This window comes from Bradyrhizobium sp. WYCCWR 12699, assembly GCF_032144035.1.
Taxonomy (GTDB): domain Bacteria; phylum Pseudomonadota; class Alphaproteobacteria; order Rhizobiales; family Xanthobacteraceae; genus Bradyrhizobium.
The window spans coordinates 1,784,034-1,838,562 of sequence record NZ_JAVTJN010000039.1 but is presented as its reverse complement, the minus strand read 5'-3'; the positions used below and the strand labels follow the sequence as shown (position 1 = coordinate 1,838,562).

Below are 54,529 nucleotides of genomic sequence, written 5' to 3'. Positions count from 1 at the left end.
ATGATGGCGGCGCCATCGTCTTCATCTCCTCGATCGCCGCGCTGAAGGCGGGATCGCAGATGGCGGTGTACGATTCCTCGAAAGCCGCGCTCGGCGGCCTGATGCGCAACATCGCCCATCTCGGCGCGCGCCGGGGCATCCGCGCCAATCTCGTCTATCCCGGCCTCGTCGACACCCCCAACGGCCGCGAAGCCGGCGCCGGCCGCCCCAATCGCGGCAAGGGCCACCTTCCGTTCGGCCGGCAAGCGACGGCGTGGGAGATCGCCTATGCCGTGCTGTTCTTCCTGTCGGACGAAAGCGTCTATGTCACCGCGCAGACGCTCGCGGTGGACAGCGGATTGAGCGGGATGTGAGGCCTGTAGCCCGGATGGAGCGCAAGCGTAATCCGGGACCGCAGCATCATCCCACGAGATGCCCCGGATTGCGCTGCGCTCCATCCGGGCTACGAATGCGGCAGAGCAGGTGGTCGAGCGAGACGTTGCCGGGTCCGTACGCCATGAGGGCGAGCGCCATCGCAGCCCAGGTGAGGTGGATCGGCCAGCCGTCGGGCACCGTGAGCTCGACGATGACGGTCATGAACAAAAGTCCAAGCCCCGCGAATCGTGTGCCGAGCCCGAGCACGAGCAGGATCGGAAACATGATCTCGCCGCAGCCTGACAGGAACGCCATCAGCGTCGGCGCGGGAAAGTGATAAGGCCCGCCCGGCAGATGCAGCATGAACTCCTCGCTGAACAGCGTCACGGCGGTGTCGTTGAGCCTGAGGAAGCCGCCCCATTTGAGCATGCCTGAGCGCCAGAACGGCACCGCCAGCGCGAGGCGCAGCACGAGCAGGACGAGCGAGGGGATGGCAAGCGTCTGGATCAGGTGATTGGCCCGGTCGATGAGCAGCCAGGGCGACGGCATGCCGCCGCTCTCCATGCGTTGGTCCGTGATCATCATGCGTCTCCAGCAGCAGAGGTGAATGCGCCGGCGTCGATCAGGCCGGTGATGTTCGAGGCGATGTCGAAGTCGGGCGATGCATCCAGTGCCGTCGCGGCAGCTTCGCCGAGCGGTTGGCCGGATGCGAGGCAAGCGGCAAAGACGGCGCCGGCGGGCGGAAGGTGCCGCACCACGACGTCGAATTCGGGTCGGGTGATCAATGCGTCCTCCGGCCTCGACGCATCGATGCGCGCGGTAGGAGCGCTGCCGCGATTGGCCGCGAAAATCGTCACCGCGGAGAATTGCGAACGAACGATCCGCATCGCCGGGTGCGGGATGAAGACGGTATCCGCCAGACGCTCCGGGGCAATCGCGGACAACCGGACCGGGGACAGCGGCGCGGCGTCGCGCGCATGATAGGCGTCGAGCCAGGCCCGCTCGATGCGGGCGACGTCGGCGAGCCAGGGCATATCTTGGGCATGCTCATAGGCTTCGATGAAATCCGGAAAGTCGCGGCCATACTGGAACAGCAGCGGCGAGCTCGGCGGATGGCTGCGCACATGAAAGCGCGCCATGGCCCGGAAGAACTCAAGTCCGGTGATGCGCTGCACCGCCGGATAGATCGCGGCCAGCGCCTCGATCAGGCTGACGGTGACGTTGTTGCGGTAGACGTCGTAGCGCCGGCCGGCGGCCTTGCCGTTTGGTCCGGTCACGATCCCCGGCGTCTTGCGCGTCGGATCCAGCAGCGCCGGCGCGAACGCAGCGGCGAACGACAAGCCGGCTTCAGGCTGCATGACGCTCTCCTGCCATTGCCGCGGTCTGATGACGATCGAGGATCGCCTGTGCGGCAAGGGCTTCCGCCTGCAGCACCGGCCAGTCCGGAATCTTGCTGTCCCATTCGATCAGCGTCGGCACCGCGCCGCGGCGTCCGATCACCAGCTCGTAAAGCCTCCAGACGGCGTCCGTGACCGGGCCGTCATGGCTGTCGATCAACAGCAGATCGCCTTCGTCGTCGGCCTGCTCGGCATGGCCGGCAAGGTGAATTTCCTCGACGCGCGACAGCGGGAAATCCGCGAGATAGTCGAGCGCGGAAGTGCCGTGATTGGTGGCGGAGACGAACACATTGTTGACGTCGAGCAGCAGCCCGCAGCCGGTGCGCTCGGCGATGGCGCGAATGAACTCGGTCTCGCGCATCGAGGATTCGCGGAAGGCGACGTAGGTGGACGGGTTTTCCAGCAGCAGCGGACGACGGATCGCCTCCTGCACCTGGTCGATGTGGTCGCAGACGCAAGCGAGCGTCGCCTCGGTATAGGGCAGCGGCAACAGATCGTTGAAGAAGCTGGCCTCATGGGTCGACCAGGCCAGATGCTCGGACACCAGCGCCGGCTGATAACGCGCGACGAGGCCGCGGAAGCGCGCCAGATGCGCCTTGTCGAGTGGCCGCGGCCCGCCGATCGACATGCAGACGCCATGCAGCGACAGCGGATGGTCGCGGCGGATCGCCTCCAGCGCGCGATGCGGCGGGCCGCCATCGCCCATGTAGTTCTCGGCGTGGACTTCGAAGAAGCCACGCCGAGGTCCGGCCTCGAGGATATCGGAGAGATGCTCGGGCTTGAAGCTCGTCCCGGCAACGCCGCCGATGGGCGTTGGATAGCGGAGCGGCATGGCTGCTGGTCGGGCGGGGTTGATCACCGTGCTCATCGTGCTGCTCCGTTCATCCTTGCCGGCGGCGTCGCGCCGGCCGTTAGACCGGCTTGAGCGAGCCCTTCTTGCCGCCCGGCAGGTCGATGCTGGTGCAGGTGCCGCCCTGCACGAACTTCCAGGCGTTGCCCTGGAAGTCGACCGTCGAAGTGCCCTGGCAGGTCGTGCCCGGTCCCGCCGCGCAATCGTTCTGGCCCTTCAGCGCGACGCCGAAGCACTTCTCCTTCTTGGCGGCGACGGCGGCCTCGGCCTCGGCCTTGGTCAGCGGGCCGGCGGCAGCGAGGGTCGCGAGCGCGGTCGAGACGGCGCTGGCGAGGACGAGCGAGGTGACGACGTGTTTGGCAGACATCGGGATTCTCCTGTTCGAGATGGCATCGCCTGGCAGGCGATGCGCGCATGGTCTCCTTCGCTGCGCGCGCAGCCGGCGTTACCGCAGGCCGCTCACGAACCCGTGAGACCGATTGGATCGGGCGCACCGCCGGTGCGCTTGGGCTGGCATTAGCGGGCAATCGTCCGCCCAAAGCCAATGCCTGGGGTCTATCGACACGGTAGCCACCGGGCATTGGCGGCGCCGCCCTGTTTCCTGCCAGACGTAACGGGCGACCGCCGGCGGCGTAGAGCAATGTCAGTGGCTCGCGTGGACCGGCAGGCGAAGAGGGCGATGAACCTTGATCCCGAACGACGGCTTCGTGCGATCGCAAGGCTGACGGTCAGCATCCGCCTCGCGGTGTCCACGCTGGTCCTGGCTGCGATCCTGCTGACGGCCGCGCTCTCCAGCCTGCTCTGGTGGCGCACGGCGGAGGCGACCAGCCGGCAGCTCGCCTCGACCATCAACGAGCAGATCGTGGCGGCGGTGCGCAAGGAGGTCTCGGCCATCGTCGACGAGGCGCGCGCCGCGCACACCGCGATCCGCACGCTGTTCCTGCAGAACGTGCTCGACACCCGCGAGGCCGACAAGCGCGAGTTCGTGTTTCTCTCGCAATTGCAGTCGCAGGCGACGATCTCCTGGGTCGCCTTCGGCTGGCCCGACGGCTCCTTCTTCGCCGCGCACAAGCTCGGCGATCGCCGCCTGGAGATGATGGAGATCTCGCTGACCGATCATCCCGGCCAGCGCCGCGTCGATGAATATGATGTGGTGCCCGGCGACATCGAATTCGCCAATCGCCGCTTCGAGCCGACCTCATTCCATGTCGCCGATCAGGCCTGGTTCAAGGCCGGACTCGACGCGAACGATCCGCAATGGTTCAGAGTGATGGACCACGCGACCGGCGAGCGGCCGTCGATCGCCTTTGCCGGACCGATCGACGTCTATCAGGAGCGGCAAGGCGTTCTGGCGGTCATCATCGAATACACCAGGCTTGCCCGTTTTCTCTCGCAGCTCGAGGTCGGGCGCACGGGGACCGCCTTCATCGTCGATGACAGCGGCGAATTGATCGCGGCGCCGGACAAGGAGGCCGACGAGCTCCATCCAGCGCGTGGCGACACGGCGCTGCTGCCGCTGGCGCGGCTGGCGCTCGACAAGGCGGGGGAGGCCGGCCGCAAGGAGGCCTGGCGAAGCCGGCTGACGTCCGGCGGCGCAGCCTATGAGGTTGCGCTGACACCGCTGCCGTTTGCGGGCTGGTCGCTCGCGACCGTGATCCCGGAGGCCGAATTTCTCGGGCCGGTCGAGACGACGCTGCGGCGCCTGATCCTCGGCCTCGCCGTCGGCGCCGTGCTCGCGGCGCTGGCCTCGGCGATGCTGGCGCGGTCCGTCATTGCTGCGCCGCTGTCGCGCGTCGTCGGCGAGCTCCGCCACGTCGAAGCCTTCGCGCTGGAGCAGGTCCGTCGCCATCCCTCCAGGCTGAAGGAGATCGCGAGCCTGTCCGGTGCGATCGCCGAGATGGCGTCCGGCTTGTCCGCCTTCCGCAAGTTTATTCCGGCCGATCTGGTGCGCGACCTGCTGCGCCAGGGCGTCGAGGCGAGGCCCGGCGGCAGCGTCCAGGAGCTCAGCGTGATGTTCATCGACATTGCCGGCTTCACCGGGCTGTCCGAGCGGTTGGGCGACCGCGTGGTGCCGCTGCTGTCGCGCTATCTCGACGTCACCTCGGAGATCATCGTTGCCAATGGCGGCACCATCGACAAGTTCATAGGCGACGCCGTGATGGCGTTCTGGGGCGCGCCGCAGCCGCAGGACGATCACGCCGCGCGCTGCTGCCGCGCGGCGCTCGCCTGCCGCAGGGCGATGGAGGAGTCCGGCCTCGCCGACGATCTCGGCCAGCCGCTCCAGATCCGCATCGGCATCAATTCGGGCCGCATGCTGGTCGGCAATATCGGCTCGGAGCTGCGGCTGAACTACACCGTGATCGGCGATGCCGTGAACGTCGCAAGCCGGCTCGAAGGCGCCAACAAATCCTACGGCACGCAGATCCTGATCGGCGAGACGACCGAACGTCTGGCGCGCGGCGCCGTCATCACGCGCGAGGTCGACAGCATCGCGGTCTACGGACGGGAGGAGGGACTCTCCGTCCACGAACTGATCGGGATCGAGAACGAGGGCGCCATCGACGGCGAGGCAACCAGCTGGATCGCGGATTACGAGCGTGGCCTTGCCGCCTATCGCACGCGGCACTTTGCCGAGGCGCTCGCAGATTTCGAGGCCGTGTTGAAACGGCGCGGCCACGATCGTCCCGCCGAGCTGATGCGCGACGGCTGCCGGCAGCTCATCTCGGCTGGGCCGGACGCCGCCTGGCGGGCGGTGGCGACACTGACGTCGAAATAGCAGCGTCAGTATCGGCCGGCATCTCATGGCGCCTGCGAAGCAGTTGGCAAAGTCGCTCGATCGCGCGCATGATGGGCTGGATAACACGGCCCACCTGAGATTCCCGAACACACATGAAGATCACGTTGCTGAGACCGAAAGACTACACCCGCTCGCCCTGGAAGAACGGCGGCGGCATCTTCACCGACATTGCGGGTGCCTGGCGCGCTGACGCGGTGGCGAAGGATTGGAGCAGCCTGCTCTGGCGCCTTGCCTCCACGCCGATCGTGGCGCCCGGCCCGTTCTCCCATATGCCCGGCATCGACCGGCTCCAGATGGTCGTCAACGGGCGTGGGCTGGTGCTGAAGTCGCCCACGCAGGAGTTCGACGAGCGTGAACCTTTTACGACGGTGCGCTTCACCGGCGAGATGGAGATCGTGACCGCCCTCGAAGCGGGCCCGGTCGAGGTCGTGAACCTGATGGCCCGGCGCGGCGCGGCGGAGATCGAGCTCGTTGCGCTTCGCGAGCCCGGCACGCGGCAGCTTGTCGCCGGCACACATCTGGTTTACGCCGCGCGCGGCGATTGCCGCGTCCGCCTCGATGACGAGGAGTTCTCGCTTTCGCATGAAGACACGCTGAAAGTGGAGCTCACCGTGGCGTCGAAGCTCGCGCTTGTGTCAGGGCTGGCGGTGCTGGGATCGATTCGGCTCATCGGCTAGCCGGCGATGGCCCCGGCCATCCGATGCGCATAATCCATGCAACTGGCTAGGTTGACGCGGCGAAGCCGGGGCACGATATCTGTCCTGATGCAGACCGCCGCGCAAGACACGATATGAACGGGCAGGATATGACCGCGCCAGACCACAATCCCCCCGCCACATTGTCCGACGGCGTCGTCGATTGGCTGACCAATGGCACGCGCGACGAGCGCTTCATCGACAACATTTTTGCCGAGATGTGCATCCGTCTCCAGCAGGCCGGCATTCCGCTCGCGCGGTCGACGCTCCATGTCCGCATCCAGCACCCGCAATGGCTGGGGGCCCGCATCATGTGGTCCGACGGCAAGCGCGAGGCCGAGATTTCGCGGGTCGACTTCGATGTGCAGCAGCGCTCCGAATATATCGGCAGCGCCGCCCACGAGATATTCGAGGGGGCGGCCGTAGTGCGCGAGAACCTCGAACGTGACCCGTCGCTCGGCCGCAAGCATGCGCTCTATGACGAGATGCGCGCGAAAGGCCTGACCGACTACGTGGCCTGGCCGCTGCATCACACGCTCGGCAAGCGGCATCTCGTCACCTTCGCGACCGATCGGCCCGGCGGTTTCGACGATGCGCATGTCGCCGCCCTCAAGAACGTGTTGCCGGTGCTGGCGCTGGTCAGCGAGATCCGCGTCAAGAATCGCCTGGCGCGGACGCTGCTCGAGACCTATGTCGGCTCCCATGCCGGCGAGCTCATCCTGGCCGGGGCGACCCGGCGCGGCACCGGCACGACGGTGCGCGCTGCGATCATGATCTGCGACCTCAGGGATTTCACCAAGATTTCCGACAACTGGCCGCGCGACGATGTCATCGATCTGCTCAACGACTACTTCGACGCGATGTCGGAGCCGATCGCGCGGCACGGCGGCGAGATCCTGAAATTCATCGGCGACGGCCTGCTCGCCATCTTCCCGCTGAGCCAGCCCAATGCCTGCGCCAACCTGCTGCATGCCGTGACCGAGGCCCGGCAGGCCATGGCCGCCCTGAACGAGCGGAACAAGACGACCAGCCGCGCGCCGCTGAATTACGGCATCGGCGTCCATGTCGGCGACGTCATGTACGGCAATATCGGATCGAGCAGCCGGCTCGACTTCACCGTGATCGGCCCGGCCGTCAACATGGCCTCCCGGCTCGAAGCCCTCACCAAGAAGTTGGGACGAACGGTGCTGCTGTCACGCGACTTTGCGGAGCTGGTGCAGCCGAAGTTCGAGCTGGAGCACGTCGGTCAGCACGAGGTGCGCGGCTTCAGCGATCCGATCGAGCTGTTTGCCTATCAGGGCTGAAGCGGTCATTGCTAAAGCTCGAGGCGCGCGGCGACATGCTCGATCGCCATATCCAGCGCCAACTCCAGAGGCCTTGTCGAGCGCAAGGTTTGTGCGAGCAGAAGTCCTCCTTGCAGGCTGGCGAGCATCGCCTCTGAAAGCGCCTTCAGATCGCCGGTCGGCTTCTTCCCGGCCCGCGTCTGCATTCTCGCGAATGCCGCTTCGAAATAGCCAGCCCAGCGCGCAAAGCTCTCCGCCAGCGCTGCGCGCGTGCGCGGCGTCTCCGAGAGTTCGGCCGCCAACGAGCCGAGCGGGCAACCACCTGCGCAATTGGTTCGGTCCGTCAGCTCGACCACCGCGTCGCGCCAGCGGCGAAGCCCGGTGAGGGAATTAAGCTTTTGCAACAGGCCCTCGTGAGTTCCCAGCACGCACTCAGCCTGCCGCTGGATCACCGCCAGCACGAGCTCATCCTTGTCGGCGAAGTAGTGATAGACCTGCGATTTGCTGGCCTTGCTGGCCTCGATCACCGCATCGATCGTCGTGCTTGCGACGCCTCGCTTGCGCACGAGCGCGGTTGCCGCATCGACGATGCGCGCGCGTGTTGCCGCGCCCCGTGCCGTCTTGGGCATTGTAGTCACGTTTTCGTTCATGGCTTTCACCGTACTTGACAGCAAATGGGCTGGCAAGTAATTGGACTAAATAGTCCACTTTTTCGAGAAGACAAGAATGTCCCGTCTCAACAATGGCGATGCCTTTCCGGTTCTGACGCTCGATACGGTCACCGACGGCGCCGTTTCGGTCGCGCCCCACCTGTCAGGCCACTACGGCGTGGTTCTGATGTACCGCGGGTCGTGGTGCCCCTATTGCAATGCGCAGCTTTCGGCCTTTGCGCGCGCGAAGGAGAAGCTCGACGAGCTCGCAATCAAGGTCATTGCCATGTCCGTCGACGACAAGATCGACGCAGCGACGCTAGTCGAAAAGCATAGGCTGAACTTTGCGGTCGGCTATCGCGCCGATGTCGATAGGATCGCTGCGGTGACCGGAGCCTATGTCAACGAAAGCCCGCGCTATCTGCAATCCACCGGCTTTGTTCTCGACCCAATGGGAAGGGTGATCACGGCCGTCTATTCCAGCGGCGCTATCGGACGGCTCGTCGCCGAGGACGTCATCGGCTTCGTCCGTTACGTGAAATCCAAGGCGTGACGCCGACTGAAATCAGGAGACCCGGACATGACCACAAATGAGATCGCCATTGTTGTTGGCGCGGGTGCCGGATTGGGCAACGCGCTCGTTGCGCGCTTTGCGGATGAGGGCATGCGCGTGGCTGCGGTCTCGCGCAGTGGCGGTGCGGGCGAGCCCCAACGCGATCTGGTTCGCCGTTACTCTTGCGATGCCACGGACGCTGAGCAGGTCAAATTGGTGTTCGAACGCGTGCGGGGCGAACTTGGACCGCCAGCCCTCGTCGTGTTCAACGTCGGCATATGGGATCGCGGAGGAATTCTCGACATTTCCGAGGCTTTGTTCGAGCAGGCGTGGCGCACGGGTTGCTTTGCCGGGTTCTTGGTCGGGCGTGCCGCGGCGACGTCCATGTTGGAGAGCGGAGGCGGAACGATCATTTACTCCGGTGCAACCGGATCGGTCCGCGGCGGCGCCGGATTTGCGGCGTTTGCCTCTCCGAAATTCGCCCTGCGCGGGCTGGCACAGGCAATGGCTCGCGAGCTGGGCCCAAAGAGCATTCATGTGGCCCACGTCATCCTCGACGGCATGATCGCGCAGGAGGATGATTCCTCGGAGACCCTGCTTCAGCCTGCGGCGATCGCACAGAGCTATTATCAGTTGCACCGGCAGGCCCGCAGCGCGTGGACCCATGAGCTCGACCTGCGGCCGTCCAGTGAAAAATTCTAGATCGCCGACCGCCGCAGCAATCCGAGCCGTCGCCCCAAAGCCGCGCGACTGGCTGTTATTGCTGTCCCTGGTGTTGATTTGGGCCGTCAGTTGGCCGGCCATCAAGATTGGTGTCGGACAGATTCCACCGATCTGGTATGGCTTTCTGCGTTATGCGATCGCGGCGCTCATCCTGTTCGCAGTGCTGGTTGCGCGGGGTGAGCTTGCGTTGCCGCCGCCCGCTGATGTCCCCTTCGTCGTCATTTCGGGCGCGCTTCAAATGGCGGCGTATTCGGCGCTCACCGGTCTCGCCCTGACGATCCTGCCGCCGGGGCGCGCGTCCGTGCTGGCCTTTGCCACACCTATCGTGGTCGCGCCGCTTGCGGCCTGGCGGCTGGGTGAAGATCTGAGGCCGAAGGCGGTGGCGGGCGTGTTGGTCGGATGTGCAGGAACTGCCGTTATCGCCTCGCCGTCCTTTGTCGTCCTCGGCAGGCAAACCCTGGCCTACGCGATGCTGATGGGCGCCGCAACGGCGTGGGCCATCACCATCGTGACCGTACGGGGGCGTCGCTTCACCTCTTCGGCGTTGAGCCTTGCCCCTTGGCAAATGCTCATCGCGGCAATCCTGCTCCTTCCCATCGCGATCTCTGTCGAGGGAGCCCCGCCAACAATATCGCCGCTTGGCGCGGCCACGCTTCTCTACGTAGCACCGATCGCAACCGCGTTCGCCTATTGGGCCGTGGTCGAGGCCGGCCGTCGCTTTGCCGCTAGCACCATGTCGATGGCGCTGTTGGCGACACCCAGCGTGGGGCTACTGATTTCCGCATGGGTGCTGAAGGAGCCGATCAATGCTTCTCTCGTCGCGGGGGTGGCACTGACCGCGATCGGAATCCGTCTGACGATTGCGCCGACGCGGAGAGGATGATCGGCGAGGTCCAGGTCGACTGCGAGCCGTTGCTCGGGGAGGGCGCACGGCAGTTGGTCTGTTGCCAACGCTGAAATGTGCAACTACGCTTCGCCCTCGGCCAGTCCCAAGGACCTACGATCAGCTGCACCGACATGCCAAAATTCCTACGCATCGGAGTCCTTCAGTCGAACGTGTCGGGATACACGTCGAAGGCGTGGTGCGTCCGGCGCGCTGGCTCGGTGGTCTTCCTGAAGTGGGGCGCCGTGGAGGTCCATGGCGCCGGCGACGGGCGAAGGGTCTATTGGACGCGCCTGCCGCAGGAGAAGACGGTTCGCTGCGGCACGGTGCAGCGCGCCCAGGACTATGCCAAGGCCGCGATCGCCCGGCGCCGCAGCCATCGCTATGAACCGCTGGCCGGACCGATCGCGCCCCGGCGCCGATCGGCCGAGCGCAGCGCCGAGCTCAAGCAGGCGCTCGCCACCATCCTGATCGTCGATATCGTCCGCTCCACCGAAAAGGCCGCGAAGCTCGGCGATGCGCGCTGGACGAAAATCATGGGCCACTATTACGCGGCGGTCCGCAAGGAGTTGAAGAGCACGCGCGGCAAGGAAGTGGTGACGACCGGCGATGGTGTGCTGGCGACATTCAAGGCGCCGGCATCCGGCATCCGTTGCGCGACCGCGATCCAGAAGGCCGTGCGCACGCTGGGGCTCGACATCAGGGTCGGGCTGCATGCGGGCGAGTATAGCGTCAGCGGGGGCGAGATGGTCGGTCTCGCGTTCCACATCGGCACGCGCGTCGCCGCCAAGGCGCGCGCCGGCGAGGTCCTGGTCTCGAGCGCGGTCAAGGACCTGATGGCGCGATCCGAGATCCGCTTCAGGGACCACGGCGTGCACCAGCTCAAGGGCGTTCCGGCGCGGTGGCGGCTGTACCGGGTCGAGGATTGAGTGGAACCGACGAAGCCCCCGCGCCGCGCGCGGAACTCGTTGAAGCGACTGGCTTCTTCGGATTCGCGATCGCCGCGTTAAGGCCGGAGACACCAAGCGCCTTTACGGGTCCTTCGCCTCTCTGTTCTAGCCTTTGACGTGGCTGGGACAATCTCGATGGGTTTCTTCGCGCGGCTTGGTGACGCTTTCGCGATCGGTGATACGACCGATCCGCTCGGCCGTTCGCTGCTCGTCGAGCAGTTCCGCGTGCTCCGCGAGCAGGTGCCGGTGCTTTATGCCGCGCTTCTGGTCAACAGCATCAGCGTAGGGCTGCTGCTTCCGGACACGGTCTCGGCATGGCTGCGATTTGCGTTGCCAGCCGCTCTGCTGGCGGCCTGTCTGTTTCGGCTGGCCCAGTGGCTCCGGCTGAAGAAGGCCGATTTCACCGCGGAGGAAGCGTACCGGGAGCTCGCAAAGGTTCGTCTCGCCACGGTGGTGCTAAGCTCCAGCTTCGTGATCTGGATCCTCGCGCTGTTCATGGTGGTCGATCCCGGCCTGCGCGTGTCGGTCTCCCTGCTGCTCTTCATGGGCTGCGTCGGAACGGCTTACTGCCTCGGCAGCTTCCCGCCGTCGTCCCGGCTGACGATGCTGATCGCGGGTGCACCGATAGCGACGCTGCTGCTGTTCTCCGGCGACGGCATGCTGGTCTCGGTCGGGATCAATCTGCTGGCGCTGCTCGTCCTGCTCGCCCGGATGATCAACACCAATTTCCGCTCCTTCGTGAATCTGGTCGAAACCCACGGACGGCTGTCCGAGGAGGGTGACCGCGCCCGGGCCGCAGAGCAGATTGCGACCGCGTTCGCGGAGCGCTTCGACAGGGCGCTCAACAACATGTCCCAGGGCCTCTGCTTCTTCGACGACGACCAGCGCCTGATCGTCTGCAACCGGCAATATCTCGAGGTCTACGATCTCGATCCGAAACTGGTCCGGCCGGGCATGAAGCTGAACGACATCGTCGATCTCCGCTATTCGGCCGGCAGCGCACCGAAGATGTCGAAGCAGGACTATCTGGCCTGGCGCAACAGCGATCCGGTGATCGCTGCGAATTCGGACACGACCGTGGAATTGACCAACGGGCGGATCGTGCGGATCCGGCATCGCCCGATGGAGGGGAAGGGCTGGGTCGCGACCCACGAGGACATCACGGAGCGCCATCGCACCGAGAGAGCACTCGCGGAGGCGGAAGCCTCTTTCCGCCTGCTCTTCGAAGAGAACCCGCTTCCGATGTGGGTGGTCGATGCGAAGACGCGCCGGCTCATTGCCGTGAATGGTGCGATGTGCCGGCATTACGGCTATTCCCGCCAGGATCTCCTCGCGCTGTCCGAGCATCAGCTCGCCTATGGCGAGCAGCAAGCCGGCGCCGAGCGCGACTGCGAATTGCACAGGACCGCCGGCGGCGAGGCGATCGAGGTCGTGATCGAATCCCGGCCGCTCGCCTATGAGGGACAGTCCGCCCATGTCTGCGTCGCCTTCGACGTGACGGAGCGCAATCGGGCGCAGCAGAGGGTGAGTTATCTCGCGTGTCACGATGCGCTGACGGAACTGCCCAACAGGGCCGCTCTGGACCAGCATCTCGGCGCGGCGATCGAACGCGCGGAGATCACCGACAGCCCCTTCGCCGTGCTCTGCATCGATCTCGATCACTTCAAGGCGATCAACGACCGTTTCGGCCATGCCGTCGGCGACGCCGTGCTCTGCGAAGCCTCGCGGCGCCTGCAGGACGCCGCGCAAGGATCCTACGTGGCGCGCGTCGGCGGCGACGAGTTCATCGGCATCATCGACCGGTCGCCGCTGCCGGCAACGGCAGAGCTGCTTGCCACCAGGATGCGGGCTCAGTTCGAGCACCCGATCGAGGTCGACGGCCATGCGCTGAAGATCGATCTCTGCGTCGGCATCGCGCTGTATCCGAGAGACGCCGACAATTCCGTTTCACTGCTTGCGAACGCGGATGCCGCGCTGTATCGCGCCAAGCACGACGGCCGGGGAGCCATCCGCCTGTTCACCAGCGCGATGGACCAGCAGCTGCGGGATCGCCGGGCGCTGGAGCACGATTTGCGCAATGCCGTCGAGCGCGGCGAGCTCTATCTGGAGTATCAGCCGCAGCAGCATCGGGACGGCACGCTCATGGCCTATGAGGCGCTGGTGCGCTGGCGGCATCCGGCGCGCGGGATCATTCCTCCCGGCGAGTTCATTCCGATCGCGGAGCAGAGCGGCTCCATCGCGCAGATCGACGACTGGGTCCTGATGGAAGCGTGCCGGGAGGCGGCGTCCTGGGATCAGCCGCTCCGGGTGGCCGTCAACGTCTCCGCGGCGCAGTTTCGTCGGGAAAACCTCGACGGCCAGGTCCGCAGGGCGCTGCGGGACAGCGGACTTCCGGCCGCGCGTCTCGAGCTCGAAATCACCGAAGGCGTCCTGATCGAGGACATGCCGCGCGCCAAGAGGACGATGCAATCGCTCAAGGCGCTGGGCATCCTGATCGCGCTCGACGATTTCGGAACCGGCTATTCGTCGCTGTCGTACCTCGAAGCGTTTCCGCTGGACCGCATCAAGATCGATCGATCCTTCGTCGCCTCGCTCGGCCAGAGCGAGCGATCGCTGGCCATCGTACGGGCCGTGATCGGCCTCGCCCACGGGCTCGGCGTGCCGGTCCTGGCGGAAGGTATCGAGACCAACACGCAGATGTCGCTCCTGATCCAGGAAGGCTGCGACGAGATGCAGGGATATCTGATCGGGCGGCCCAGCAGCCTCGTGCCGTCCAGGCCGGCAAGAACGCCCGAAGGCGAGCGGCATCCTGAACGGCGATCGCGGCGCAGAGCGCTCTAGCCGTCCGGACCGGTCCGGTCGCATTTCGGGCATCGGCCGTCCGCGGCGCTCGCGAGCTGATGGCCGATTTCTTCCCTGAGGGCGTCGGCCTCGAACGGCGTCCCGTCGCTCTTCTGGATTCGCTTGGCGCGTTCGTAGGCATGGCTCTCGGCAGCGTCGTCGCCGACGCGGATGATGACCTCATCATGGAAAGGGCAGGCTATGGTCGCACGCGTCGTCTCGAGCGCGTAGCGCACGGCCGCGGAGAGATCGTCGAAATTGGCGGACATCATGGCTGCTCTCCTGGTCGAGGCGGTCCCGATGGTGGCCTGTTGCTTGCGGGCGTGCCTGCTCTGTCCAGCGGCTAGCCCTTCTTCCGAAGCGGCGCCCGGAGTGCCTAGGAGTCCGGGCCCCGCTTCGTGCGGCACCGGGCGACAGCGCGCCTGATGCCACCTCGAGCATAGGCGCGGCCGGATGGCTCGCATTGACCCATCGCAAACCTGGGAAAGCTCCGTAGGGAATCGTCCGGAATTTCGCCGACGGCGGTTCCGGAGGATAAGAGGAGCATGCACCGCCAGATCCTCTTCAGGTGCCCGCGCACCGGCATAAACGTCCAGCATCGGATCGATGACGAGCGATCCGAGAGTTCGGCGTCGGCCGACAGTTATGTGCCCGTGCGATGCCCGGCCTGCATGTCGCTGCACTTCGTCAACAGCGCAACCGGCAGGCTGCTGAATGAGCGACATGCGCAGCCCGCCGCGAGGCCGCGTTCCGCCTGATCCGGTCGCGTCGCGACGCCCGCGCGGGAAACCGTCAATGGATCGCCGCGTACATGATGGCTTCCTCCGTCGCCTCCAGCGCGGAGAACTCCTCGACGACCTTGCCTTGCCTGCACACCAGGATGCGGTCCGACAGCGCCATGATCTCCGGCAGGTAGGAGGAAATCACGACCACCGCCTTGCCCTTGTCGGCCAGTGAGTTGATCAGCTCGTGAATCTCGACGATGGCCCCGACATCGACGCCCCGCGTCGGCTCGTCGAATATGATCAGCTCCGGATCCTGGATTAGCGATTTGGCGATCACGACCTTCTGCTGGTTGCCGCCGGACAACTCGACGACCTTGGCCTCGTCGCCGATGGCGCGCACCTTGAGGCGCTCGATCCACGACTTTCCGGTCGCCGTGCTTTCGCGTCGCGACAGCCAGGCGCGTCCCCTGGGAAATTTGGCGAGCAGGCCGAGATAGATGTTGCGCGCAATCGATGCGGTCTCGAAGAACCCTTCGACCTTGCGGTCCTCGGTCACGTAGGCAATGCCCGCCTGCACCGCCGGGGCGGGAACGCGGTAGCGCACCGGCTTGTCTCCGAGGATCACCTCGCCGCCATGGAAGAAGTCGCGCTTCATGACGCCTGCGACGATCTTGAAGGTCTCGGTGCGCCCGGCGCCGACGAGGCCGAACACGCCGGTGATCTGGCCTGCGAACACCGACAGCGAATTGTTCTTCACCATCGGCGCCATCTTCAGGTTCTGCACCGTCAGCACCCGCTTGCCCGAAGGGCGGATTTGCGTCTTGCGCGCGCCGTAGAGCGTGTTGGAGAGATCCCGCCCCACCATCGCCTGGACGATACGCGCCCGGTCGAAGCGGGAGGCATCGTCCGTCACCACATGCTTGCCGTCGCGCAGCACCGTGATGCGGTCGGCAAGCAACAGCGCCTCTTCGAGCGCATGCGAGATGAAGATGATGGAGACCCCGCGCCGCTTCAGGTCCTTGACCAGGTCGAAGAAGTATTTCTTCTCCTCCGGCGTCAGCGTCGCCGTCGGCTCGTCGAAGATGATCACCTTGGCCCTGTGCAGGACGGCGCGCGCGATCTCGACCATCTGCTTCTTGGCCGCCCCCAGGCCGCCGACCGTCGCCGTCGGCGTCACGTCGAAGTTGAGCGATTGCAGGAATTGCTGGGCCGCGATGTAGATGCCGCGCAGGCGGTTGTAGAACTTCTCCTGGCCGAGGAACAGGTTCTGCGCCACCGTCATCGTCGGCACCAGGCTGTTCTCCTGGAACACCATGGCGATGCCGAGATTGCGCGCCTCCAGCGGAGTCCTCGGGGTGACCTCGACGCCGTCGACGCTCATGCCGCCGGATGTCAGCGTCACGACGCCGGCCATGACTTTCGTCAGCGTCGACTTGCCCGCGCCGTTCTCGCCGACCAGCGCATGGATCTCGCCGCGCCGCAGGTCGAAATCGACGCCGTCGATGGCGGGCACGCCGGCGTAAAGCTTGGTCGCCTTCGACAGCGACAGGACCAGGTCGTTCATGAGCGGGCCTCCTCGCCGAGCGAGGCCAGCGGCAGCCTGATGACGCGCCCGGGTCCCTTTGCGATCATCACGAGATCGCTGCCGCATTCGACGGCGGCGACGATGCCGTGGTTGACGCCGTCGGCGCGGCTATGCAGCGAGGTGCGCGGCGAGCCGTCGGCTGCGAGGCGGATGACGAGACCGTATGACCGCGGCGGCGCCCAGGGCTTCATCACGCCCATGGTCTTGATGTGCGCGCCCTGCAGCGGCTCCTTGAAGGAATAGCCGGAGCGCAGGCGCGGCGCCACCCAGAACTCCGGGTCGATCTCCGCGATCATGCGGCGGCGATAGGCAGGCTCGCGCAGCACGAACTCGACGAGCTGGGTGCGTGCGGTGAAGGCGGTGAGCCAGAAACCGCCGCCGCGGGCCGGCGAAAGCCGGGACGGGTAGACGGGCAGGTGCCGCAGCAGATCTTCGTGGGTTCCGTCCGGCGCGATCGAGACCAGGCGATGCCGCCAGCTTTCACTGACGAGGACGCTGCCGTCGCTCGCCACCGCGCCGAAAGCATAGCCCAATCCGCCGGCAAGCTGCGTGATCGCGCCCGACTTCGGATCGAGCCGCAGCACCCTGCCTGTCTTGCCGAGCTCCATCAGGTCGCGCGCCCAGTCGCCGACACCGCGCAACGACGATCCGTCCGTTGCGATCAACGTCCCGTCGGCCGCGGGCGCGAGCGCGTTGACGGCGTGCAGCCCTTGCGAGAATGTGGCCGTGGGCGTCTCCGCCGCGACATTGTCGTAGAGCCGGACTTCCGTGCCGCCGAGCGCGACGGCGAGGCGTCCTCCGGGCAAGGATGCCAGCGCGGAGATCGGCCGCTCAAAGGTCCGAACCGTCGTTGCCGCGTTGCCGGATAGGCGCGTCAGCCGCACGCCATCGGCAAGCAGCACCGAGGTGCCGTCGGTGGCGAGATCTTCCGGCGCTTCGCATTCGAGCAGGGTCTCCGCCTGCTCGAGCGCCTGGTTAGGCTTCAACGCCCCGTCGAACGACGGGACGGTGATGGCCGCCTCGCCGCGGCCGAGGAATCGGTTGGCGAATTCGCTGAGTGCGGCGATCACGACGACGTCCCCCAGCGCTTGTCATATTGCACGAAGTTCGGATCGGCATTGTCGAGCTTGAAGCGGCCGATGCGGTTGTTGGCGATGCCGCCGAGATAGAGATAGCCGCGATGCTCGCGCATCGAGGTGATCATGGGATGGTTGAGACCCCTGAGGTCCCAGAACGATTCAAGGATCTTGCCCTGCTCGTTGAACTTGACGACGCAGCCGGTGTTGATGTTCGGGAATAGCCATTCGTCGACGGGCACCCGCTTGGCCATGCGCCGGCGGAAGCCCGGCATCTTCCAGGCAAGGTCGAGCGACGGGCTGCGCATGCCGACCAGCGCCAGCCAGTAATTGCCGTCCGAGGCGAGGTTGATGTTGTCGGGATAGCCCGGCAGGTTGTCCATGACGATCTCGACGTCGCCCTTCTTCGGGCCTGCGAACCAGTAGCGCTTGATCGAGCAGCCGAACGTCTCCGCGAACAGGATGGATTGCCCGTCGCTCGCGACCGCGACGCCGTTCGGGAATTTGAGGCCGCGCAGCGCGGTATGGGTGGTGCCGGTCTTGGTGTCGTAGCAGATGATGCGGCCGTTGCCGCGCGCTTCCAGCCCGTCGACCGGCCACTCGTCCATCTCGTAGCGAACGGTGGCCTCTGAGAAGAAGATCAGCCCGTCGTCGGTGATGTCCAGATCGTCGGCGAGCCGCAGGCGGCTGTCGTCGTTCACGGAATAGAGGCTGCGGTTGGTCTCGTCGGTGGCCTTCTCCACGGTGCCGTCGGGCTTGATGCAGTAGAGGCCCATGCCGCCGATGCAGACATAGAGATTGTCGTGCTTGTCGAAGGCCATGCCGAGCGGCTGGCCGCCGATATGCGCGAACACCTCCATCCGCTCGTAGTCCGGCGGGAAGAAACGGATGATGTCGCCGTGCCGCGATCCCGCATAGAGCACGTCGTTGCGATCGAGGATGACGTCCTCGGGCGCCTCGATCCGGCCGAGCCCGATCAGGGAGACGTCGCGCAGCCTGTCGTTCTGCTCGAACGGTCCGCCCTTGCCGATCTCGGTCGGCGGCGGTGGCGGCAGCGCGTGGTAGGTCGGGGCGACATAGACCTTGCTGATGATGCGGGTTCGGTTCTTCTGCCAGCGGATGTCGACCATCGCGGCCGCCAGCAGGATCGTCGCGAGCGCCATGCGGTTGACGCCGCCGCGCGCGTTCATGGCGGTCAGGCCGTTGGTGACGAGGAGGACGACGAGCACGCCGGCCATCGACTTGACCACCGACCCCTTGCCGCCGCCGAGCGTGATGCCGCCGAGCACGGTTGCGGTCAGCACGATCACCTCGAGGCCGACGCCGATGTCGCCGCCGACGGTGCCGAGCCGGGCGGCGAAGAACAGCGCGCCGATGCTGGTCAGCACGCCGCTCGCGACATAGCAGAGCGCGATGGTGCGGCGGACGGGGATTCCGGAATTATAGGCCGAACGCCGCGAGCCGCCGATCGCGGTGATGTGCCAGCCCGGCCGCAACCGCGTCAGGAAGACGTGGCCGAAGATCGCGATCACGATGTAGACCAGCGCGACGCTGGGGATGCCGAGCACGGTTCCGCCGCCGATGAAGTCCCATGACGGAATGTCGGGGAAGGCGGAGGCGATGGCGTTGGAATAGCGCTGGATCAGCAGATCGTAGGCCGAGCGGTAGATGATCAGCGTGATCAGCGTGGTGATGAAGGCGCGCAGCCTGAGATAGCCGATCAGCACGCCGTTGACGGCGCCGAGCAGCCCGCCGACGATCATGGTGACGACCACCACGGCGGGGACCGGCCAATTGAGCACGTCGAGCAAATAGAGCGCGCAAAAATCCGTCAGTGCGAAGATCGATCCGACCGACAGGTCGATGCCGCCGACGATGACGACCAGCGCCATGCCGAGCCCGATGAAGCCGATCTCGCCGGCCTGCCGCGCGGTGTCGGCGAGGCTCGACGGCGACAGGAAGTGCTCGAGCGAACGGCTGAGCGCGAAGCCGACGATCAGCAGCAGGATCACCGGAATGGCGGTTTCGGTCCATCGTTTGGACAGGATCTCGCCAAGGAGATGGTCCGGCCAGTAGCGATATCGGAGCCTCGTCAGTGTCTCGCGCATCTGCCTTCCGCTGATTCCATGAGCAGGGTTGCGCGCTCCGCGCCCGAAGGGGCGGAACGCGCGCCGTCGGTTGCGATCACTTCTTGAGGTCGGAGAGATTCCAGCACGCCGTCTGGGTGTCGGCGTTCTCCTTGGTGATCGGAATCAGCGTGGTGTACTCGGAGCCCTTGACCGAACCCGGCTTGGCGCCCGAGGACAACAGCCACTTGATCGTGCCGGCCATCTGCGCTGCCTGCGTCGGCACGTCGTAGCTCATGTTGAGATCGAACGAGCCGTTCTTCACGAGCTCGCACGCGCCCTTGCGCTCGCCGCCGCCTGAAGTCGCCAGGAACACCTTGCCGGTCAGGCCGGCTTCCTTGATCGCCGCGGCGGTGCCGATGTCCATGCCGTCCCAGAAGCCGACGATGCCGCAGAGATCAGGGTTCTGCTTCAGCACCGTCTGGGTGATCGCCTTGGCTTTCGCGGCATCCCAGTCGGCGGCCTGGCTGGAGACGACCTTGATCTCGGGGTGCTTGGCGAGGATGTTCTCGACGCCCTTGAGCGTATAGGCGCTGGCCGCCGCGGAGAGCGCGCCCTGGATGATGGCGATCTTGTTCGACTTGCCCTGGCAGGCCTTCACCACGCCTTCGGTCTGCCGCTCGCCGATCTCGATCCAGTTGGCGCCGACGAAGGCCGAGCTGCGATAGGCCGAGCCCATGTTGATCTGGATGACGTAGATGCCCTCGTTCTCCGCGCGCTGCAGCAGTTTTGCGTAGGTCTGGACGTCGGGATTGTGGATCACCATCACCGCCGGCTTCTCCGAGATCAGCGAGGTGACGGCCTGTGCGCCCGCATTGGTATTCCAGTTGGGATCGCGGATCACGAACTTGACGCCGAACGGCTCGAGCTCCTTCTTGAGCCCCGCGTACCAGCCTTCCGTCAGGTCGAAGTTCATCGCGACCGGAACGTAGGCGACGGTCTTGCCGGCCAGCGCTTCCCGGAAGGTCTTCTGAAACGGCTCGTCGAGGCCCTGTTGGGCGAGGGCCGGGACCGTGCCGGCTGCAAGCGCCAATGCGGCGAGACTTCCAAGCGCGAACTTATTCATGCAGGCCATTGTCTTCCTCCTTGTTGGGGCAGATCAGATGTCGCCCTGTTGGGCCGTTTCTTCGTTGCGTGGGTTGAGGAACGTGTCGGTGATGACAGCGATCAGGAGCACGAGGCCCTTGATGAGGTTCTGGCCGGCATAGGGAATGTTCAGGATCGTCATTCCGTTCAGCATCGTTCCGATGAGCAGCGTGCCGATGATGACATTGACGACGCCGCCGCGTCCGCCCGACAGGCCGATGCCGCCGAGCACGACGACGAGGATGACGTCGTAGATCAGCGTCGAGTTGAAGATGCGCGTCGGCATGGAGTTGACGGACGCCGCCATCACGAGGCCGGCGAAGCAGCCGATCAGCGCCGCAAGGACGTATTGCAGCACGATGATGGGCCGCGTCGGGATGCCGGTGACGCGCGCCGCGAACGGGTTGTCGCCGATCGCGTAGATATAGGCGCCCCAGCGCGTCTTGCGCAGCAGGATGAAGACCACCACGCAGGCGATTGCGAACATGACGATCGATGTGGGGATGCCGAGGATGCTGCCCTGGCCGAGCCGCTCGAACCCGGCCATCTGGTCGCTCCATTGCACGACGTCGAGCTGGAAGAGCGCGGCCTGGCCGAGACCCGCGACGAACAGGCCGGTCGCCAGCGTCGCGAACAGAGGCGGCACTTCCGCATAGGCGATCAGCCAGCCGTTGACGAGACCGATCGCGATCGACAGCAGGCCGGCCGACAGCAGCGAAGCCGGCAGCGAATGGCCGTTCTGCACCATCTGCAGAACGAGGCCGCCGGGGACCGCGAGCGCTGCGATCAGCGACAGGTCGATGCCGCGGCCGATCACCACGATCGCCATGGCGAGGCCAAGGATGCCGAGCACTGCCACGTTCTGCAGCAATGTCAGCATGTTGTCGGCGGAGAGAAAGCCGTTGAGGAAGATCGAGAAGCTCAGGAAGAGGACGGCGAAGACCGCAAACACGATCTCCTGCTGGCTGATCCGAACGCGCGTCATCGCTTGCCATCCCCTAGGGATCGGCATCGCGCGTGCGGGATCGCCGTCTTCCCGCGCGCGTGCCTCCCTCCGTCCAAGATTTGTTTTGCGCTTGATAGGCGAGAGGCCTCAGCGCGGCTTGCTTGAACGCGCAAACCTTTTGCGCTGGCGCGCAAAGAGTCTTGCGTGAAGCTGACGGGAACCTAAGATCGAGGCCGACAAGCTTTTGTGCGCTGCACAGGTAAATCTCGCTGCGACGGGCCGCCGATGGATCTCGTGTTCACGACCGAGGAGCTGGACCCCGCCAAGCGCTTCGCCGCCTGGCAGGACGCCATCTGCGACCACTACGTTCATGTCGACGTGAACGCGGTGAAGCCGGCCGACTACCAGGGCTTTATCCGCGAGGCGCAATTTGGCCCTGTCACGATGAGCGACGTCTTCCTGTCGGAGCAGCGCATCTCGCGGCGCGAGCGGCACATCGCCAAGCTCGACAAGGATTGTTACTACGTCCAGTTTCTGCAACAGGGCAGCATGGACGTGCTCCAGGCCGGTCAGACCCTCGTGACCAGCCCGGGCATCGGCGCGATCTTTTCGGCGTCCGATGCCTATGATCTCGAATGCTCGAACCAGTTTAGGTCGCTGTACCTGGAAATCCCGCGCAAGGAATTTTCATCGCGCTTCGCCGAAGGCAAGATGCCGCTCGCGGCGACGATCGCGACGGGGCGGGGCCTGGGGCGGATCGCTGCCGAATTCTGCGCGCTGCTTGCCGCGGAGGCTTCAAGCCTGGAGGAGGCTGCGCGCGGGCGGCTCGGTCACGAGCTGATGGACGTTCTGGCGCTCGCGCTCGACATGGGCGACAAGGACGAGTTCTCGGAAGATGCGACGGCGCGGAACGCGCGGCTGCGCTCCGTCAAGGCCTGGATCGAGGAGCACCTGACCGAGCCTGACCTGTCGCTGGAGAAGATCGCCAGAAACAACGGCGTCTCGCTCCGGCATCTGCATTATCTGTTTCGATCGACCGAGATGTCGGTGTCGGAATGGATTTTGAACCGCCGCCTGCAGCGCTGCTACGACGCGCTGATGCGCCCGGAGCTGCGCGCGCTGTCGGTGACCGAGATCGCCTATCGCCTGGGCTTCAGCAGTTCGTCGCATTTCAGCACGGTGTTTCGCCGGAAGTTCGGCCACAGCCCATCCGAGCTGCGCCGGCGGCAGACGATGTCGATGGAGTAGGGCGCGTCTGGGCGCAACGCGCAGGCCGGCCGAATCTCCTATTTGCGGCTCGCGCCCGTCGAGCCGGAGCCCGGCACGGCCTGTTGGCCGCCTTGCGTCTGCCGCTCCGCTCCTGTGCCTGGGATCAGGCGGCCTCGGCGCTGGTCAGGGGGCGGGACTTCGCGCCGAGGCTGCCGTTTACCGGGGTTCCAAAAACCCGGCGCGGCTCAATGCCTGGCGCGGCGGCTCTGTTCCTATTCTTGTCCGTTGCCTCGGCGCGCTTTACGCCGACCAGCGGTCCTGCTCTTCCCGGTGCGCGTGCTCGTTGAGCCGTTCGGCGATCTGGTCCGCGATCTCCTCCGACTCGGCCAAGGCGACCGGCTCGCCCTTGTGCGTCCTGAGCTTGTCCTTGTCGGCTTCGATCGGGAAGTCGTCGGGTGTCAGTCCGGTATCCTTGGCGGTAGGGTTGGTCATGGTGGGTTTGCTCATGGTAGGTTTGGTCATGGCGCGCCTCGCTGCGTCCCTCTCTCCTGGGGAACAACACGCCTGAAGGCCAATCGTTGCCACGAACCGCGGCGCGTGATCCGCTATTTCTCGACCGGCCCCGTCCAGTCCTTGAAGCCCCCGAGGTTGTAGACCTTCTCGTAGCCCAGATCCTTCAGCAGCTTGCCGGCCAGCGCAGACCGTCCGCCGGACGCGCAATAGAGAATGACGCTCTTGCTCTTGTCGAACGCCTTGTCATGAGAGGGCAATTCCGGATCCGCCCGAAACTCCAGCATCCCGCGCGAGACGTGCACTGCGCCCTCGATCTTGCCGCTGGCGGCGACCTCCGGCGCGTCGCGAACGTCGACGACGAGCGTGTTGCCGTTCCTGATCATCTCGGCGGCCTGCTCCGACGTGATCTTGGGCACCGCCGCGTTGGCGGCTTCGAGCATTTGCTTGACGCTGGTGGGCATGGGGTGTCTCCGGTGAGGGGCTGGGCGGACGATAGCACATCGGTCGTGCCGCGCCTCCTCCTGTTGGAGGACCGTCGCGAGCGAATGATCGACTTCACCCGCTCATCCTCTGTCCGATGCCTTCAATCGTTCGCCCTCATCAGGGCTTTAGCCGGGACATGCAGAGCTTCTTGTCCTGCTCCTTGTGCTGGAAGCCGTAGTTGATGCAGGCGCGGTCCTCGGCCGGCGTGTGCTTGGCGATCTTCAGATAGATGCGGGACGGCTTGCCCTCGCCATAATGAAGATCCCCCGACACGGCGACCATTTCGTCGCCGACGAATTGGTGCCGGTAGAACTCGCCGTCCTCCTTGATCGATCCGAAGCAGCCGCGGACGAGATTGAGCAGGCGGTCGGTGCGCTGCTCGAGCTCGCGGCGGTTGGTCTTGTCGTATTGCCAATCGCATTCGTAGGTCGGAACGATGCGGAGCGTGATGTCCTTTTCGGTGCCGACTTCGATGGCGCATTCCGGCTTGGATGCAAGAAAGTCCTGCGAGACGGTGATCGGGGTGGCGTATTCGTCGATCGCCGCGATGTCGCTGATCTTGACGCCCTTGCTGCCGAGGGTGCCAGGCTCGATGAACCACTTCTCTTTCTTTTCCTTCGTGATGCCGGCGAACAGGTTGGCCGCGTGGCCCGCCACGGCGCGAATCTGTTCGCAGAACGGCGCGCTCTTCTGGCTGGCATCGACGGTCTTGACGGCAGGGGTCGACTTCTCCTCCTTGGCGAGCTTGTCGGCCTGGATCTCCTTGAGCTGCTTGACCATCTGGGCCAGATATTCGAGATCGGCCTTGGCGCAGGCCTTGGCCTTGCGCTCTTCGCCCTCCTTCAGCCAGCCGACATACATCTTGTCGACCGGAGCTTTGCTGCAGCCGGCCTCGATCAGCTTGGTCTGCTCGGTGTAGTAGGACTGCTGGTCCTTCAGGTTGTTGTCGGCGTCGATGCAGCGCAACGCGTCGTCGCGCTGCTTGGTGATGCGGTTGTACTCGTCGCGATCGATCTCCCGCTTGTCGTACTTCTCCCTGATCGGCGCCATGGTGGCGTATTTAAGGTCCTCGATGGCGGCGCGCTCGCGGGCATTGAGATTTAGGGCCGCCTTCTGCTCGGCGTCCAGGCGGTGCTCCACACTGAAGTCCGGCGGACAGCGCTTGGCGTCGCGGGCGGCGGCCGGGGTGAGGTTGGCGGCGACGGCGAGAAGGAGGCAGACGGCCCGGATGCGCATGCAATGTCCTTGGTTGAAGCAATGAGATCAGAATAGCGGGGCGGTTTGGACAGGCAAGACGGGGTGAGGCGCAAACCTCGGAAATCGGGGCGATCAATCTCGTTTCACAGCTGACGTGATGCTTGCGGGGCCTGCGAGGCGACGGGCAATATATCAGGGCGAAGAAAATCGGGAATTGACTGACCCACATGGGTCATGTTGGTCCGGCCGCCGTCAATGAATGATCCGACGCAACCCGCCCGGTAGAGCGCCGACGTCGCCCGCAACCCGCGTCAGGAGATGACGATGACTTGCTCCATATCGACCGGCCGGCCCTGCAAGCACTGTCGTCCGCCCGCAGAGATCGAGCCGCTCGGCTTCCAGGCCGACTTCGCCGCGGCCGAGCATGAATTGATCCTGCGCGGCTTCCAGCCAGAGGAGATGGAGCAGAAATGGTCCGTCTGCTGCGACGGCGACTGGGTGTATTTCTGCCGGAGCTGGACCAAGTTCATGATATTTGCGCTTCGCCTGGAGCGAACAGCATCCGGTGCGCGCGTTGCCGATTCCCTGGTCAGCAGGGATGCCAAGCAGTATCGCTCGACGGACCTCGATTACGATCGTCGGCTCGTCCGCGAGCTCATCGACGGATGGCTGCTGTGTCCCGATTGATGCCGCGTGCCGCCAGCCTGGCGCGGCGCAATAGTCAGAGCCAGCGGCGAACCTCGGCCTTGTAGCGGCGGTAGTCGTCGCCGAACTTCGCTTCGAGATAGCGCTCCTCGCGGGCGATCACCTGCGTCTGGATCGCGATCAGCACCAACGGGAGCAAGGCGAGGGCGATCGGCCCGTCGAAGCCGATCGCAAGGCCGGCATAGATAAGCGCCATTCCGAGATACATGGGGTTGCGGGTCCACCGATAGGGACCGGTCGTTGCGATCAGGGTCGTCGGCTGCGACGGCGGAACGTTGGTGCCCAGCCGCCGGAACAGCCCCGCCGCCGCAAGCATCAGCGCCGCGCCGGCAACGAACGGCAGTGCGCCAGTCGCGACCAGCAACCGCCAGTCGATGCCGAAAGAGCGGAGCGTGACGAACGGCTCCGCCGCCAGCCCCAACAGCAGCGCTCCCAGATAGATGAAGGGGGGAGGGAAGCGCACACCCGCGTTGTCGGGTTTGTCGGCCATGCTCATCCTCCAATCTGCGCGCTCAAGCCAGCATCGACTGCTGGGCGAAGATGCCCGCCATCGCGCCTTGCCATGATGCCGTGGTGACCGAGGGCATGAGGGGATTGGCGAGGTCGCCGGCGGCGTAGATGCCGGTCATGCTGGTTTCGCGGCGCTCGTCGACCTTGAGGACGATGCCGAGGGGCGTATTGACCGTGGCGAGGCCCAGTGCTTCGTGCAGGCTTGCGGACGGCTTGTTGCGCGGATGCGCGAACAGGATATCGACCGCGACATTGGGGCCGCTTTCGAGATTGACGGTGGCGTTGTGGCCCCCAGGATGGGCGATCTTGGTGATCCGGCCATCGACGACGGGTACGTTGCGGCGAGCCAGATCGGCCCGGATCTCGGGCGGAATGTCGTGACCATCGGCGAAGAGCGTCAAATTGTCGGTCCAATCGCGGAACAGCCTGACCTGGTTGTGCGACTGCGGGCCGGACCAGACGAGGCCCCAATGCTGACCGGCGACTTCAAAGCCGTCGCAATAGGGGCAAGGCACGATAGACCCGCCCCAGCCTTCGGCAAAACCCGGAACGTCAGGCATCTGGTCGACGATGCCATAGCTCAGGATCAGGCGGCGCGCCGCAAGGCTTTCGCCATCGCCAGTGAGGACGGAGAATTTGTCGATGGTGCCGGTGATGCTGTCGGCCCGGGCATTGACCAGCCTGACCGTGTGATAACGCGCCAGTTGCCGCCGCGCCTCGGCCAGAATGTCCAACGGTGGCTTGTGATCGTGGCCGAGCAGACCATGCGAGTGTTCAGCGAAGCGGTTGCGCGGCAGGCCGGTATCGAGAACCGTGACCTTGCGGCGGGCGCGGCCGAGCTGCAGGGCGCCGGCGAGACCGGCAAAGCTGCCGCCGATGATGATGACGTCATCCATGGTGATGGACTCCCACGCATTGGCTTGCACATTTAAGGTACTGCGTGGTATCGTAATGTCAGAATTGGGATACTGTCAAGTACTGGAATTATCGTGACCGAAAACAGCCAGGCCCGGCGCGGCCGGCCCGCCAACGAGGCGCTTGGCCAAACCATCCTCGACGCCGCGCGCGAACTCTTTTTGGAATTGGGTTTTCAGGCGACGACCTTGGACAAGGTCGCCCAGCGGGCGAAGATATCCAAGCTCAGCATCTACAGGCATTTCGAGAACAAGGAGGCGCTGTTCGGCGCGGCCATGGCGGCCGGCTGCGAGCAATTGTTTGCGCCCCAGGCCCTCGCTGAAGGCGTCGAGGCTTCGGTCGAAGATCAGCTCACGGCGGTGGGATCATTGCTGCTTCGCACGCTGCTCAGACCGGACGTCCGCGGTGTCGAAGCCATGGTCATGGCCGACAAGACGAGTCAAAACGCGCTCAGCAAGCTCCATTTCGAAGCCGGCCCCGCCCATGTCATCGGCCAAATCGAGGCCCTGTTGCGTCAGTTGCACGCGAAGGCGCTTCTGAACGTGCCCGATCCACACCGGTCCGCCCGCTTGTTTGCCGCGCTCTTCAAAGGATCCGATCTCCTGATGATCGCACGCTTCGATCAGGGAAGAGCAGAGGACGACAACGAAATCGAATCCTATTGCCGGTCGGCCGTCGCCATGTTCATCGCCGCGCACGGCGGCAACGACCGCGCGGGCGGAAATTTGCCTGCCCCGAGGTGACAGCGGTCATCAGCGCGACCTCAGCGCACGCCCGTGCCCTTGCAGCGCTGGCACTTCACCACCTTGTCGCCCTTCTTGACCAAACCCTTGCCCTCGCAATTCTTGCATTTCTGCTTCTTCTTGATGTTCGGGCCTTTTTCACTGGTCATGACATTCTCCTGCCGCCGGGCGGCGGCCCCGTGGGGGTGCTCGGCGAAGGGGCGGAGCGATGCGACATCAGTCCTACACTGACGCCGCCTTTTTCTCCACAAGCCATGTCGGAACCCGGGGCCGCCGTCCGTCTTGAATCCGTGCCGCCTCGAACCGGAGTTTTGCGTACATGGCCCCACGCGCCAATTGGAAGGGTTTTCTGAGACTGTCGCTGGTCACCTGTCCCGTGGCGCTCTTTCCGGCCACGTCCGAGAGCGAGAAGATCTCGTTCAACCAGCTCAACAGGCAGACCGGCCACCGCGTCAAATATCTGAAGGTGGACGCCGAGACCGGCGACGAGGTGCCGAACGAGGACATCGTCAAGGGCTATGAGCTGGAGAAGGGGCAGTACATCGAGGTCTCCAGGGAGGAGCTCGAGGAGATCGCGCTCGAATCCACGCGCACCATCGAGATCGACGAATTCGTCGCCAAATCGGACATCGACCCGCGCTACCTGATCCGCCCCTACTACATCCGCCCGGACGGCAAGGTCGGCCACGACGCTTTCGCGGTGATCCGCGAGACCATCCGCGAGATGGACAAGGTCGCGATCGGGCGCGTGGTGCTGACCAACCGCGAGCACATCATCGCGCTGGAGCCGATGGACAAGGGCCTCGTCGGCACGCTTCTGCGCTACCCCTACGAGGTGCGCAGCGAGCAGGACTATTTCGACGAGATCCAGGACGTGAAGGTCACCAAGGACATGCTCGATCTCGCCAGGCACATCGTCAACCAGAAGGCCGGACGCTTCGAACCCGAGAAGTTCGAGGACCATTACGAGACCGCGCTGATCGAGCTGATCAACGAAAAGCGCGCCGGCAAGGTGATCCAGCCGAAGGAGCGGCCGAAGGGCGAGAACGTCGTCGACCTCATGGAGGCGCTGCGCCGCAGTGTTGGCAAGGAGGCCAGGAAGGAGGCCGCGCCTGCGAAGGCCGGCAAGCCCGCCAGGAAACCGAAGAAGGCGGCGGCCGGACAGAAGGAGATGCTGATGCCGATCGCGGGCAAGAAGCAACCGAAGGAAGCGGCGGCGAAGAAGCCGGCCACGGGGGCGCGACGGAAGTCGGCTTGAGCGTGAAACATCCGGTGACGCCGGACGGCCGATATTTCGTCGTCCGCGGACGGCTGTGGCGAATGGCGAATCCGCATTTGGGCGAGCAGGAAAAGTCGGAGCTGGTCAGGCGCCTGATGACGGCGCGGCGCGCCGTCCGCGATGCCAAGTCGTCGGCCGATTCCGAGGCGGAAGCGGCGGCCCATCGCGCGGTCGACCACGCGAAGCGCGCCCTCGGCGAGCGCGGCCCGGTGTGGTGGCGAGACGGCGCTCCCGACCTCAACCGGCACATGGCGAAGAACACGCCATACGCCGCATGGTATGCCGAGGTGCAGCGGCGGAGAGGCTCTTCCAAGGATTAGCCAGCGAATGGAAGTCGGCGCTCCAGCCGCCACGGACCATTCAGATACTCCCAGACCAGCAGCCCGCAAACCGTGCCGGCGCGCGGCGCGAACCCGGCTTGAAGCGCACCGCAAAGGCTCCGCGCCGCGGTGGCTGTCACTTTGTTCTGGATGGTGACATGCGGCCGCCAGCCCTGGCTGTCCTGCCGGGACAGTTCGTCGCCGATGGCGGTGCGCAGCGCCGTCCGCAATCGCGCGAGCTCGGGGCAGGTGACCTCGATGGCGACGCCGGAGCCGAGCAGGCGAACGCCATCGCACAGCATGGGGATCGGCGCAGCCGGCAGGGCGGCATCGCAGAGCCGGCCCGACTGCGCCGGCGAGAGGCGGTGAAACAGCGTGAGATGCGCCGGCAGCAAATTGCGCTCCGGCGGGAAATGCGCGCGGCGCAGCTCGTCCAGCCAGTCAAAGCTGGCGCCGTCCAATTCGGCTGTCAGGATGAACGTCCGATCCATGCCGAACGGATATCGCGGCCAGTGCCGCTTCAGCAATCTCCGTCCCGGCATTCCGGACAATTGTCTCCGATCGAATCGAGGACGTCGCGGATCTCCGCGGTCGCCTCATCGGGAGAAATGCCGGCGGGTGGAACCTCGCGTGCGAGATCGATGGCGCGTGCGCGGGCGTGAGGATCGGCCCGGTCCTTCGCCCAGCCATGCTCCTCGCATTCGTGGATGGCGCCGACTTCCTGCAGCACACCGAGCGCCCATCCGCGCAGCGTGCGGATCGCCGGCCGTCTTTCCCTGGTCATCAGCATCGAGATCGCTCCTCACCGGGACGAATCCGCGCCGCCCCCGCTCGTTCCCGGCGCTTAGCACGGGTCAGGGATTCCCAAACGGCAGGGCCGGGCTTGTCCACGTGTTCCCAAGCGCTGTGGAGAATGCAAAGGATTTGGCAGAGGCGAGCGGACCAGGCAGGATTTCACCCGAGGAACCGGGTGTCGGGAGGCGGCTTATGTCGTCATCGGTATCGGAGGACTCGCCATGGCCATTGATGCGTTCGCTGGCACCACGCCCGTGTTTCTTCCTGAGCAGTTCCTCGTTGGTCGTCTTGAAGGATGGGCGGTGGTCGAAAGTCTCGTCGGCGGGCTCTTGAAGCGTGCGAGGATCACTGCTCATGGCGAGCTGGATGCGGACACCGACACCGTCGTCCTGACTGAAACCTACACCTTCGATGACGGCCATAGCGACACGTTGCGCTGGACGATTCACAAGCTAGGCGAAGGCCGGTACACCGGTCACGAGAATCGCCTGGAAGGCGACGCCACCGGCGAGCAGGCGGGTTGCGCATTTCACTGGAAGTACATGCGCGACACGCCCCAGGGCGATGGAAAGTCGTTCAAGCTGAACTTCGATGATTGGTTCTATGCGATCGATGACCGCGCCTGCATCGTTCGTGGAAGCGCCGGGCGGGCGGGGATTCCGTTCGCGACGGGGCATGTGACTTATAGGAGGATTTGAGCTCTCACTGCCAGCTGTCCGTGCTGCCTCAGGGATCGAAATAGCCTTCTTCCGCGGATCAAAACGCCGGCTTGCTCCCGCTAGGCGGCCTCGACATCCGCGGTCACGTCGTCATCACGCTTGTGGTTGATGAGGTTCAACAAATGCGCGGAGGCCCGCGCGTCGCACAGCGCGCGATGATGATTGGGCAGCGCAATTCCATAGATATCGCACAGCTTTCCCAAACCGTAAGATTCGTGTCCCGGATAGCGGCGGCGCATCCCGGCGCACGTACACAATTTCGGAAACCGGAAGCGACGTTCCAGCCGCTTGTACTCGGAGGCGATGAAACCATAATCGAAATTGACGTTATGGGCGACGAAGATGCCGTCGGCCATGAAATCGAGGAAGCTCTCGCTCACTTCGGCAAACACCGGGGCGTCCCGCACCATCTCGTTCGTGATCCCTGTCAGCTGGGTGATCTTCCAGGGGATGAGACGTTGCGGATTGATCAGGCTATGCCACTCGTCGACCACCTGATGATTGCGGACCTTGACTGCGCCGATTTCGGTGATGCGGTCACCGTTCGAGAACGCGCCAGTCGTCTCGATATCCACGACGACATAGTCCTGGTCCGGATCGAAGCGATAGTCGACACGGCCGATCTCGGCCGTGATGCCGGCGGCGCCGAGCTGGTGAAGGCGGGTCAATTGATTGCGTCGAATGACATCGCCCGCAGCCTTGATCTCCATGAACGAGACGTGTCCATCGCGGACGACCATCAGGTCGGGAAAGCCGTCGCGCATGCCGCGGAAATCCTCGCACATGGCGCGGACGATCCGCGCGAGGCCTGAGGGATTTGCGCCCTGCAGCAACGCGCGCAAGGCCTCGATCTGAAAATGGTCCCAGGCGAAGATGCCATTGGGGCGTCCCCACCGGGCCGCAACGGTCCGCAGGATCATGGGCAGCGCCGTCCCGGCTTCGATCGCGCCAATTTTTTCCGCGATCGAGGCCGCAAACAACCGGCTGAAGCTGCGATCCCTCAGGCAATGCGGCACCCAATCGAAGCCGCTCGGCAATTGCGTGCTCTCGAACAGCTCATCCCAGAACAGCAGGCCGAACAGGGTGTGCCACAGCATGTTCTCTGCATAAAAGACCGTCGCGCCGTCGCGCCGCAGCACGCCCGCCACGCCCGCCTCGGGATTGCCGCGATGCGTGTCGTCCACCGTGATCGTCCGCCCGGACCGCAAGAGCTCGGTGTAGAGCCCCGTCCGTCGCCCGCCAAACTTTCGTGCGTAGAAATCGGTCGCGAACAGATGCTCGCCATCGCTCAACGGCTGATCGATCATCCGTTGCAGCAAGGCCTCGGCTCCGGGGCGATCGCCATCGTTGTAGAGCAGACGCACCAGGCGTTCATTGCAGTCGGCCGATGCGCCGGCGCGATAGAGCTGCCGGGCGAAATCGTGATCGCCGGCCTTTTCGAAGAACAATCCCGCCTGGTGCGCCGCCCGGCTGCGCAGTTCCTCGGCGTAATCGGTGTCGCAGGCGGGGCCATTGAGGATGTCGACGGCAGCCTGTCTGCAAACGGCGTCCGATTTGACGTCGAGGCGGTCGAGGATCTGGCTGTAGTGGAATGAAGCCAAGGCTTCATCTCCGTCCGAGAACCGCGCGCTGAAGGCCGTCTCCTGGTTGGTGCGCAGAACGCCCAGATCGCGCAACGCAAAACTCTTCAGGTCAACCTGGGTCTTGCCGAAATAGAGATAGAGGAGGAACTCGATCGGCCTCGTGCCGTCGAGTGCGATGAATTTGTTCGCGCCGCAGTGCTGCGCGGCGACGGCGAAAGGAATCTGTTCGAGATAATAGTCGACGAACTTCGGCTTCGACCAGGATTTCCGGACATCGCCCCGTCCGGCGGCCTGTGCACCCGTTACCAAGATATCCCTGGGAAGGCAGGCCACGAACGCGGCATAGTCGCCTTCGCCGAGCGCGCGGGCATGACCGGCCGCCATGAGTTCGGCCGCCGCGCGTCCGACGTCGGCAATCTCGGGGTAGCTGAACAGGGCCCGGTTGAAGATCGCGCCGCGCCGATTGACCATCCGGACCAACAGGCACCGCGCATCCCGCGACATGCCGTCAAAACGCGCAATAAAGGCGCGATGTTCCTCGGAGAGGACCGAGCGATAGGTCTTCTGAACGAATGCCAGCATCTCGACGAAATGATCGAGATAGTAATAAGCGGGCAAAATCGGTGGCTTGGCCAAGTGAACCTAGTCGGAGAAGGGGGCTCGAATGTTCTATTTTTGTTCTGAAGAGTTACAAAGTCAAGAGTGGAGGACACGCGTCTGCGACTGTCGCGGTTTTGAACGGTCACTGAATCTCAATCGCGATGCATACGTCTCATTGTGAAACGCTCTCGCGCTGAGACAGCAGCAGAACTTTTGGAATGCTTCCCCATCCCACTTCGCTACTTAACAAAATCAACACTCCGGCCTTTCCAATCCTCGAGCGGAAATTCAAACGATAAGAAATCCTCATCGGGCGCCACGACCGCTCTGTTGGCCGTCTTAACTCGATCCAACAGGATAGCGCGCCATTCGTTGGAGAGCGACATCCGCCATTCACGGCGCATACACGTGTGCTCCGCGTATTCAAAGGCGATTTGAACCGCGAGCGTTGTGAGTTCCCTGTAGGGTAGCAGGCAGAATGATTTGGCAAATCGCTGGCTTGGTGGGCCCGGCAGGACTCGAACCTGCAACCAGACCGTTATGAGCGGCCGGCTCTAACCATTGAGCTACAGGCCCCGCCGCGAGACAGCTCGCGGGAACGCGGCCGGCAACGGTGCGCGGTTCGTTTACAGGGATGGCGGCGGGGGTGCAATGCTGGCCGGGCGGATGGTAACGCCAGGGCAGCATTGCCGGCGGTTTCTAGATAACCGAAATCGGCGATGATGCCTGTATACCCCTGTTTTGCCCGACGAAGCAAACCGGCTCGGCGAAGGTCCGATTTTTGCGTCCGCTAACCCATTGAAATCACTGGCCTCGTCTACTGTGCATGGGGTTGTTTTGCGACTTTTAAGGGGAGGGCCCTCCCGAGCCCCCTCCAGAATGTCGTGCAGTGGCCGCCAGGCCCTTCGCTAGTCCACCGAGACCCCCGCGAACTCCACCACCTTGCGCCACTTCTCGGTCTCGTCAGCGACCAGCTTGCCGAACTCGGCCGGCGTCATCGGCTTGGGGATGCCGCCGGTCTCCGTGAGCCTGGCCACCAGCCTCGGGTCCTTCAGCGCTTCGCCGACGGCCTTGTTGAGCGTCTCGACCACTTCGGGCGGCGTGCCCTTCGGCGCGGAGATGCCGTAGAAGCCGACCGATTCGAAGCCCGGCACGGTCTCGGCGATCGCAGGCACGTCAGGCACGCTCGGCCAGCGCTGCGGCGAGGTCACGCCCAGCGCGCGGACATTGCCGCCCTTGGCCTGCTCCATGGCCGAGGGGAGGTTGTCGAAGATCAGCTGCACCTTGTTGGAGATGATGTCGGGGAAGGCGATCGCCGAGCCGCGATAGGGCACGTGCACCATGTCGCATTTGGTCAGCACCTTGAACAGCTCGGCCGACATGTGCACCGAGGTGCCGTTGCCGGACGAGGCAAAGGAGATCTTGCCGGGGTTGGCCTTGCAATAATCGACGAACTCCTGGACCGTCTTCGCCGGAAACGCGTTGGACACCACCAGCATGTTGGTGAGCTGCATGATGCTCGCAACCGGGGTGGTGTCGCGGATGAAGTCGAACGGCAGCTTCTTGTAGAGCGAGGTCGAGATCGCGTTGTTGGGCGCGACGAACAGCAGCGTGTAGCCGTCGGGCGGTGAGTTGATCGCGGCGGCGGCGGCGATGTTGCCGCCGGAGCCGGTGCGGTTCTCGACGATGAATTGCTGGCCGAGCCGGTCCGACAGCCACTGCGCCATGATCCGCGCCACGATGTCGACCGGGCCGCCCGCGGCAAAGCCGATCAGCCAGTGCACGGGACGGTCGGGATAGGCGGCGGAGGCGCGAGGCGTGGCGCTGAAGAGACCTGTGAGGATCGCGAGCCCGAACACACCGCACCGCAAAATTCGCAACATGACGCCTCCCATTGCATTATTGTCGTTGCGGGCATGCTTTCACAAAAACGGACGGCTGCCTACATCGCCGCAAGTCGGTGTTGACGCAGGCCTGTCGGAAATGACCATGAGATTCGCGATCATCGTTCTCGCTGCAGCGCTGCTCGCCGGGCCCGCTGCGGCTCAAACCGGAGGCAACGCCATTCCGACCACGCCACATACGATCAGCCATCCTATCAGTCTCGGCACCGCGACGCCCGGCGGCGGCTTTCCGCTCTATGGCAACGCCTTTGCCGAGGTGATGAATGCGGCCGATCCGCAAGTCACGATCGCGCCGCGCAACACCAAGGGCAGCAACGAGAACATCCCCCTGCTGGAGAAGGGCGAGCTCGATCTCGCGCTGGTCGCGGGCGAGCCGGCCTATGAAGCCTTCGCCGGCATCGGCCGCGCGAAGGTATCGCTGAAGATCCTGACGGCGATCTATTCCAATCCCGGCATGTTCGTGGTGCGCGCGGACAGTCCCTACAAGACCATCCGCGATCTCGTCGGCCAGCCCGTCGCGTTCGGCGCCAAGGGCTCGGGCCTGCCGATCCTGGCGCGCTATGTGCTTGATGGCCTCGGGTTGAAGCAGGACGAGGATTTCAAGGCGATCTATCTCGACCGCGCCGGCGATGGCCCCGCGATGGTCGAGGACGGCCGCGTCGCTGCGCTGTGGGGCGCGGGCATCGGCTGGCCCGGCTTCGCCGCGGTCGCATCGAGCGCGTCAGGCGCGCGCTTCATCGCGCCTGATGTCGAGGAGATGACGCGCATCCGCGCCAAGCATACCTTCCTGAAGCCGCTGCTGGTGCCGGCGAACAGCTATCCGAAACAGGACGCGCCGATCGCCTCGCTGGGATCGTGGAGCTTCGTGCTGACGCGCGAGGATCTGCCTGACGAAATTGCCTATCGCCTCGCGAAGACGCTGCACGGCAATGAGGCGAACTTCTGCAAGAAGCTCGCCCAGGCTTGCGAGACCACGGCGTCGAACACGGTCGCAGCCGCGCCGAGGATGGAGCTGATCCATCCCGGCGTGATGAAATATTTTCGCGAGATCAGGGTGGTGAAGTAGCGGATGCGCTTTCTTCCTTCTCCCCTTGTGGGAGAAGGTGGCGCGAAGCGCCGGATGAGGGGTTCTCTCCGCGCGTACAAATTGAGAGTTCGACTCGCGGAGAGAATCCCTCACCCGGCTGCGCTTCGCGCAGCCACCCTCTCCCACAAGGGGCGAGGGTGGATCGTCAGCGCAGCTACATCGTCACTTCTTCACCAGCGGGCACGCCGTGTCCGGCGGGCCGAACGCCTTGTCGCCGGAGATCGTGGTGAGGATCTTGTAATAGTCCCACGGATATTTGCTCTCCTCCGGCGTCTTCACCTGCACCAGCCAGAGGTCGTGCACCATCAGATTGTCCTCGCGCAGTTTGCCGTTGCGGGCGAAGAAATCCTCGATCGGCTTCTCCCGCATCTTGGCGGCGACCTTGAGCGGGTCGTCGGTGCCGGCTTCCTTGATGGCGTTGAGATAGTGCATCACGCTCGAATAGACGCCGGCCTGCCACATCGAGGGCATCTTGTTCATCTTGGCGAAGTAGCGCTTCGACCATTCGCGGGTCTTGTCGTCCATGTCCCAATAGAACGAGGTCGTCAGGAGCAGGCCTTGCGCGGCCTGCAGGCCGAGGCCGTGGATGTCGGTGATCAGCGCCAGCAATGCAGCCATCTGCTGGCCGCCCTTGAACACGCCGAACTCCGAGCCGGTCTTGATCTCGTTCATGTTGTTGGGCGGGCCGGCTGCGATGCCGATGATCTTGGCCTTGGAGGCCTGCGCCTGCAGCACGAAGGAGGAGAGATCGGGCGTTGCCAGCGGCGGCCGCACCGAGCCCAGCACCTTGCCGCCATTGGCGGTGACGACCGCGGAGGCATCGCGCTCCAGCGAATGGCCGAAGGCGTAGTCGTCGGTGATGAAGAACCAGCTGTCGCCGCCGCGCTTGACCACCGCGTCCGCGGTGCCGACCGCAAGCGCGCGGGTGTCGAACACCCACTGGATCGCATAAGGCGAGCAGAACTTGCCGTGGAAATCCGCGGTGCCGGTCGAGTGGGTGATGAACAGCCGCTTCTTCTCGTTGGCGATGTTCTGCACCGCGAGCCCGACCGCCGAGACCGGAACGTCGACGATCAGGTCGACCTGCTCGACGTCGAACCAGCGCCGCGCGAGCGAGGCGCCGATGTCGGCCTTGAGCTGATGATCGCCGACCACGACGCTGATCGGCTTGCCGAGCACCGTGCCGCCGAAATCGTCGATCGCCATCTGCGCCGCCGTCACCGAGCCCTGGCCGGTCGGCGCGGAGGCCGGGCCGTTCATGTCGGTGAGCACGCCGATCTTGACGACGTCGTCGGAAAGCTGCGCCATGGCGGCACCCGACGGCAGCGTTGCCGCCAAGACGGTTGCCGCAAAGCCGGCCGCGACCGGCAGTCCAAATCTCGTTGGATTCACGCTTGTCCTCCCCTGATCCGGCGCGTTGGCCGGTGTTGCCCCGGGTGTGCCCCCGGCTGAATTGGTTTCTTTTGCAACTATTTGGGGGCGGGCGTCAATGTCAGGCTGCGAACCGGATCTGCCCCGCGGCCGAGGGATCATAGCCGGTCAGCTCCTCGGCGCGCTGGCGCAGCCGCCTTTCGCTGAGAAACCGCAGCAGGGCCTGCATGGCGGGGCGGAAATAGCTGCGCTGCCGCATCGCGAGGTCGAAATTCTCCCAGACCAGCGGCACGAAATCCAGACCCGCCGAGCGCGCGGCGGCGCGCGTCGCGATGCCGCAATCGGCCTGGCCGGCGCGGACGATCTCGGCGAGGTCCGGTCCGGTCAAAGCCGGCGGCTCGACCCGGCGCAGATCGCGCGTCGAGGCGCCGGCACGCTTCAACAGCACGTCGAGCAGCATCTGCGCGCCGGTGCCCTGCTGCCGCATCGCCATCCTGGCGCCGAGCGCGAGCACGTCGGTCAGGCCGTGCAGCTGCTTGGGATTGCCCTGCGGCAGCACGAGCCCCTGCTCGCGGCGCACGAATGCGACCAGCACCGCATCATGCAGGTCGGGCGCCGCGCGCAGCGCTTCGACGCTGGCATCGCCGGCAGCGTCCAGGCCGTGGAAGTGCACCGCCGCCGCCATCACCTCGTTGCGCTGCAGGCGCTCGAGCCCGCGCATGCTGCCCTCGCTCATCGATCCCAGGCCCGAGCCGGATTCGCGCAGGCTCCAATCCAGCAGCTCGTCCTGGCTGCCGCCCACCACCGGCGGCGGCTCCGCGATCAGCATGCCGGCCGGACGCGCGAGGCCCGACAGCACCCAGAGATCGAGCTCGTGCCGAGGGAAGAGCCATTTCCCGGTCACCTTGGTGCAGGGGATCGCGCCGGTGGTGACGAGTTCGTAGAGCTTGCGTTCGCCGAGCCGAAGATAGTCGGCGGCTTCGCTGGTCGTCAGGAATTCCATCCTGCATTCCTATGCAAATTCTTGCTTCTTTTTGACGTTCGACGCAGGTGGAATCTGCACTTCAATTGTCGTGTGAGCGGGAACCATGCCTGATCATCTCGCTGCTTTGCAACACATCCTCGCAGGCGATTCCTGCTTTGGTGAACGATCTCAACGGATGCTGAGCCTTGCCGAAATTTCCCGATTTGGAGGACGCATCGATGCAAGCGCGTCACGAGTGCGGCGCAATCGATCATCATGATCGCGTCATAGCCAATGGGAACCTGATCCATGCGCCGCCTGTCCGTTGCATTCGCGCTCCTCTGCTGTCTCACCGCGGGCGTTGTGGCGTCATCCGCGGAGGACCGCGCGATCGTGCTGGTCTCGACCACAGCGACACAGGAGTCCGGCCTGCTCGACTATCTGCTGCCGATCTTCCGCGACAAGACCGGCATCGAGGTGACCGTGATCGCGCGTCGCGCCGACGAGGTGCTCAATGGGCCGCGAAGGGGCGAGGCCGACGTCGTGCTGATGCATGCGCGGCCGCAGGAGGAGAAATTCGTCGCCGACGGATTTGGCGTGAAGCGTTTCGACGTGATGTACAACGACTATGTGCTGATCGGGCCGAAGAGCGATCCGGCGGCCGTGAAGGGCAAGGATATCGTGACGGCGCTGAAGGCGATCGAAGCCAAGGGTGCGCCGTTCGTGACGCGGGGCGATCGCTCGGGCACCCACGCCGCGGAGCTCGCGCTCTGGATCGTCGCAGGCATCGACATCGCGAGCGCCAAGGGCGCCTGGTATCGCGAGGCGGAGCGCGGCATGGCCTCGGCTCTCGACGCCGCGCGCGCCGCGAATGCCTATGTGCTGTCGGATCGCGGCAGCTGGATTTCGTTCAGGGACCGCGGTGATCTCGACATCGTCGTCGAAGGCGACCGGCGGCTGCTCAATCAGTATGGCGTGATGCAGGTGAATCCCGAGAAGTTTCCGAACGTGAAGAAGGATCTCGCGCAGACCTTCATCGATTGGCTGACCTCGCCGGAGGGGCAGGCGGCGATTGCCGGCTACAAGGTCGACGGGCAGCAGCTGTTCTTTCCGAACTCGGACAGGTCCGGCGGCTGACGGCCCGCAGTCCCGGCGGTTGCCAAAGCAGCCGATGCATGGTCCACCATGGCGCATGACCCAGCGCCTGCCATCCTCGCTCACGCCGCTCGAGATCGCGCTCGCCGCGTTGCTGAACGGGCTCGAGCCGCTTGCACCGGTGGAGTTGCCGCTGTCCGACGCGGCCGGCTGCATCGCGGCGGGCACTGCGCTATTTACGGCCCATCCGCCGCACGACGTTGCCGCCGCGGACGGCTGGGCGCTCCGTGCCAATGATCTCGTCGGCGCGTCCTCTTATTCGCCGCTGCCTCTGACGAAAGAACCGCAATGGGTCGAGGCCGGCGAAGCGATGCCGGCAGGATGCGACTGTGTGCTCGATGCCGACGCGGTGGAGGTATCGGGCCCGCTCGTGCAGGTGCTGGCGGAGGGCGTGCCGGGGCAGGGCGTCAGGCGCGCCGGCGGCGACATCGGAGAGCATACGGCCGTTGTGGTCGCGGGGCGCCCGGTTACCCCCGCCACTCTGTTGCTCGCGCGCGTTGCAGGTGTCGGGAAGCTGAGCGTGCGCCGACCGCGGCTGCGTCTCGTCAATGTGCCCGGTGCGACCGCGACGACGCATTTGATTGCCGAGATCGCGCGTGCCGCGGGACTGCATGTTGAGATGCATGAAGCCGGCGCGCGTACTGCTGCCTCGATCGCGGACGCCGTCACTGATGGCGCCTGCGATCTCGTCGTGACGATCGGCGGCAGCGGTGTCGGCCGCCACGACGCAGCCGTCACGGCACTGGCCGAGCGCGGCGAGGTGCTTGCTCATGGTCTCGCGGTTCGGCCCGGGCTCACCGCCGCGGTTGCGCGCCTCGGCAATGTTCCCGCCGTCGCCTTGCCCGGCTCGCCCGATGCAGCGCTCGCGGCCTGGCTCGCGCTCGTGCTGCCGCTCGTCGATCGCCTGTCGGCGCGACAGCGGCGACGCCAGATCGCCTTGCCGCTATCACGCAAGATTGCCTCCAGAGTCGGCATCGCCGAGATCGCGCTGCTGGCTGAGGAACACAAGACGTGGAGGCCACTTGCCGTGGGCGAATGGCCGTTTCAGGCGATGGCCGGCGCGGATGCCTGGTTGCTCATATCAGGCAATCACGAGGGATTCGCGGCAGGTGAGCTGGTCGATGCCTATCTGATGCGGGAGTGATATGGGTTCCGGCATGACGATGATCCCGAAGCCACCAGACCGCAGCGCGCTCGAACAGGAGCAGTTCCTCAAGATCCTCTCGCGCGAGGAGGCGCTGGCGCGCTTCGAGGCGGCGCTGTTCCCGCGCGCGCTGCCGTGCGAAACGCGCAAGCTTGGTGCTGCGCTTGGCGCGGCGCTCGCCGAAGACGTCACGGCGCCGATTGATGTTCCCCCGTTCGACCGTTCCAACGTCGACGGCTTTGCCGTGCGCTCGGGGGATCTCGTTGCGGCCGGCGAAGGCAAGCCGGTGCGTCTTGGGCTGAACGGCGAAACCATCCACTGCGGCACCGCGCCGGCGCTGCAAGTGGCGGCTGGAACCGCAACGGCGATTGCCACCGGCGGCCCGCTGCCGCGTGGCGCCGATGCCGTCGTCATGGTCGAGCACACCCATCCGGCGGGATCGGATGCCATCGAGGTTCGTCGCGCCACGTCTCCCGGGCAATTCGTCTCCTATGCCGGATCCGACATCGCGCGCGGCGAGGCGCTGCTGCGTGGCGGCACCGTCATCGGCTCGCGCGAGATCGGCATGCTGGCCGCGTGCGGCATCGCCGAGGTGAAGGTCGCGCGCAAGCCGCGTGTGGCCGTGATCTCGACCGGCGATGAATTGGTGCAGCCGGGCCAGAGGCTCGCGCCCGCCGGGATCTACGACACCAACGGCGCCATCGTCGCGGCCGCGATCGACGAGAACGGCGGCGAGGCGATCTTCCTCGGCGCGATTCCCGACGATGAAGCCAAGCTCGAAGCTGCCATGCGTGCCGCGCTCGCCGATGCCGACATGCTGGTGCTGTCAGGCGGCACGTCCAAAGGCGCGGACGACCTGTCCCATCGCATCATCGGCCGGCTCGGCGCGCCCGGCATCATCGCGCATGGCGTTGCGCTCAAGCCCGGCAAGCCGTTGTGTCTTGCGGTATGCGACGGCAGACCGGTGGTGATCCTGCCGGGTTTTCCGACCTCGGCGATGTTCACCTTCCACGACATGATCGTGCCGGTGCTGCGCAAGCTGGCCGGCCTGCCGCCGCGCGCCGATGCCAAGGTCAACGCGTCCGTGCCGGTGCGCATTGCGTCAGAGCTCGGCCGCACCGAATTCGTCATGGTCTCGCTGGTCGAGGGCAGGGATGGCCTGATCGCCTATCCCTCCGGCAAGGGCTCTGGCGCGATCACGTCCTTCGCGCAGGCCGATGGTTTCCTGCGCATCGATGCGCTCGCCGACCAGATGCCGGCCGGGACCGAAGCCGAGGTGACGCTGTTCACGCCGCATGTGCGGGTGCCCGACCTCGTCATCGTCGGCAGCCATTGCACTGGTCTGGATCTCGTCACGGCGCAGCTTGCGCACGCGGGTCTCGCCGTGCGCTCGATCGCGGTCGGCAGCCTCGGCGGGCTTGCCGCCGCGAAGCGCGGTGAATGCGATCTCGCGCCGATCCATCTGTTCGACGACAAGAGCGAGACCTACAATTCGCCCTATCTCGTCGAGGGGCTCGAACTCGTGCCCGGTTGGCGGCGGATGCAGGGTATCGTCTTCCGCAAAGGCGACAGGCGTTTCGAGGGCCTCGATGCGAAGCAGGCCGTCGCTGCCGCGCTCGCTGATCCCGCCTGCATCATGGTCAACCGCAATCAGGGTGCCGGCACGCGCATCCTGATCGACCGGCTGCTCGGCGGGGCGCGGCCGGAAGGCTATTGGAACCAGCCGCGGTCGCACAACGCAGTCGCCGCGGCCGTGGCGCAGCACCGCGCCGACTGGGGCATGACCATTGCGCCGGTCGCCCATGCGGTCGGCCTCGGTTTCATTCCGTTCGCGGAAGAGCATTATGACTTTGCGCTGGTGACGGCGCGCAAACAACGTCCGGCCGTGCAGGCTTTTCTCGATGCCCTTGGTTCGGACGAGGCGCGCACGGCGCTGGAGCGGGCTGGATTTCGACCTGCTTAGAATGTCCTCGCGCCGCTCGAGCGCGCGCACCGGGCTTTTCGCTACGATACCGGGTCAGTGCCGCTGGCGGATTGATCGGCCTGCTCGCGCCTGCGCTCCCGCTCTTCGGCTTCCGTCAGCGCGTGCTGTGCGGCGGGTGGCAACGGCTTTGGATCCTGCGGGACCTCGACGGTGTCAGGCTTGCTCAGCTGCTTCGTGCGATCGATCACGTCCGAGACATCGAACGCGACGTCGACGACATCGAAAATGATGTCCAAGAGAGAGTCGGCCATGGCTCATCCGGGGCAGCGTCCCAATATTGGTCGTTGCCTTCCTTGGTCCGGTTCACCGGCCAGGAGAGCCCCTCAGGCCGCGTCGTCCAGCGCGGCCAGCCGTTCGGCTTCGGCAATGTCCTCGACCGTGTTGGCGTTGAAGAAGGGATCGAGCGGCTCGGCCGGCCACGTCACGGTCGCGAGTAGATAGCGTGCGGTCCAGCGGTCGATCTTGCGGAGGTCTTCGACGACCAGCGCGTGACGCAGCTCGCCGCGCAAGGCGACGCGCCACAGGCCGATCACGGGATGCGACTGCTCGCCGGATGCGGCGACCGCGAGCTGCGCGTTCTGGCGTTCCCGGGCGTCATGCAGCCGGGCCACCAGATCGCGCGGCAGGAACGGGCAATCGCCGGCGGCGCTGAGCACCCAGTCGACGTCCGGCCGGTTCGCCGCGGTCCAGTCGAGCGCGGCCAAAATGCCGGCGAGCGGGCCGGGAAAGCCGGGCACGTCGTCGGGGACGACCTGCAGGCCGAAGGAAGCGAAGCGCGCGGGCTCTCCGTTGGCATTCAGGATCAGTCCGGTGCATTGAGGTTTCAGGCGCGCGATCACGCGCTCCAAAATGGTGCGGCCGCCGATGGTGCGCATCGGCTTGTCGCCGCCACCCATGCGCCGCGCGAGGCCGCCGGCGAGCAGGACACCAAGAGTTGGCGGAATAGTCGTGGCTGGAAATTCAGTCGTCACCACCTTCACCCTTGCGCTTGTGCTTGGCCGATTCCTCCTCGACGTAAGCGAGGTCCTGGTCGTAGACGATGCGCTCTTCGCCCGCGAGGACGATGAAGCGCTTGCCGCGGGTGCGGCCGACCAGCGTCAGTCCGACCTGGCGCGCGAGATCGACGCCCCAGGCGGTGAAGCCGGAGCGCGACACCAGGATCGGAATGCCCATGCGAACCGTCTTGATCACCATCTCCGAGGTGAGGCGCCCCGTGGTGTAGAGGATCTTGTCGGAAGCATCGACGCGGTGGCGATACATCCAGCCCGCGATCTTGTCGACGGCGTTGTGACGCCCGACATCCTCGGTGTAGCAGAGCGGGGTGCCCTCCTTGCAAAGCACGCAGCCGTGGATCGCGCCGGCCTCGAGATAGAGCGAGGGCATGGTGTTGATGGTCTGCGTCATCTGGTACAGCCAGGATGTGCGCAGCTCCGCCTTGGGCAGCGCGACGCTTTCGACGGCCTCCAGCAGGTCGCCGAAAGCCGTGCCCTGCGCGCAGCCCGAAGTCTGCGTGCGCTTCTTCAGCTTGGCTTCGAAATTGGTGTGATGCTCGGTGCGCACCACGACCACCTGGAGATCGTCGTCGTATTCGACCTCGGTGACGGCGTCATTATATTTCAGCATGTTCTGGTTCAGCAGATAGCCGAGCGCCAGATATTCGGGGTAGTCGCCGATCGTCATCATGGTGACGATCTCCTGGGAATTCAAATAGAGCGTCAGCGGCCGCTCCATCGGCACCTTGATCTCGACCCTGGCGCCAGTCTGGTCGGTCCCGGTCACGCTCTGGGTCAGGCGCGGGTCGTCCGGGTCAGGGATGATCAGGGGCACCGGGGCTTTGTCCATTTGCATCATGGCGGCGAGGTTAGCATGACATTCGGGCCAAGCCGATATAAGCATGGCGGCGAAAGAGCGAAATGCTGCCTCGGCGTCATTGCGAGCGCAGCGAAGCAATCCAGAAATACATCCGCGGAGATAGTCTGGATTGCTTCGCCGCACTCGCAATGACGGGGTGGAGCCGGAGGTTCCATCAGCGGTCGTTGGTTGCGAAAAGAGAGCTGGAATGAAAGTCATCGGCCTTGCAGGCTGGAGCGGTGCGGGCAAGACCACGCTGTTGGCGCGGCTGATCCCGCATTTCAACGCGCAAGGCCTGCGCGTCTCGGTGATCAAGCATGCGCACCACCAGTTCGACGTCGACGTGCCCGGCAAGGATTCCTGGCGCCATCGCGAGGCCGGCGCCGCCGAGGTGCTGGTGGCGTCGTCGAACCGCTGGGCCCTGATGCACGAATTGCGCGGGGCGGCGGAGCCGCGGCTGCCGGAATTATTGGGCAAGCTGTCCGCGGTCGATCTCGTCGTGGTCGAGGGTTTCAAGCGCGAGCCGCATCGCAAGATCGAGGTGCACCGCGCGGCGAACGGCAAACCGCTGCTGTTTCCCGACGATCCCGGCATTGCCGGCATCGCGGCCGACACCGCCATTGACACCCGGCTGCCGACTGTCCATCTCGACGACATCGAGGCGGCCGCGGCGTTGCTGCTGCGCGCGGCGATGCCGGTCGAGGAAGCGGTTGCGAAGAGCGCCGCGATACGCTGACGAGGCACCATGGCGCAACTCTCGGACGATTGCTTTGCCTTCGGCGGCCCGATGATGTCGGTCGACGAGGCCGTTGGTCTCATCACGACGCGCGTCAACGCGATCGCCGATCTGGAGACGGTGTCTCTCCTCGATGCGGACGGTCGCGTGCTGGCGCGCGATGTCGCGGCGCCGCTGCCGCTGCCGCCCTTCACCAACTCGGCCGTCGACGGCTATGCCGTGCGCAATGCCGATGTTCCCGATCGCGCCGAGCAGGCGCTCCCGCTTGACGGTCGCATCCCGGCCGGCGGGCTCGCGCAGGCCGCGATCAAGCCCGGCCACACCGCGCGCATCTTCACGGGCGCGCCGATGCCGCCGGAAGCCGAAACCGTCTTCATGCAGGAGGACGTCCGCATCGACGATTCCGGTCGGATCGTGCTGCCGCCGGGGCTGAAGCCGGGCGCAAATGTGCGCCCCGCCGGCGAGGACATCCCTCAGGGACGGATCGCGCTGCACGCCGGCCAGCGCCTGCGGCCGCAGCATGTTGCTCTTGCCGCCGCGTTCGGCCTCACAAGACTAGACGTCGTCCGGCGCATCCGTGTCGCCGTGTTCTCGACCGGTGACGAGCTGGCGTCCCCCGGGGGCCAGCGCGCCGCCTCGCAGCTGTTCGATTCCAACCGCTTCATGCTGATGGCGATGCTGCGCCGTCTCGGCTGCGAGGTCAGCGATCTCGGCATTCTCCGCGACGAGCGCACCTCGCTCGCGAACGGCCTGAAGCAGGTTGCAGGGCGCCACGATCTGATCCTCACCACCGGCGGCGTCTCGACCGGCGAGGAGGACCACGTCAAGGCCGCGGTCGAGAGCATCGGCTCGCTGGTGCTGTGGCGGATGGCGATCAAGCCCGGCCGGCCGGTGGCGATGGGCATCATCGACGGCACGCCGCTGATCGGACTGCCCGGCAATCCCGTCGCGAGCTTCGTGACGTTCGTCCACGTGGTGCGGCCGACGGTGCTGGCGCTGGCGGGCGGCCTGCCGGAGCCGTTGACGCCGATCCCGTTGCGCGCGGCGTTTACCTACAAGAAGAAGGCAGGTCGGCGCGAATACGTTCGTGTATCGCTGCGGCGTGCGCAGGACGGCCGGCTCGAGGCCATCAAGTTTCCACGCGAAGGGGCGGGGCTGTTGTCCTCGCTGGTCGAGACCGACGGCCTGGTCGAGCTCGGTGAGAGCGTCACGGGCGTCGAGCCGGGGCAAAGCGTAGGTTTCTTGTCCTATGCCGATCTGCTCTGAGCGGCTGCGTTGACGTCGTTCCCTCACCTCGCCATGTTGCGCCCATGACCAGAACGACGCTCGATCTCACCGGACTGAAATGCCCGCTGCCTGCGCTGAAGACGCGCAAGGCGCTCAAGCCGTTGCAACCGGGCGATCAGCTCGAGGTTCACTGCACCGATCCCTTGTCGGTGATTGACATTCCGAACCTGATTCGCGAGACCGGCGACACGGTGGAGATCACCGAGCGCAACGACGCGCGCATCGTGTTCTTGATAGAAAAAGCAAATGGCTCGATAGGTGACGCCAATGGTGCACCGCATTCGTGAGCGTTACCTCACTGATACCGACCTTTTGTCTATCGACATCGATCATGGCTTCTGCCCAAATTGACTTTCTCCGTGCAGGCGCGGAGGTTGAGTCTTGTCCGCGATACGCGGATCAACAGGCCGCTCATGAAGCCTGCACGTCGTATCGGGCATAGCGCCCCGCGCGAGGGGTTTAACACTAAGGATGCGCGTGACGATCCTGGCGCGCGTCGGATGATGGTGCGGGGCAGCAGGGGCAATTGTCTGCACCGCAATGAGCTGAGGAACAGGATAGTAGCGGCAGGCTGCTCAGAAGGGTGGCTGAGGGGAGGAATGCATGACTGCAATCGAAGGCGCTGGGACACTTTCAGGTGCTGGCGCGGGTTTTCTTGATCGCGAGCGGACCATCGCGACCGCCGGCTTCAATCGCTGGCTGGTGCCGCCGGCGGCGCTGTGCATCCATCTGTGCATCGGCATGGCCTACGGCTTCTCGGTGTTCTGGCTGCCGCTGTCGCGCGCGATCGGTTTGACTGCGCCGAAGGCCTGTCCCGACATGTCGCTGTGGCAGGAGCTGTTCACGACCAGCTGCGACTGGAAGGTCGCCAGCATGGGATGGATGTACACCCTGTTCTTCGTGCTGCTCGGTATCGCGGCTGCGGTCTGGGGCGGCTGGCTGGAGCGCGTCGGGCCGCGCAAGGCGGGCTTCGTCTCGGCGCTCTGCTGGTGCGGCGGTCTCTTCCTCGGTGCGATCGGCGTCTACACCCATCAGCTTTGGCTGTTGTGGCTGGGTTCGGGCGTGATCGGCGGTATCGGTCTCGGCCTCGGCTACATCTCCCCGGTGTCGACGCTCGTCAAATGGTTCCCCGATCGTCGCGGCATGGCGACCGGCATGGCGATCATGGGCTTCGGCGGTGGCGCCATGATCGGCGCGCCGCTGGCGAACCTGCTGATGAACTACTTCAAGAGCCCGACCTCGGTCGGCGTCTGGGAAACCTTCGTCGCGATGGGCGTCATCTACTTCGTGTTCATGATGATCGGCGCGTTCCGCTATCGCCTGCCGCCGCCCGGCTGGCAGCCCGAGGGCTGGACCCCGCCGGTCAAGGCCAACGCGATGATTTCGAAGAACAACGTCCATCTCAACGACGCGCACAAGACGCCACAGTTCTGGCTGATCTGGTGGGTGCTCTGCCTGAACGTGTCGGCGGGTATCGGCGTGATCGGCATGGCCTCGCCGATGCTGCAGGAGATCTTCGCGGGCAAGCTGATCGGCCTGCCTGATGTCGGCTTCAACGCGCTCGATGCCGGACAGAAGGCGCAGATCGCCGCGATCGCCGCGGGCTTCGCTGGATTGCTGTCGCTGTTCAACATCGGCGGCCGCTTCTTCTGGGCGTCGCTGTCGGACAAGATCGGACGGAAGAACACCTACTACACGTTCTTCATCCTCGGCATCGCGCTCTACGCGCTGGCGCCGACCTTCGCGGCGATGGGCTCGAAGCTGCTGTTCGTGCTCGGCTTCGGCATCATCCTGTCGATGTATGGCGGCGGCTTCGCCACCGTGCCGGCCTATCTCGCCGACATGTTCGGTACCCAGTTCGTCGGCGCCATCCACGGGCGGCTGCTGACGGCGTGGTCGACGGCGGGCATCATCGGCCCCGTCGTGGTGAACTACATCCGCGAGTTCCAGCTCGCGGCCGGCGTGCCGCGCGACCAGCTCTACAACACCACCATGTACATCCTCTGCGCGATGCTGATCGCGGGCCTGATCTGCAACTACCTGATCAAGCCGGTCGATTCGAAGTGGCACATGAAGGAGGCCGATGTCGCCAAGCTGCAGGCGGCGAGCGCCAGCGCTGCAGCCGCGGGGCCGCACGGCTCTTACGGAATCGGCTTTGGCGGCCTCGACGCAAAGGCGGCGATGTTCTGGGCCTTCGTCGGCATTCCCCTGGCTTGGGGAGTCTGGAAGACGCTGGAGAGCGCGGTCAAGATTTTCTGATTGCAGTCGACACGGTCGCGGGATGCCGATGGTCGGCGTCCCGCGACATTCGTCTTTCAAGAATCATCGAGAATGGGACCTAGGGGGATTTTCATGTTTCGCACTCGTATCTGCCTCGCCGCCATGCTGCTGGCCGCGGGCCTCCACACCGCATCTGCACAGACCGCGCCCGCTGCACCCGCTGCTACGACCGAGGCCAAGCCGGGAAAGATCAAGCTCTCCATGCAAAAGCTGAAGGACATGAAGGCCAAGTGGGCGGCCAACAAGCCGAAGCTGAAGGCCTGCCGCGCCGAGGTGAAGTCCAAGGGCCTCGCTGGCGACGACCGCTGGTTCTATATCGAAGAGTGCATGAACAAGAGCTGAGAAGGCTCACTATCCAGTTCGACGGGGGCATGGGGCGTTGGCCGCGTGCCCCTTAAACGCTTATTGGAACGCCAGAATTTTCTTGGCATCTGGTATGCCAACGGCTAAGGTTGGACTTGTTCTAAAGAAGGCTACGAGATTCATCGATGAGCCATGACGTGCATCAGGTCCGCTCGTTCGAACACCCGGGCGAGGGACGCAAGCGAGCCAAGGCCACGCCCAAGGGGCGCCAGGTCGACCCCACCGCCGCGCACGAGATCGAACAACTGCTCGGCGACAGGCCGCGGCGGCGCGATCTCCTGATCGAATATCTGCACCTGATCCAGGACAAATATCACCAGATCTCGGCCGCGCATCTCGCCGCGCTCGCCGACGAGATGAAGCTCGCCTTCGCCGAAGTGTTCGAGACCGCGACGTTCTACGCGCATTTCGACGTGGTGAAGGAGGGCGAGCCCGACATCGCGCCGCTGACGATCCGCGTCTGCGACTCCCTGACCTGTGCGATGCTCGGCGGCGAGAAGCTGCTCGAGGATCTGCAAAGTGCTGGCGGTCCCGGCATCCGTGTCGTCCGGGCACCCTGCGTCGGCCGCTGCGACACTGCGCCTGCCGCGGAAGTCGGACACAATTTCGTCGATCACGCGACCGTCGCCAACGTGATGGCGGCCGCGAAGGCCGGTGATACCCACGCCCATCTGCCCAACTATATCGGCTACGACGCCTATGTCGCCGATGGGGGCTACAAGTTGCTGGGTCGCCTGCGCTCGGGAGAACTGTCGACCGACGATCTCCTGAAGGCGCTCGACAACGCTTCGCTGCGCGGTCTCGGCGGCGCCGGCTTCCCCACGGGGCGCAAATGGCGCGCCGTGCTCGGCGAGCCCGGTCCGCGGCTGATGGCGATCAACGGCGACGAGGGCGAACCCGGCACGTTTAAGGACCGGGTCTATCTCGAAAGCGATCCGCACCGCTTCATCGAAGGCATGCTGATCGGCGCGCATGTGGTGCAGGCCTCCGACGTCTACATCTATCTGCGCGACGAATATCCGGCCTCGCGCGAGATCCTGGAGCGCGAGATTGCGAAGCTCCCGCCGGGCGGTCCGACGCTGCACATGCGCCGCGGCGCCGGCGCCTATATCTGCGGCGAGGAATCCTCGCTGCTGGAAAGCATCGAGGGCAAGCGCGGCCTGCCCCGGCACAAGCCGCCTTACCCGTTCCAGGTCGGCCTGTTCGGTTTGCCGACGCTGATCAACAACATCGAGACGCTGTGGTGGGTGCGCGACATCGTCGAGAAGGGCGCCGAGTGGTGGAAGGGCCATGGCCGTCATGAACGGCATGGCCTGCGCAGCTTCTCGGTCTCGGGCCGCGTGAAAAATCCCGGCATGAAGCTGGCGCCGGCCGGCATAACCATTCGCGAGCTGATCGACGAATATTGCGGCGGCATGGCCGACGGCCATCAGTTCTATGCTTACCTGCCGGGCGGTGCGTCCGGCGGCATCCTGCCGGCGTCGATGGACGACATTCCGCTCGATTTCGGCACGCTGGAGAAATACGGCTGCTTCATCGGATCGGCCGCGATCGTTGTCCTGTCGCAGAACGATAGCGTGCGCGCGGCGGCGCTGAACCTGATGAAATTTTTCGAGGACGAGAGTTGCGGCCAGTGCACGCCGTGCCGCGTCGGAACCCAGAAAGCGGCGCAGCTGATGCAGAAGCCGGTCTGGAACCGCGCTCTCCTGGAGGAATTGAGCCAGGCGATGCGCGATGCCTCGATCTGCGGGCTTGGACAGGCGGCATCGAATCCGCTGGCCACTGTGATCAAATATTTCCCTGACGAGTTCAAGGAAGCGGCCGAATGACCAAGATTACGTTCGAGCTCGACGGCAAGCAGGTCGAAGCCAAACCCGGCGAGACCATCTGGCAAGTCGCCAAGCGGCAGGGGCGGGACATTCCGCATCTCTGTTATTCGCCGGCGCCCGACTATCGGCCCGACGGCAATTGCCGTGCCTGCATGGTCGAGATCGAGGGCGAACGCGTGCTCGCTGCATCCTGCAAGCGCACGCCGTCGGTCGGCATGAAGGTCAAGACCGAGAGCGCGCGCGCGACGGCTGCGCAGAAGATGGTGATGGAGCTGCTCGTCGCCGACCAGCCGGCGCGCGAGACCTCGCACGATCCGGATTCGAAGTTCTGGCACTGGGCCGAGGCGACCGGCGTCACCGAGAGCCGCTTCCCCGCCGCCGAGCGCTGGGCGACCGACGCCAGCCATCCGGCGATGCGCGTCAACCTCGATGCCTGCATCCAGTGCGGCCTGTGCGTGCGCGCCTGCCGCGAGGTCCAGGTCAACGACGTCATCGGCATGGCCTATCGCAGCCACGGCTCGAAGATCGTGTTCGATTTCGACGATCCCATGGGCGAGTCCACGTGCGTCGCTTGCGGTGAATGCGTGCAGGCCTGCCCGACCGGCGCCCTGATGCCGGCCGTGATGCTGGACGACAAGCAGACCCGCGTGACTTACGCGGACAAGAAGGTGGATTCGCTCTGCCCGTTCTGCGGCGTCGGCTGCCAGGTGACCTACGAGGTCAAGGACGAGAAGGTGATCTATGCGGAAGGCCGGGACGGCCCCGCCAATCACAACCGTCTTTGCGTCAAGGGCCGCTTCGGCTTCGACTACATCCACCATCCGCATCGCCTGACGAAGCCGCTGGTGCGGCTGCCGAATGCGAAGAAGGATGCCAACGACCAGGTCGATCCAGCCAATCCTTTCACCCATTTCCGCGAAGCGAGCTGGGAAGAAGCACTCGACATCGCCGCCAAGGGCCTCGTCAAGATCCGCGACGAGAAGGGCGTGAAGGCGCTGGCCGGCTTCGGCTCGGCCAAGGGCTCCAACGAAGAGGCCTATCTGTTCCAGAAGCTGGTACGCACCGGCTTCGGCTCGAACAATGTCGATCATTGCACCCGTCTGTGCCACGCATCGTCGGTGGCGGCGCTGTTCGAAGGCCTGAGCTCCGGCGCGGTGTCGGCGCCGTTCGCAGCTGCCATGGATGCCGAAGTGATCATCGTGATCGGCGCCAATCCGACGGTGAACCACCCGGTGGCCGCGACCTTCATCAAGAATGCCGTCAAGCAGAACGGCGCAAAGCTGTTCGTGATGGATCCGCGCCGGCAGACGCTGTCGCGTCACGCCACCAAGCATCTGCAGTTCAAGCCCGGCTCCGACGTCGCCATGCTGAACGCGATGATCAATACGATCATCACCGAAGGCCTGACCGACGACCAGTACATCGCCGGCTACACCGAAGGCTTCGAGGACCTCAAGGAGAAGATCAAGGAGTTCACGCCGGAGAAGATGGAGGCGATCTGCGGCATCCCGGCGCAGACGCTGCGCGAGGTGGCGCGGACCTATGCGCGCGCGAAGTCGTCGATCATCTTCTGGGGCATGGGCATCAGCCAGCATGTCCACGGCACCGACAATGCGCGCTGCCTGATCGCGCTAGCGCTGATCACCGGCCAGGTCGGCCGTCCCGGCACCGGCCTGCATCCGCTGCGCGGCCAGAACAACGTGCAAGGAGCGTCCGACGCCGGCCTGATCCCGATGTTCCTGCCGGATTATCAGCCGGTCGGCCGCGACGATCTGCGCGGCAGCTTCGAAAAACTCTGGCAGCAGGATCTCGATCCCGTCCGCGGCCTGACCGTGGTCGAGATCATGAACGCGATCCACGCCGGCGAGATCAAGGGCATGTATATCGAGGGCGAAAACCCCGCGATGTCCGACCCGGATCTGCAGCACGCGCGACACGCGCTCGCCATGCTCGATCATCTCGTGGTGCAGGACCTCTTCGTCACCGAGACCGCGTTCCACGCCGACGTGATCCTGCCGGCCTCGGCGTTCGCGGAGAAGGAGGGCTCCTTCACCAACACCGATCGCCGCGTGCAGCTCGCGCGCCAGGTGATCAAGCCGCCGGGCGATGCGCGGCAGGATCTCTGGATCATCCAGGAGATCGGCAAGCGCATGGGCCTGCCGTGGAATTATGCCGGTCCCGGCGACGTCTTCACCGAGATGGCGCAGCTGATGCCGTCGCTGAAGAACATCACCTGGGAGCGGCTGGTGCGCGAAGGCGCGGTCACCTATCCGGTCGATGCTCCGGACAAGCCCGGCAACGAGATCATCTTCACCACGGGCTTCCCGACCGCGAGCGGCCGCGGCAAGATCGTGCCGGCCAAGGTGATCCCGCCGGACGAGATTCCGGACGACGAATATCCCATGGTGCTGTCGACCGGCCGCGTGCTGGAGCACTGGCACACCGGCTCGATGACGCGCCGCGCCCAGGTGCTCGACCAGATCGAGCCCGAGGCGGTGGCCTTCATGTCGCCGAAGGACATGCGCAAGAAGAAGCTCGCGCCCGGCGATTTCATTCGCCTGGAGACCCGCCGCGGCGCGGTCGAGGTCAAGGTGCGCTCCGACCGCGACGTGCCGGAGAACATGGTGTTCATGCCGTTCTGCTACGCGGAGGCGGCGGCGAACCTGCTGACCAATCCGGCGCTCGATCCGTTCGGCAAGATCCCGGAGTTCAAGTTCTGCGCGGCGAGAGCCGAGCGGGCGGAGATGCGGGACGCGGCGGAGTAGGGGAAGGCGTAAGTTGGCGGCTCGGTGCCGCCAACCAACTGGTGTCGTCCCGGCGAACGCCGGGACCCATACCGCATGATCTCGCGGTTGTGGACGGTCCCGAACAACTGGTCTTCGCCAAACTACTTCCTGTAGTTATGGGTCCCCGCGTGCGCGGGGACGACGCCGAGGGCGCGGTGGGCAAATGTGCCCACGTCGTCATTGCGATCGCAGCGAAGCAATCCGGAATCCCTCCGCGGAGACAGTCTGGATTGCTTCGCCGCTTCGCTCCCCGCGATGACGGTGGTAGATATCACCCATGTCCAAAGTCACTCCAGCCACCCGCGCGCTCACCGCCGCCGGTGTCGCCTTCACCGTCCACGCCTACGACTACGATCCTGACGCCGAGAGCATCGGCCTCCAGGCCGCCGCCGCGCTCGGTGAAGACCCGGGGCGCGTCCTCAAGACGCTGATGGCGCTGGTGGACGGCAAGCCGGTCTGCGTGATTGTCCCTTCCGACCAGGAAGTCTCGATGAAGAAGCTTGCGGCGGCCGCGGGCGGCAAGTCGGCGCAGATGATGAAGCCGGCCGAGGCCGAGCGTGTCACCGGCTACAAGGTCGGCGGCATCAGCCCGTTCGGGCAGCGCAAGCAGGTACTGACCGTGATGGAGCAGAGCGCGCTCGCGCATGATCTCGTCTATCTCAATGGTGGCCAGCGCGGCCTGCAGGTGCGGCTCAAG

The 54,529-nt window shown here is 65.1% G+C and carries 54 protein-coding genes and 1 tRNA gene (2 of these 55 only partly in view); 28 read left to right on the top strand and 27 right to left on the bottom strand.

What is annotated here, in order from left to right; translation table 11 throughout:
- Positions 1 to 353: the 3' end of an SDR family NAD(P)-dependent oxidoreductase gene (locus RPS27_RS39250; RefSeq protein ID WP_212068812.1), read on the top strand. It extends 493 nt beyond the left edge of the window; 353 of the gene's 846 nt are visible here — the last part of the coding sequence; the start codon falls outside the window, past its left edge; it ends in the stop codon at positions 351 to 353.
- A gap of 46 nt (positions 354 to 399) precedes the next feature.
- On the opposite strand, the gene RPS27_RS39245 is transcribed toward RPS27_RS39250, so the two are convergent.
- The 4 genes from RPS27_RS39245 to RPS27_RS39230 are packed head-to-tail and all read right to left on the bottom strand — an operon-like array spanning position 400 to position 2,968.
- The gene (locus tag RPS27_RS39245) at positions 400 to 936 is read right to left on the bottom strand and encodes a DoxX family protein (RefSeq protein WP_212068907.1); all 537 of its coding nucleotides are present in this window, start codon (positions 934 to 936) and stop codon (positions 400 to 402) included.
- Positions 936 to 1,712: a DNA-binding domain-containing protein gene (locus RPS27_RS39240; protein ID WP_212068813.1), complete on the bottom strand. Its 777-nt coding sequence runs from the start codon at positions 1,710 to 1,712 to the stop codon at positions 936 to 938. The genes RPS27_RS39245 and RPS27_RS39240 overlap by 1 nt, the downstream gene beginning before the upstream one ends.
- On the bottom strand, positions 1,702 to 2,619 hold the full coding sequence (locus RPS27_RS39235; RefSeq protein ID WP_212068814.1) for a DUF692 domain-containing protein: 918 nt from the start codon (positions 2,617 to 2,619) through the stop codon (positions 1,702 to 1,704). Before RPS27_RS39235 ends, RPS27_RS39240 begins: the two co-directional genes overlap by 11 nt.
- A gap of 43 nt (positions 2,620 to 2,662) precedes the next feature.
- Positions 2,663 to 2,968, bottom strand: a complete 306-nt coding sequence (locus RPS27_RS39230; protein WP_313755089.1) for a DUF2282 domain-containing protein — start codon at positions 2,966 to 2,968, stop codon at positions 2,663 to 2,665.
- Between the two features lie 312 nt (positions 2,969 to 3,280).
- Here RPS27_RS39230 and RPS27_RS39225 point away from each other — a divergent pair, with 312 nt between their 5' ends.
- The 3 genes from RPS27_RS39225 to RPS27_RS39215 all read left to right on the top strand — a co-directional run bounded on the left by RPS27_RS39225 (position 3,281) and on the right by RPS27_RS39215 (position 7,397).
- Entirely contained in the window at positions 3,281 to 5,377 is a 2,097-nt protein-coding gene (locus RPS27_RS39225) for an adenylate/guanylate cyclase domain-containing protein (protein WP_212068816.1), read from the top strand.
- Between the two features lie 113 nt (positions 5,378 to 5,490).
- Positions 5,491 to 6,075 (top strand): HutD family protein, encoded by a 585-nt coding sequence (locus RPS27_RS39220; RefSeq protein ID WP_212068817.1) that lies wholly within the window; start codon positions 5,491 to 5,493, stop codon positions 6,073 to 6,075.
- 128 nt (positions 6,076 to 6,203) lie between these two features.
- Entirely contained in the window at positions 6,204 to 7,397 is a 1,194-nt protein-coding gene (locus tag RPS27_RS39215; RefSeq protein WP_212068818.1) for an adenylate/guanylate cyclase domain-containing protein, read from the top strand.
- An 11-nt stretch (positions 7,398 to 7,408) separates the two neighbouring features.
- On the opposite strand, the gene RPS27_RS39210 is transcribed toward RPS27_RS39215, so the two are convergent.
- Positions 7,409 to 8,005 carry a TetR/AcrR family transcriptional regulator gene (locus RPS27_RS39210; RefSeq protein ID WP_212068819.1) on the bottom strand — a complete coding sequence of 199 codons (597 nt, stop codon included), beginning with the start codon at positions 8,003 to 8,005 and terminating at the stop codon, positions 7,409 to 7,411.
- A gap of 97 nt (positions 8,006 to 8,102) precedes the next feature.
- On the opposite strand from RPS27_RS39210, the gene RPS27_RS39205 reads away from it, so the two are divergent.
- The 5 genes from RPS27_RS39205 to RPS27_RS39185 all read left to right on the top strand — a co-directional run bounded on the left by RPS27_RS39205 (position 8,103) and on the right by RPS27_RS39185 (position 13,976).
- A complete protein-coding gene (locus tag RPS27_RS39205; RefSeq protein ID WP_212068820.1) occupies positions 8,103 to 8,579 on the top strand; it encodes a redoxin domain-containing protein in 477 nt (158 codons plus the stop codon).
- Between the two features lie 27 nt (positions 8,580 to 8,606).
- Positions 8,607 to 9,281, top strand: coding sequence for an SDR family NAD(P)-dependent oxidoreductase (locus RPS27_RS39200; RefSeq protein WP_212068821.1), 675 nt, complete (start codon positions 8,607 to 8,609; stop codon positions 9,279 to 9,281).
- Complete coding sequence (locus tag RPS27_RS39195) at positions 9,244 to 10,185, top strand: DMT family transporter (RefSeq protein WP_212068822.1); 942 nt, start codon at positions 9,244 to 9,246, stop codon at positions 10,183 to 10,185. Before RPS27_RS39200 ends, RPS27_RS39195 begins: the two co-directional genes overlap by 38 nt.
- A 134-nt stretch (positions 10,186 to 10,319) precedes the next feature.
- Positions 10,320 to 11,114 carry an adenylate/guanylate cyclase domain-containing protein gene (locus RPS27_RS39190; protein WP_211419662.1) on the top strand — a complete coding sequence of 265 codons (795 nt, stop codon included), beginning with the start codon at positions 10,320 to 10,322 and terminating at the stop codon, positions 11,112 to 11,114.
- 156 nt (positions 11,115 to 11,270) lie between these two features.
- On the top strand, positions 11,271 to 13,976 hold the full coding sequence (locus RPS27_RS39185) for an EAL domain-containing protein (protein ID WP_212068823.1): 2,706 nt from the start codon (positions 11,271 to 11,273) through the stop codon (positions 13,974 to 13,976).
- Here the strand turns inward: RPS27_RS39185 and RPS27_RS39180 are convergent.
- The gene (locus RPS27_RS39180) at positions 13,973 to 14,248 is read right to left on the bottom strand and encodes a hypothetical protein (RefSeq protein ID WP_212068824.1); all 276 of its coding nucleotides are present in this window, start codon (positions 14,246 to 14,248) and stop codon (positions 13,973 to 13,975) included. The two genes, RPS27_RS39185 and RPS27_RS39180, sit on opposite strands and share 4 nt — an antisense overlap.
- 273 nt (positions 14,249 to 14,521) lie before the next feature.
- On the opposite strand from RPS27_RS39180, the gene RPS27_RS39175 reads away from it, so the two are divergent.
- Positions 14,522 to 14,734, top strand: a complete 213-nt coding sequence (locus RPS27_RS39175) for a hypothetical protein (RefSeq protein ID WP_194406351.1) — start codon at positions 14,522 to 14,524, stop codon at positions 14,732 to 14,734.
- A 34-nt stretch (positions 14,735 to 14,768) separates the two neighbouring features.
- On the opposite strand, the gene RPS27_RS39170 is transcribed toward RPS27_RS39175, so the two are convergent.
- The 5 genes from RPS27_RS39170 to RPS27_RS39150 form a co-directional block, all read right to left on the bottom strand.
- A complete protein-coding gene (locus RPS27_RS39170) occupies positions 14,769 to 16,265 on the bottom strand; it encodes a sugar ABC transporter ATP-binding protein (RefSeq protein ID WP_212068825.1) in 1,497 nt (498 codons plus the stop codon).
- Positions 16,262 to 17,356: a hypothetical protein gene (locus RPS27_RS39165; protein WP_313755088.1), complete on the bottom strand. Its 1,095-nt coding sequence runs from the start codon at positions 17,354 to 17,356 to the stop codon at positions 16,262 to 16,264. The genes RPS27_RS39170 and RPS27_RS39165 overlap by 4 nt, the downstream gene beginning before the upstream one ends.
- Positions 17,353 to 19,470, bottom strand: a complete 2,118-nt coding sequence (locus RPS27_RS39160; protein WP_313755087.1) for an ABC transporter permease subunit — start codon at positions 19,468 to 19,470, stop codon at positions 17,353 to 17,355. The genes RPS27_RS39165 and RPS27_RS39160 overlap by 4 nt, the downstream gene beginning before the upstream one ends.
- 76 nt (positions 19,471 to 19,546) lie before the next feature.
- A complete protein-coding gene (locus RPS27_RS39155; RefSeq protein WP_194406355.1) occupies positions 19,547 to 20,563 on the bottom strand; it encodes a sugar ABC transporter substrate-binding protein in 1,017 nt (338 codons plus the stop codon).
- Between the two features lie 24 nt (positions 20,564 to 20,587).
- Positions 20,588 to 21,559 carry an ABC transporter permease gene (locus RPS27_RS39150; protein ID WP_194406356.1) on the bottom strand — a complete coding sequence of 324 codons (972 nt, stop codon included), beginning with the start codon at positions 21,557 to 21,559 and terminating at the stop codon, positions 20,588 to 20,590.
- Between the two features lie 246 nt (positions 21,560 to 21,805).
- On the opposite strand from RPS27_RS39150, the gene RPS27_RS39145 reads away from it, so the two are divergent.
- The gene (locus RPS27_RS39145) at positions 21,806 to 22,768 is read left to right on the top strand and encodes a helix-turn-helix domain-containing protein (RefSeq protein WP_212068828.1); all 963 of its coding nucleotides are present in this window, start codon (positions 21,806 to 21,808) and stop codon (positions 22,766 to 22,768) included.
- A 261-nt stretch (positions 22,769 to 23,029) separates the two neighbouring features.
- On the opposite strand, the gene RPS27_RS39140 is transcribed toward RPS27_RS39145, so the two are convergent.
- From RPS27_RS39140 to RPS27_RS39130, 3 genes are all read right to left on the bottom strand, one after another.
- Positions 23,030 to 23,251, bottom strand: coding sequence for a hypothetical protein (locus RPS27_RS39140; RefSeq protein WP_409517584.1), 222 nt, complete (start codon positions 23,249 to 23,251; stop codon positions 23,030 to 23,032).
- An 83-nt stretch (positions 23,252 to 23,334) separates the two neighbouring features.
- Positions 23,335 to 23,703 carry a rhodanese-like domain-containing protein gene (locus tag RPS27_RS39135; RefSeq protein WP_194406358.1) on the bottom strand — a complete coding sequence of 123 codons (369 nt, stop codon included), beginning with the start codon at positions 23,701 to 23,703 and terminating at the stop codon, positions 23,335 to 23,337.
- Between the two features lie 139 nt (positions 23,704 to 23,842).
- Entirely contained in the window at positions 23,843 to 24,961 is a 1,119-nt protein-coding gene (locus RPS27_RS39130) for a hypothetical protein (RefSeq protein WP_212068829.1), read from the bottom strand.
- Between the two features lie 285 nt (positions 24,962 to 25,246).
- Between RPS27_RS39130 and RPS27_RS39125 the strand changes: the two genes are divergently transcribed.
- Positions 25,247 to 25,609 (top strand): hypothetical protein, encoded by a 363-nt coding sequence (locus tag RPS27_RS39125; protein WP_212068830.1) that lies wholly within the window; start codon positions 25,247 to 25,249, stop codon positions 25,607 to 25,609.
- 34 nt (positions 25,610 to 25,643) lie between these two features.
- Here the strand turns inward: RPS27_RS39125 and RPS27_RS39120 are convergent, their stop codons facing one another.
- Together RPS27_RS39120 and RPS27_RS39115 are read right to left on the bottom strand one after the other, a co-directional pair.
- Entirely contained in the window at positions 25,644 to 26,117 is a 474-nt protein-coding gene (locus RPS27_RS39120; RefSeq protein ID WP_212068831.1) for an isoprenylcysteine carboxylmethyltransferase family protein, read from the bottom strand.
- Between the two features lie 22 nt (positions 26,118 to 26,139).
- A complete protein-coding gene (locus RPS27_RS39115; RefSeq protein WP_212068832.1) occupies positions 26,140 to 27,033 on the bottom strand; it encodes an NAD(P)/FAD-dependent oxidoreductase in 894 nt (297 codons plus the stop codon).
- Between the two features lie 93 nt (positions 27,034 to 27,126).
- Here RPS27_RS39115 and RPS27_RS39110 point away from each other — a divergent pair, with 93 nt between their 5' ends.
- Positions 27,127 to 27,795 (top strand): TetR/AcrR family transcriptional regulator, encoded by a 669-nt coding sequence (locus RPS27_RS39110; protein WP_212068833.1) that lies wholly within the window; start codon positions 27,127 to 27,129, stop codon positions 27,793 to 27,795.
- Positions 27,796 to 27,815: 20 nt separating this feature from the next.
- On the opposite strand, the gene RPS27_RS39105 is transcribed toward RPS27_RS39110, so the two are convergent.
- A complete protein-coding gene (locus tag RPS27_RS39105) occupies positions 27,816 to 27,944 on the bottom strand; it encodes a hypothetical protein (RefSeq protein WP_256561183.1) in 129 nt (42 codons plus the stop codon).
- A gap of 170 nt (positions 27,945 to 28,114) precedes the next feature.
- Between RPS27_RS39105 and RPS27_RS39100 the strand changes: the two genes are divergently transcribed.
- Both RPS27_RS39100 and RPS27_RS39095 read left to right on the top strand, forming a co-directional pair.
- Positions 28,115 to 29,053, top strand: coding sequence for a Ku protein (locus RPS27_RS39100; RefSeq protein ID WP_212068834.1), 939 nt, complete (start codon positions 28,115 to 28,117; stop codon positions 29,051 to 29,053).
- A gap of 2 nt (positions 29,054 to 29,055) precedes the next feature.
- Positions 29,056 to 29,394, top strand: a complete 339-nt coding sequence (locus RPS27_RS39095; RefSeq protein WP_212068909.1) for a hypothetical protein — start codon at positions 29,056 to 29,058, stop codon at positions 29,392 to 29,394.
- Here the strand turns inward: RPS27_RS39095 and RPS27_RS39090 are convergent.
- A complete protein-coding gene (locus RPS27_RS39090) occupies positions 29,391 to 29,885 on the bottom strand; it encodes a 2'-5' RNA ligase family protein (protein ID WP_212068835.1) in 495 nt (164 codons plus the stop codon). The two genes, RPS27_RS39095 and RPS27_RS39090, sit on opposite strands and share 4 nt — an antisense overlap.
- A 29-nt stretch (positions 29,886 to 29,914) precedes the next feature.
- A complete protein-coding gene (locus RPS27_RS39085) occupies positions 29,915 to 30,184 on the bottom strand; it encodes a hypothetical protein (protein ID WP_212068836.1) in 270 nt (89 codons plus the stop codon).
- Positions 30,185 to 30,410: 226 nt separating this feature from the next.
- Here RPS27_RS39085 and RPS27_RS39080 point away from each other — a divergent pair, with 226 nt between their 5' ends.
- Entirely contained in the window at positions 30,411 to 30,887 is a 477-nt protein-coding gene (locus RPS27_RS39080; protein WP_212068837.1) for a DUF3833 family protein, read from the top strand.
- 80 nt (positions 30,888 to 30,967) lie between these two features.
- On the opposite strand, the gene RPS27_RS39075 is transcribed toward RPS27_RS39080, so the two are convergent.
- The 3 genes from RPS27_RS39075 to RPS27_RS39065 all read right to left on the bottom strand — a co-directional run bounded on the left by RPS27_RS39075 (position 30,968) and on the right by RPS27_RS39065 (position 34,974).
- Entirely contained in the window at positions 30,968 to 33,127 is a 2,160-nt protein-coding gene (locus RPS27_RS39075; protein ID WP_313755086.1) for an exonuclease domain-containing protein, read from the bottom strand.
- Between the two features lie 464 nt (positions 33,128 to 33,591).
- Positions 33,592 to 33,667 (bottom strand) — tRNA-Ile (locus tag RPS27_RS39070).
- Positions 33,668 to 33,999: 332 nt separating this feature from the next.
- Positions 34,000 to 34,974, bottom strand: coding sequence for a tripartite tricarboxylate transporter substrate binding protein (locus tag RPS27_RS39065; protein ID WP_212068838.1), 975 nt, complete (start codon positions 34,972 to 34,974; stop codon positions 34,000 to 34,002).
- A gap of 106 nt (positions 34,975 to 35,080) precedes the next feature.
- Here RPS27_RS39065 and RPS27_RS39060 point away from each other — a divergent pair, with 106 nt between their 5' ends.
- Complete coding sequence (locus RPS27_RS39060) at positions 35,081 to 36,061, top strand: TAXI family TRAP transporter solute-binding subunit (RefSeq protein WP_212068839.1); 981 nt, start codon at positions 35,081 to 35,083, stop codon at positions 36,059 to 36,061.
- A 183-nt stretch (positions 36,062 to 36,244) separates the two neighbouring features.
- Here the strand turns inward: RPS27_RS39060 and RPS27_RS39055 are convergent, their stop codons facing one another.
- Positions 36,245 to 37,474 carry an ABC transporter substrate-binding protein gene (locus RPS27_RS39055; RefSeq protein ID WP_211419643.1) on the bottom strand — a complete coding sequence of 410 codons (1,230 nt, stop codon included), beginning with the start codon at positions 37,472 to 37,474 and terminating at the stop codon, positions 36,245 to 36,247.
- A 100-nt stretch (positions 37,475 to 37,574) separates the two neighbouring features.
- Entirely contained in the window at positions 37,575 to 38,456 is an 882-nt protein-coding gene (locus RPS27_RS39050) for a helix-turn-helix transcriptional regulator (RefSeq protein WP_212068840.1), read from the bottom strand.
- 270 nt (positions 38,457 to 38,726) lie between these two features.
- Between RPS27_RS39050 and RPS27_RS39045 the strand changes: the two genes are divergently transcribed.
- The 3 genes from RPS27_RS39045 to RPS27_RS39035 are packed head-to-tail and all read left to right on the top strand — an operon-like array spanning position 38,727 to position 42,679.
- Positions 38,727 to 39,554 (top strand): substrate-binding domain-containing protein, encoded by an 828-nt coding sequence (locus RPS27_RS39045; RefSeq protein ID WP_212068841.1) that lies wholly within the window; start codon positions 38,727 to 38,729, stop codon positions 39,552 to 39,554.
- Between the two features lie 55 nt (positions 39,555 to 39,609).
- Positions 39,610 to 40,716 carry a molybdopterin-binding protein gene (locus RPS27_RS39040; RefSeq protein ID WP_212068842.1) on the top strand — a complete coding sequence of 369 codons (1,107 nt, stop codon included), beginning with the start codon at positions 39,610 to 39,612 and terminating at the stop codon, positions 40,714 to 40,716.
- A gap of 13 nt (positions 40,717 to 40,729) precedes the next feature.
- Complete coding sequence (locus RPS27_RS39035; protein ID WP_313755085.1) at positions 40,730 to 42,679, top strand: molybdopterin biosynthesis protein; 1,950 nt, start codon at positions 40,730 to 40,732, stop codon at positions 42,677 to 42,679.
- 41 nt (positions 42,680 to 42,720) lie between these two features.
- Here the strand turns inward: RPS27_RS39035 and RPS27_RS39030 are convergent, their stop codons facing one another.
- From RPS27_RS39030 to fdhD, 3 genes are all read right to left on the bottom strand, one after another.
- Positions 42,721 to 42,951: a hypothetical protein gene (locus RPS27_RS39030; RefSeq protein WP_212068844.1), complete on the bottom strand. Its 231-nt coding sequence runs from the start codon at positions 42,949 to 42,951 to the stop codon at positions 42,721 to 42,723.
- A 72-nt stretch (positions 42,952 to 43,023) separates the two neighbouring features.
- Positions 43,024 to 43,674, bottom strand: a complete 651-nt coding sequence (gene mobA / locus RPS27_RS39025; RefSeq protein WP_409517583.1) for a molybdenum cofactor guanylyltransferase MobA — start codon at positions 43,672 to 43,674, stop codon at positions 43,024 to 43,026.
- The gene (gene fdhD, locus RPS27_RS39020; protein ID WP_194406375.1) at positions 43,661 to 44,551 is read right to left on the bottom strand and encodes a formate dehydrogenase accessory sulfurtransferase FdhD; all 891 of its coding nucleotides are present in this window, start codon (positions 44,549 to 44,551) and stop codon (positions 43,661 to 43,663) included. The genes mobA and fdhD overlap by 14 nt, the downstream gene beginning before the upstream one ends.
- A gap of 208 nt (positions 44,552 to 44,759) precedes the next feature.
- Here fdhD and mobB point away from each other — a divergent pair, with 208 nt between their 5' ends.
- From mobB to ybaK, 8 genes are all read left to right on the top strand, one after another.
- On the top strand, positions 44,760 to 45,287 hold the full coding sequence (gene mobB, locus RPS27_RS39015) for a molybdopterin-guanine dinucleotide biosynthesis protein B (RefSeq protein ID WP_211419636.1): 528 nt from the start codon (positions 44,760 to 44,762) through the stop codon (positions 45,285 to 45,287).
- Between the two features lie 9 nt (positions 45,288 to 45,296).
- Entirely contained in the window at positions 45,297 to 46,553 is a 1,257-nt protein-coding gene (glp, locus tag RPS27_RS39010; RefSeq protein WP_212068846.1) for a gephyrin-like molybdotransferase Glp, read from the top strand.
- 44 nt (positions 46,554 to 46,597) lie between these two features.
- A complete protein-coding gene (locus RPS27_RS39005; protein WP_063196776.1) occupies positions 46,598 to 46,861 on the top strand; it encodes a sulfurtransferase TusA family protein in 264 nt (87 codons plus the stop codon).
- A 316-nt stretch (positions 46,862 to 47,177) separates the two neighbouring features.
- Positions 47,178 to 48,833, top strand: coding sequence for an OFA family MFS transporter (locus RPS27_RS39000; RefSeq protein ID WP_194406379.1), 1,656 nt, complete (start codon positions 47,178 to 47,180; stop codon positions 48,831 to 48,833).
- A gap of 93 nt (positions 48,834 to 48,926) precedes the next feature.
- Positions 48,927 to 49,196 (top strand): hypothetical protein, encoded by a 270-nt coding sequence (locus RPS27_RS38995; protein WP_194406380.1) that lies wholly within the window; start codon positions 48,927 to 48,929, stop codon positions 49,194 to 49,196.
- Between the two features lie 146 nt (positions 49,197 to 49,342).
- Positions 49,343 to 51,046, top strand: coding sequence for an NADH-ubiquinone oxidoreductase-F iron-sulfur binding region domain-containing protein (locus tag RPS27_RS38990; protein ID WP_212068847.1), 1,704 nt, complete (start codon positions 49,343 to 49,345; stop codon positions 51,044 to 51,046).
- Positions 51,043 to 53,811: a formate dehydrogenase subunit alpha gene (fdhF, locus tag RPS27_RS38985; RefSeq protein WP_212068848.1), complete on the top strand. Its 2,769-nt coding sequence runs from the start codon at positions 51,043 to 51,045 to the stop codon at positions 53,809 to 53,811. Before RPS27_RS38990 ends, fdhF begins: the two co-directional genes overlap by 4 nt.
- Positions 53,812 to 54,109: 298 nt before the next feature.
- Positions 54,110 to 54,529 carry the 5' portion of a Cys-tRNA(Pro) deacylase gene (ybaK, locus tag RPS27_RS38980; protein ID WP_212068849.1) on the top strand. The gene runs 54 nt beyond the window's last position, so the window shows 420 of its 474 coding nt (coding positions 1–420); its start codon is at positions 54,110 to 54,112; its stop codon lies off the right edge, out of view.

Excerpts from the sequence above, each read along its gene's own strand:
- RPS27_RS39245 (WP_212068907.1), bottom strand. The coding sequence starts at position 936 with ATGATCACGGACCAACGCATGGAGAGCGGCGGCATGCCGTCGCCCTGG.
- RPS27_RS39240 (WP_212068813.1), bottom strand. The coding sequence starts at position 1,712 with ATGCAGCCTGAAGCCGGCTTGTCGTTCGCCGCTGCGTTCGCGCCGGCG.
- RPS27_RS39235 (WP_212068814.1), bottom strand. The coding sequence starts at position 2,619 with ATGAGCACGGTGATCAACCCCGCCCGACCAGCAGCCATGCCGCTCCGC.
- RPS27_RS39230 (WP_313755089.1), bottom strand. The coding sequence starts at position 2,968 with ATGTCTGCCAAACACGTCGTCACCTCGCTCGTCCTCGCCAGCGCCGTC.
- RPS27_RS39225 (WP_212068816.1), top strand. The coding sequence starts at position 3,281 with ATGAACCTTGATCCCGAACGACGGCTTCGTGCGATCGCAAGGCTGACG.
- RPS27_RS39220 (WP_212068817.1), top strand. The coding sequence starts at position 5,491 with ATGAAGATCACGTTGCTGAGACCGAAAGACTACACCCGCTCGCCCTGG.
- RPS27_RS39215 (WP_212068818.1), top strand. The coding sequence starts at position 6,204 with ATGACCGCGCCAGACCACAATCCCCCCGCCACATTGTCCGACGGCGTC.
- RPS27_RS39210 (WP_212068819.1), bottom strand. The coding sequence starts at position 8,005 with ATGCCCAAGACGGCACGGGGCGCGGCAACACGCGCGCGCATCGTCGAT.
- RPS27_RS39205 (WP_212068820.1), top strand. The coding sequence starts at position 8,103 with ATGTCCCGTCTCAACAATGGCGATGCCTTTCCGGTTCTGACGCTCGAT.
- RPS27_RS39200 (WP_212068821.1), top strand. The coding sequence starts at position 8,607 with ATGACCACAAATGAGATCGCCATTGTTGTTGGCGCGGGTGCCGGATTG.
- RPS27_RS39195 (WP_212068822.1), top strand. The coding sequence starts at position 9,244 with ATGAGCTCGACCTGCGGCCGTCCAGTGAAAAATTCTAGATCGCCGACC.
- RPS27_RS39190 (WP_211419662.1), top strand. The coding sequence starts at position 10,320 with ATGCCAAAATTCCTACGCATCGGAGTCCTTCAGTCGAACGTGTCGGGA.
- RPS27_RS39185 (WP_212068823.1), top strand. The coding sequence starts at position 11,271 with ATGGGTTTCTTCGCGCGGCTTGGTGACGCTTTCGCGATCGGTGATACG.
- RPS27_RS39180 (WP_212068824.1), bottom strand. The coding sequence starts at position 14,248 with ATGATGTCCGCCAATTTCGACGATCTCTCCGCGGCCGTGCGCTACGCG.
- RPS27_RS39175 (WP_194406351.1), top strand. The coding sequence starts at position 14,522 with ATGCACCGCCAGATCCTCTTCAGGTGCCCGCGCACCGGCATAAACGTC.
- RPS27_RS39170 (WP_212068825.1), bottom strand. The coding sequence starts at position 16,265 with ATGAACGACCTGGTCCTGTCGCTGTCGAAGGCGACCAAGCTTTACGCC.
- RPS27_RS39160 (WP_313755087.1), bottom strand. The coding sequence starts at position 19,470 with ATGCGCGAGACACTGACGAGGCTCCGATATCGCTACTGGCCGGACCAT.
- RPS27_RS39155 (WP_194406355.1), bottom strand. The coding sequence starts at position 20,563 with ATGGCCTGCATGAATAAGTTCGCGCTTGGAAGTCTCGCCGCATTGGCG.
- RPS27_RS39150 (WP_194406356.1), bottom strand. The coding sequence starts at position 21,559 with ATGACGCGCGTTCGGATCAGCCAGCAGGAGATCGTGTTTGCGGTCTTC.
- RPS27_RS39145 (WP_212068828.1), top strand. The coding sequence starts at position 21,806 with ATGGATCTCGTGTTCACGACCGAGGAGCTGGACCCCGCCAAGCGCTTC.
- RPS27_RS39140 (WP_409517584.1), bottom strand. The coding sequence starts at position 23,251 with ATGACCAAACCTACCATGAGCAAACCCACCATGACCAACCCTACCGCC.
- RPS27_RS39135 (WP_194406358.1), bottom strand. The coding sequence starts at position 23,703 with ATGCCCACCAGCGTCAAGCAAATGCTCGAAGCCGCCAACGCGGCGGTG.
- RPS27_RS39130 (WP_212068829.1), bottom strand. The coding sequence starts at position 24,961 with ATGCGCATCCGGGCCGTCTGCCTCCTTCTCGCCGTCGCCGCCAACCTC.
- RPS27_RS39125 (WP_212068830.1), top strand. The coding sequence starts at position 25,247 with ATGACTTGCTCCATATCGACCGGCCGGCCCTGCAAGCACTGTCGTCCG.
- RPS27_RS39120 (WP_212068831.1), bottom strand. The coding sequence starts at position 26,117 with ATGGCCGACAAACCCGACAACGCGGGTGTGCGCTTCCCTCCCCCCTTC.
- RPS27_RS39115 (WP_212068832.1), bottom strand. The coding sequence starts at position 27,033 with ATGGATGACGTCATCATCATCGGCGGCAGCTTTGCCGGTCTCGCCGGC.
- RPS27_RS39105 (WP_256561183.1), bottom strand. The coding sequence starts at position 27,944 with ATGACCAGTGAAAAAGGCCCGAACATCAAGAAGAAGCAGAAATGCAAG.
- RPS27_RS39100 (WP_212068834.1), top strand. The coding sequence starts at position 28,115 with ATGGCCCCACGCGCCAATTGGAAGGGTTTTCTGAGACTGTCGCTGGTC.
- RPS27_RS39090 (WP_212068835.1), bottom strand. The coding sequence starts at position 29,885 with ATGGATCGGACGTTCATCCTGACAGCCGAATTGGACGGCGCCAGCTTT.
- RPS27_RS39085 (WP_212068836.1), bottom strand. The coding sequence starts at position 30,184 with ATGCTGATGACCAGGGAAAGACGGCCGGCGATCCGCACGCTGCGCGGA.
- RPS27_RS39080 (WP_212068837.1), top strand. The coding sequence starts at position 30,411 with ATGGCCATTGATGCGTTCGCTGGCACCACGCCCGTGTTTCTTCCTGAG.
- RPS27_RS39065 (WP_212068838.1), bottom strand. The coding sequence starts at position 34,974 with ATGTTGCGAATTTTGCGGTGCGGTGTGTTCGGGCTCGCGATCCTCACA.
- RPS27_RS39060 (WP_212068839.1), top strand. The coding sequence starts at position 35,081 with ATGAGATTCGCGATCATCGTTCTCGCTGCAGCGCTGCTCGCCGGGCCC.
- RPS27_RS39050 (WP_212068840.1), bottom strand. The coding sequence starts at position 38,456 with ATGGAATTCCTGACGACCAGCGAAGCCGCCGACTATCTTCGGCTCGGC.
- RPS27_RS39045 (WP_212068841.1), top strand. The coding sequence starts at position 38,727 with ATGCGCCGCCTGTCCGTTGCATTCGCGCTCCTCTGCTGTCTCACCGCG.
- RPS27_RS39040 (WP_212068842.1), top strand. The coding sequence starts at position 39,610 with ATGACCCAGCGCCTGCCATCCTCGCTCACGCCGCTCGAGATCGCGCTC.
- RPS27_RS39035 (WP_313755085.1), top strand. The coding sequence starts at position 40,730 with ATGACGATGATCCCGAAGCCACCAGACCGCAGCGCGCTCGAACAGGAG.
- RPS27_RS39030 (WP_212068844.1), bottom strand. The coding sequence starts at position 42,951 with ATGGCCGACTCTCTCTTGGACATCATTTTCGATGTCGTCGACGTCGCG.
- fdhD (WP_194406375.1), bottom strand. The coding sequence starts at position 44,551 with ATGATGCAAATGGACAAAGCCCCGGTGCCCCTGATCATCCCTGACCCG.
- mobB (WP_211419636.1), top strand. The coding sequence starts at position 44,760 with ATGAAAGTCATCGGCCTTGCAGGCTGGAGCGGTGCGGGCAAGACCACG.
- glp (WP_212068846.1), top strand. The coding sequence starts at position 45,297 with ATGGCGCAACTCTCGGACGATTGCTTTGCCTTCGGCGGCCCGATGATG.
- RPS27_RS39005 (WP_063196776.1), top strand. The coding sequence starts at position 46,598 with ATGACCAGAACGACGCTCGATCTCACCGGACTGAAATGCCCGCTGCCT.
- RPS27_RS39000 (WP_194406379.1), top strand. The coding sequence starts at position 47,178 with ATGACTGCAATCGAAGGCGCTGGGACACTTTCAGGTGCTGGCGCGGGT.
- RPS27_RS38995 (WP_194406380.1), top strand. The coding sequence starts at position 48,927 with ATGTTTCGCACTCGTATCTGCCTCGCCGCCATGCTGCTGGCCGCGGGC.
- RPS27_RS38990 (WP_212068847.1), top strand. The coding sequence starts at position 49,343 with ATGAGCCATGACGTGCATCAGGTCCGCTCGTTCGAACACCCGGGCGAG.
- fdhF (WP_212068848.1), top strand. The coding sequence starts at position 51,043 with ATGACCAAGATTACGTTCGAGCTCGACGGCAAGCAGGTCGAAGCCAAA.